Genomic DNA, 57,671 nt, shown 5'->3' with positions numbered 1-57,671 from the left:
GTATCTGGTAGCGCAGCAACCACGGCAACAGCGCGCGGCCCTGATCGGGGTGGGTCAGCGCCGAGCGTCGCAACGCAGCCGGATGCGGCGAGCTCACCACGGCGATTCCGCGCACCAAGCGCGGGTGCAGCAGCGCGGTCGCCCAGCACACCAGGCCACCGTCGGCGTGGCCGACCAGGGTCGCCGAGGAGTGCCCGAGGGCCCGGATCAGCCCAGCCGTGTCGCCGGCCAGCGTCCAACCGTCGTAGCCGCGGGGAGGCTTGTCGCTGCCCCCGTAGCCGCGCAGGTCGACGGCGACCACTCGGGCATCGCGCAGCCCGCGCAATTGATGACGCCAGGTCCACCAGAACGAGCCGAACCCGTGCAGCAGCATCACCAGCGGTCGCGACGTCGGCGGGGCGTCGGCGGCGTTCGCCGTGTCTTTGCCGACCGTTGTCGCCTCGACGACATGGAAGCGAATGCCGTTGGCGTGGATGTCCCAGTGTCGCCACGGCCCGTCGATGCGGGTGATCGACGGATCCGGTGGCGGCACTACCAGCCCGAGGGGTCGGTGGTCGGCCTGCCGTCGGGCGAGCCCGCCGATGACGCCGACGAGCCGTGCAGGCGGTTCGAGTCGGGACGGAGCGCGTCGCGGGTCTCCTGCAGCGATTCGATCGTTTGGCGCGGCCCGCGGATCCGGCGCACCCGCAGGAAGCCGAGCAGCGCCAGCGCCACGGTCACCGCCAGCATGATCCCGAACACGATCAGGTAGGCGGCCCAGTCCTGCAGCCAGATGTTGAGCAGCTCGGCGACGAAGAAGAAGAAGAAAAAGGTGGAGTAGAACAGCACGACCAGGGCCGCGATGAACAAGACGCTGCCGGTCAGGCCCTTCTTGACGTCTCGGGTGATCTCGGCGCGGGCCAGCTCGACCTCGGCGCGGACCAGCGTCGACATCTGCGCGGTGGCGTCCTTGACCAGATCGCCCAGGGACGGGTCGGCGGGCAGCGCGTGCGGGTCGGTCAACGGGATGGTCGCCAACGTGTTGGGCACGCCGTTGCGGTCCGCCTTGACCAGTCTGTTCGAGGCGCGTGATGCATTCCTGCGATCGGCCTTGCTCACTGGCTGTCCTCCCGTTCGCCGTCGTCGCGGCTTAATGTTGCCATGCGGTAGCCGACCCGACGAGTGACCCCGGAAAAGCTGCGGCAGATCGCGGGGCCCGATGGCGGTGGCCCGCAGCGCGACCACCGCGTCCCTGATGGCAGTAGCCCGCGGCGCGCCCAGCCCCACCGTGTCACCCAGCGCCGCTACGCTGTTTCTTACCACCGGGGGTGGAGTTGATCGACGGGAGAACCGCTTTGCAGATCGCGCACCGCTGGTTGCTGCGCGCCGGGTTGGCGCTGTTGGCATTGGTGACCTGTGGCGCCTTGGTCACGGTCGCCGTACCGGCCGCCCGAGTAGCCGCCGACGACAAGGTGGTGATGGGTGGGGGCGCCGGCATCGTGGTCGACGAGGACACGCTGTGCACGCTGACCTCCATCGGCCACGACAAGACCGGCGCGCTGATCGGTTTCACCTCCGCGCACTGCGGCGGACCGGGCGCCCAGGTGGCCGCCGAGGGCGCAGAAGGCAACGGCACGATCGGCCACATGGTGGCCGGCAACGACGGCCTGGACTACGCGGTGATCGAGTTCGACCCGAACAAGGTGACGCCGGTGTCCAACTTCGGCGGTTTCGTGATCGGCGGTGTCGGGCCGGACCCCATGTTCGGTCAGATCGCCTGCAAGCAGGGCCGCACCACCGGCAACTCCTGCGGCGTCACCTGGGGGCCGGGCCAAGACCCGGGCACCATCGTGATGCAGGTCTGTGGACGGCCCGGCGACTCCGGCGGCCCGGTCGTGGTGAACAACATGTTGGTCGGCATGATCCACGGTGCGTTCAGCGACGCGTTGCCGACCTGCGTGATCAAGTACATCCCGTTGCACACGCCCGCGGTCGTGGTGTCGATCAACGCCGTGCTGGGCGACATCAACGCCAACGACCGGCCGGGCGCGGGCTTCGTTCCGGTCCCCTAGCTGACGAGCTAATCGGCCGCCCGGATCGCGTCGAAGACGCCGGGGTCCACCAGGGTTGAGGTGTCGCCGAGTTCACGGCCGTCGGCGATGTCGCGCAGCAGCCGCCGCATGATCTTGCCGCTGCGGGTCTTGGGCAGCTCCGGGACGATATGGACGTTGCGGGGCTTGGCGATCGGCGAGATCTCCACGGTCACGCGCTCGCGCAGCTCGTCGACGATCGTGCCGCCCACGTGGCTGTGGGACGCCGCCAGCACCACGAACGCACAGATCCGTTGGCCGGTCTGCTCATCGATAGCGCCGACCACGGCGGCCTCGGCCACCGCCTCATGGCTGACCAGCGCGGACTCCACCTCGGCGGTGGAGATGCGGTGCCCGGACACGTTCATCACGTCATCGATCCGGCCCAATACCCAGATGTCGCCGTCGGCGTCGTAGCGGGCGCCGTCGCCGGCGAAGTACCAGCCCTGCTCGGCGAACCGCGACCAGTAGGTCTCGATGAAACGCTCCGGGTCACCCCAGATCCCGCGGGTCATCGACGGCCACGGCTGGTCGATCACCAGGTAGCCCGACACCGGTTCCCCGGCAGTCTCATTCGGAGTCAACAGATCACCGTGATCGTCGACAATGCGCGCGGAAATCCCGGGCAGCGGCGTCATCGCGGCGCCCGGCTTGGCCGCGGCCACACCGGGCAGCGGGGTGATCATCGCCGCGCCGGTTTCGGTCTGCCACCAGGTGTCGACCACCGGGACGGCGTCCGCGCCGATCACCCGCCGGTACCAGCGCCAGGCCTCCGGGTTGATCGGTTCACCGACTGAACCCAACAGCCGCAGGCTGGACAGATCGTGCGCGTCGGGGATCTCGCGGCCCCACTTCATAAACGTTCGGATCAACGTCGGTGCGGTGTAATAGATTGTCACACCGTACTTTTCGATGATCTGGAAGTGTCGGTGGTGGTCCGGGAAGTCCGGGGTGCCCTCGTAGATCACCTCGGTGGCGCCGTTGGCCAGCGGCCCGTACACCGCGTAGGTGTGCCCGGTGACCCACCCGACGTCGGCGGTGCACCAGAACACGTCGGAGGCGGCCTTGAGGTCGAAGACGTAATGGTGCGTGTAGGCGGCCTGGGTCAGGTAGCCACCGCTGGTGTGCATGATGCCCTTCGGCTTGCCGGTGGTCCCCGACGTGTAGAGCAGGAACAGCGGCTGCTCGGCCTCGAACGCCTCGGGGGTGTGCTGCGGTGAGGCCGACTCCACCACGTCGTGCCACCACAGGTCGCGGTCCGGCGTCCAGGACACCTCAACACCGGTGCGACGCACCACCAGCACATGCTCGACGGTTTCAGCCTCCGCGACCGCCTCATCGACCGCGGGTTTCAGCGGCGCCGGCTGTCCCCGACGGAACTGCCCATCGGAGGTGATCACCAGCTTCGCCTGCGCGTCGTCGATGCGAGACCGCAGCGCATGCGCGGAGAACCCGGCGAATACCACGGTGTGCAGCACGCCCAGGCGCGCGCACGCCAGCATCGCGACGACCGCCTCGGGGATCATCGGCAGATAAATCGCCACGCGGTCACCGGCGACCAGGCCGAGTTCGGTCAGCGCGTTGGCCGCCCGGGAGACCTCGGCCTGCAGGTCCGCGTAGGTGATGGTGCGGGCGTCCCCGCTCGGCTCGCCCTCCCAGTGGATCGCCACCCGGTCGCCGTGGCCGGCCTCCACGTGGCGATCCACGCAGTTGTAGGCGACGTTGAGCTTGCCGTCGGCGAACCAGCGCGCGAACGGGGCGTCTGCGTAGTCGAGCACCTCGGTGAAGGGCGTTGCCCAGCTCAACCGGTTGGCCTGCTCGGCCCAGAACGCGAGCCGATCGGACTCGGCTGCGCGGTACAACTCGGGACCCGCGTTGGCCTGGGCGGCGAACTCGGCGGAGGGCGGGTACGACGGCGCTGAAGCGGCAGGGGTTGCGGTCACGGTCAGGAGCCTAATCACCTCGACGGTAGTGTCACAGCCCGTGACCACTGCGGAGGATCCACTGGCCCCGTTAGTCCAGTTGCCCGGTGTCGCCGATGCCAGTGAGCAGGTCCGCGACGAGCTGGCTCGGGTGCACCGGCACAAGACCAATATGCGGGGCTGGCCGGTCAGCGCCGCGGAGGCTTCCCTGCGGGCGGCGCGGGCGTCGTCGGTGCTCGACGGGGGGCCAGCGGCCGTGGACGCCGCCGCCACCTCCGACCCGGTGTTCGCCGGTGCCCTGCGGGTGGCCCAGGCTCTGGAGGGCGGGGAGACCACGCTGGTCGAGGTGTGGCGGCGCGCACCGCTGCAGGCCTTGGCTCGGCTGCACGTGTTGGCCGCCGCGGATCTCGTCGAGGAGGAGCGCCTCGGCCGGCCCGAGGGCGGTGCTGCCGTCGGCCGCCGGCTGGAGATGCTGGCCGACCTGGCCACCGGCGGCACGTCGGTGGCGGCCCCGGTTTTCGCCGCGGTGGTGCACGGCGAGCTGCTGACGCTGGCGCCGTTCGGTAGTGCCGACGGCGTAGTGGCCCGCGGCGCGGCCCGGCTGGTCACCATCGCCAGCGGGTTGGACCGCCATGGGCTGGGGGTGCCCGAGGTGACTTGGATGCGCAAGGCGCGTGACTACCGGCGGGCGGCGGCGGACTTCGCGAGCGGCTCAGCCGAGGGTGTCACCGCCTGGCTGCTGCTGTGTTGCGGCGCGATGCGCACCGGTGCGCTCGATGCGCTGGGGATTGCTGAGGCCGGGCGCTAGGCGCTGATCCGGGCCGCTCGATGAAGGCCCAGGAAAGACGAAGCGGGCGGCGCTCCGAAGGATTCGGCTCGCCGCCCGCTAGTACGGTACACGGTTACCAAGCGTCCAACTTGGGCTGCGTGGGTGGCCTCGGCGCTCCTGCGGTGTTCTTCGGCTGCAGCCCCACCCAAAGGGCTGGCGACACCGATCACGTTCCGCAATTACGCAGGCCCGCAACACTTCTGCCATCTTCGCGGCTGTGGCTCCGCGTGGGTACCGTTCTCCGTACTGGGAAGTGCGGCTCGGGAGATCGATCCTTCTCTTCCGGGTCGACCCTGGCCTTGCCGGCTTCCGTGCTTCCTTTGTACTACGTGACGCACGGCACAGCAAGGGCCAATCGCATACGGCGTGTACCGCGTCATCGGATTGTGACCAGTGGTGTTTGCTGGGCGTTCGATCAGGGCGCCAGTCGGCGTAGCAGCGAGTAGGTCAGGGCGCCGGCAGCCAGCGCGCTGACACCGACTGCGGCGGTGGTGGCCAGCGCCGCGCCGGACGGCGCCGGGATGCGGTCACGCAGCGAGACCGGTCGCGAGAAGGTCAGCACCGGCCAGCCGTTGGCGATCGCTTCTTTGCGCAGTGCGCGGTCGGGGTTCACCGCCGACGGATGCCCGACCACCTGCAGCATCGGCAGGTCGGTGATCGAGTCCGAGTAGGCGTAGCAGTGCTCCAGCGGGTAGCCCTCGCGGGCGGCCAGCTCGCGGATGGCCTGCACCTTGCCTTCGCCGTAGCAGTAGAACGCGATCTCGCCGGTGTACTTGCCGTCGGCGACCACCATCCGGGTCGCCATGGCGTGGGTTGCCCCCAGCGCCCGGGCGATGGGCGCCACGATCTCCTCCCCGGAGGCCGAGACCACCACCACGTCGCGACCGCAGAGTTTGTGGTCGGCGATCAACTCGGCCGCCTCCGCGAAGATCAGCGGCGTGACGATGTCGTGCATCGTCTCGTTGACGATCGCCTTGACCTGTTCCACGTTCCAGCCGGTGCACATGTTGGTCAGGTGGGCGCGCATCCGCTCCATCTGATCGTGGTCGGCGCCGGACAACAGCATCAGGAATTGCGCGTAACTCGACTTGAGCACGGTGCGGCGATTGATCAGTCCCTGATCCATAAAGGGTTTGCTGAACGCCAGCGCGCTGGACTTCGCGATGACCGTCTGGTCGAGGTCCAGGAAGGCTGCGGTGCGGGTTCGCGGAGTCCCGGCGAGGTCGGCAGGGGCCGCAGGTGAGGTAGGCGGTGACTGCGGCTGCGGGGTGGTTGCGGACACCGCCACAGCATAGGTCCGGGAGGTCGGTCAGCCCGGTGCTACGGCAGAAAGAGCACTTCACACGTAGTGCGAGATATGGGTCGCCATTTGATAGCAACACTTGCAAACACTTGCGCCGGACCACCCTGTCGTGTGTATAGTGGCATCACTCGGCTTATGCTGAGGGTGTATCGGCCCGACCCCCCGGGGTTGATACGCGACGACCTCCGCCTCCTCCCCCCCTGGCGGGGGTCGTCTTTTTTAACCGGTAATTTGTTCGCCGGAGCCCCCTCCCGTTGACTGGAACGTGTTATAGATCTGGCTTTTCATACCATTAGTTTGGTTTGTCCGGTAGCACATAACTCGAAGTTCTCCACAGTCCGGAATTTCATCCACACTTGCCCGGTATTGGGTGGCGTGATGGGGGCCGCCGCGTCACGGTGAGGCGGTGAGCGCAACCACCGGCCTGTTGGCCCTCGTCACCCCGTCGGTGTTGCGCGACGAACTGGACCGGGTGGCCGCGGCGGTGGGTGTCCGCGTCATCCACCTCGGCGCCGAGATACCGAACCGCAGGGCCTGGTCGGCTGCTGCGGCCGTGGTGCTCGACGAGCAGGCGGCCGCCCGCTGCGGCCCGGTCCGGCTGCCGCGCCGCCCCCATGTCGTTGTGCTCACCAGCGGCCAGCCCACCACCCTCACCTGGCAAGCCGGTGTCGCCGTCGGGGCGCAACGGGTCCTGGCGCTGCCCGCCGAAGGCAACGAGCTGGTGGCCGAGCTGGCCGAAGCCGGCGAGTCGGCCCGGGATGGGGCGCGCCGCGGCGACGTCATCGCGGTGATCGGCGCACGTGGCGGCGCGGGCGCGTCACTGTTGGCAACGGCGCTGGCCCAGCGCGCAGGCGATGCGCTGTTGCTCGACCTCGACGCGTGGGGCGGGGGTATCGATCTGCTGGTAGGCACCGAAAATGCCGGCGGCCTGCGCTGGCGCGACCTGACGCAGCACAGCGGGCGGTTGACCTGGCCGGCGCTGCGCGCAGCGCTGCCCCGCCGGGATGGGGTGAGTGTCCTGTCGGGCGCCCGGCGGGGCGAGTCGGGCCATGAGCCCACCGAGGTCGAAGCCGGCGCCGTCGACGCGGTCGTGGACGCGGGCCGTCGTGGCGGGGTCACCGTGGTCTGCGACCTGCCCCGCGCGTGGGCCGACCCGGTCGAGGGCGCACTGAGCGCTGCCGATCTCGTCGTGGTGGTCAGTCCGTGCGACGTACGGTCCTGCGCGGCCGGTGCCGCGCTCGTGCCGCGCCTGCGCGCGGTGAACCCCAACGTCGGCCTGGTGGTGCGCGGGCCGGCCCCCGGCGGACTCCGGGCCGTGGAGTTGGCAGAGATCGTCGGACTGCCGCTGTTGGCCGCAGTGCGGGCCGAGCCTCGGCTGGCGGAGCGGCTCGAACACGAGAGGCTGCGGTTGCATCGCCGCTCCGCGCTGGCGGTCGCGGCCGGCCGGGTCATCGAAATGTTGCCCCAGCGGAAAGTCCTGGCTTCATGAGGGATTCGCTGATCGACCGGGTCCGGGAGCGGCTGGCGTCGGAGTCCGGGGGATCGTCAGAGTTGCGCCCACAGACCGTGGCCGCCGCGATCCGGGCCGAATCCGGTGGGGTGCTCGGCGATACCGAGATGCTGTCGAGTCTGCGGGTCCTGCAGACCGAACTGACCGGCGCCGGGGTGCTGGAACCACTGTTGTGCGCGTCGGGCACCACCGACGTCCTGGTCACGGCCCCCGATGCGGTGTGGGTTGACGACGGGACGGGCTTGCGGCGCAGCGAGATTCGGTTCGCCGATGAACCGGCTGTGCGTCGGCTGGCTCAACGCCTGGCGGTGGCTGCGGGCCGTCGACTCGACGACGCCCAGCCCTGGGTCGACGGGCAGTTGCACGGCTTCAACGTCGGAGGCACCGGTGAGTTCACCGTGCGCCTGCACGCGATCCTGCCGCCCGTTGCGGCCGACGGGACGTGCCTGTCGCTGCGGGTCCTGCGCCCGGCCACCCAAGACCTCGCCGCACTGACGGCCACGGGCGCCATCGCGCCGGCCGCGGCGGCCCTGCTGGCCGACATCATCGCCGCTCGGCTGGCGTTTCTGGTCTCCGGGGGCACCGGCGCCGGCAAGACAACCGTGCTGGCCGCCCTGCTCGGCGCGGTCGGCGAAGGCGAGCGGGTGGTCTGCGTCGAGGACGCCCCCGAATTGCAGCCCCGCCACCCGCATCTGGTCAGGCTGGTGGCGCGCGCGGCCAACGTCGAAGGCGCCGGCGAGGTGGGGTTGCGCGAGCTGGTCCGGCAGGCGCTGCGGATGCGGCCGGATCGGTTGGTGGTCGGTGAGGTCCGGGGCGCCGAAGTGGTCGACTTGCTTGCCGCATTGAACACCGGCCATGACGGGGGCGCGGGAACCGTACACGCCAACAGCCCGGCCGAAGTCCCGGCCCGCCTGGAAGCGCTTGCCGCACTGGGTGGTCTGGACCGTGCGGGCCTGCACAGCCAGCTGGCGGCGGCCGTCCAGGTACTGGTGCACGTCGCGCGAGACCGCGACGGCAAACGCCGGCTCACCGACATCTCGATGCTGCGCCGCACCGCCGCGGGCCACGTGCAGGCCGCGCCGGTGTGGCAGGCCGGGCGTGGACTGACCGACCAGGCCGTCGAATTCCGTGCCCTGCTGCGCGATCGGATGCCCGCGTGAGCGGCCCGGTGGCCGCCGCACTGGCCTTGGCCGCGGCGGCGCTGCTCGGAGTTTCGCCGCGCCGCCGCATCGCACCGAACGGTCGCGCGCCTGGCGGCCGGGCCGCCCGGCGGGCCGGCGGGTGGAGCCTCATCGGCACGGTGGCCGGCGCCGCTGTACTGGCTGCGCTGGCCCTGCCGCTCAGCACGTGGCTGGCCGGAGTCCTGTTGGGGGCCACTGCCGCCCTGCGTCACCGCCGTGGCCTGCGCCGCCGCCGGGCCGTCGCGGAATCGCGCGCCTTGGAGACTGCCTTGGATGCCCTGGCTGGTGAGCTGCGCGTCGGAGCGCATCCGGTGCGGGCATTCGCCATTGCGGCCGCAGAATCCCACCATCCCGCGGTGGCCGCCGGTCTGGGCGGCGTCGCCGCCCGGGCCCGGCTTGGGGCCGACGTCGCGACCGGCCTGCGTGATGCGGCCGCATCCTCGGCGCTGCCCTCGCAGTGGGAGCGGCTCGCCGCCTACTGGCAACTCGGCGGACAGCACGGCGTGGCGATCGCCACCCTGATGCACGCCGCGCAACGCGATATCACTGCCCGGCAAAGGTTCTCGGCGCGGGCCGAAGCGGGCATGGCCGGCGCCCGCGCCTCGGCGACGCTCCTGGCCGGTCTGCCGCTGCTCGGTGTGCTGCTGGGTCAGTTGATCGGAGCCCGCCCGGTCGCCTTTCTCCTCGGCGGAGCGGGTGGGGTGCTGGCGCTGGTCGGGGTGGGCCTGGTCTGCGTCGGGCTGCTGTGGTCGGACCGGATCACCGCGCAGGCGGTCACATGACTGCCGCCGCGATCTTGCTGGCTGCGGCACTGCTTGCCGCCGCCGGACCGGCGACGGTGCGGACGCGGGCCGGGCTGCCCCGGCCCAACCATCCGCCGCCCCGCCGGGCAGTGCCGGGCACCGACGCGCTGGCGGTGGCCGCCGACCTGGACGTGTTCGCGCTCTGCTTGACCGCGGGGATGTCTGTCTCCGGTGCGGCCGCGGCCACCGCCCGGCACGCGCCGCCGCACTTGGCCGGGGCCTTGCGCCGCGGCGCCGACCTGCTGGCGCTGGGTGCCGAACCGGGCGTCGCCTGGTCGGCGCCGAGCGGTCCGGCTGCCAGGGCACTCGACCCGACCACCACCGCGGTGCTGCGCCTGGCGAGACGGTCGGGGTCCTCCGGTGCTGCGCTGGCCGTCGGGCTCGGCGAACTGGCCGCACAGTGCCGCGACGAGGCCGCGCATACGGCCACCGCCGCTGCGGAGCGGGCCGGAGTGCTGATCGCCGGGCCGCTCGGACTGTGCTTCCTGCCCGCATTCGTGTGCCTGGGCATCGTGCCGGTGGTGGCCGGGCTGGCCGGCGACGTGTTGCGGTCGGGGCTGCTGTGATTCGGGAAATGCTTCGCGGACACGCCGCGAGAGTCGAAGAAAAGTACGGCTGAAGGAGGCGCTTGTGAAAACGCGGGCATTAAAGGCACGCAATATGTTTCGTGTCATCTCGCTGAAGATGGTGCTGCTGGCATCCGATGAGTCCGGGATGTCCACGGTGGAATACGCAATCGGGACGATCGCTGCCGCGGCCTTCGGCGCGATCCTCTACACCGTGGTCACCGGTGACTCGATCGTGTCGGCACTGAATCGCGTCATCGGGCGAGCGCTGAACACCAAGGTCTGACGGGTCGTGACCGGCCGTGCGCGCTTTGTCGAGGATTCCGGCGCCAGCACTGTCGAGGCAGCGTTCGCGTTGGCGGCCCTGGTCTCGGTGCTGGTGCTGTGCCTGGCCGGGATCAGCGCGGTGTCCGCCCAGATCCGCTGCGTCGACGCCGCCCGGGAAGCCGCCCGGCTGGCGGCGCGCGGAGACGTCCCAGCGGTCACCGCGGTGGTGCGACGGCTCGCGCCGGCCGGTGCGACGGTCCGGCTGCGCTCCGAGGGTGACGTGGTGGTCGCCCGCGTCAGCGCCCAACCGGTTCTGTTGCCCGGCTTGGCGATTGCCGCCGAAGCGGTCGCGGCGGCCGAGCCGTCGCAGTGAGGCCGGCGGGGCCACCGTGGCCGCCGCCGCGATGGTCGCGGTGCTGCTGAGCGTCACCGGCGGCGGCTTCGTGCTCGGTGCCGCGATCATCGCCCGACACCGTGCCCAGGCCATCGCCGACCTGGCGGCGTTGGGCGGTGCGGGCCGGCTTCCCGCCGGGCCCGCTACCGCCTGCGCTCAAGCCACGATGCTGGGCTCGCGGATGCACGCCGGTGAAATGACTTGCACCGTCGACGGACTCGATGTGGTGATCACCGTCGCGATGCCGGTGCCCGGCTGGCGGCTAAGCCCCGCCCGGGCGACGGCGCGCGCCGGGCCGGTCGGCTAGGGGGCTTCGGTTGTGGCGCTCAAACCAGCGTCGGCGAGTTCGGCATCGGCGGGCAGGCGCAGCGCGACCAGCCCGGCCACGGTGCCTTCTTCGAGTTCCACCTTGTTGACCGTCACGTGGACCGGCGCCCAACCGCCGTCCATCTGACGCAGCCGCAGCACCCCGCTCGCCGGGGCCTGGGAGCGGGCCAGGTCGTCTTCCATCCGGGCGATCTGCACCTGGTCGTCGGGATGGACCCGCGCTACGTCCGCCGGACTGCGCCAGTCGTAGAACGGGCACGGCTCATCCAGCCACTTCAGCAACCGCCGGTTGGCCAGATCGACCATGGCCCGGTGCACGCCAGGCTGGGCCAGTGCGTGCAGGATCTGCTGCGCAAGGAAGTCGGGGCGCTGCACCGCGCCGTCGAACTGGCCCCGCCAGTTCATCCCGCGCGTCACCAAGTGCTCACGTCCGCCGGGAACCGTCTCGCGAGCCGTGCGGACCACGAAGCCCATCCGAACGGGCTCGCCGTTGAAATCGGTGACATCCCAGGTGCTGCAGATCGTCTGCCCGGGTTCGGCCCGGATCGCCAGAGCCAACACCTTGTTCTCATTGGGGCTGAACTCGCGAGCGGGCAACTCTTCGACGAACGCCCGGTCGTGGGTGGCCTCCACCTCGGGGTCCTTGCCGCTGTTGGCCAGCGACTCCCCGGTGTCGGTGGCCACTCCCAGGGTCAGGTCCCACTTCAGCGGGCCCGGGATGGGCCGTTCCGGTGGTTCCATGTCGGCCGGTCCGGTCCAGACATGCACGCCGTGCACCCGGCCATCGGACATCACCACCGGTTCGGTGCGGATCACCCGGTCGCGGCGTGCAGTGATGCTGGCCAGGCTTTGGCCGGTCCGCACCGCTTCGGCGATCGCGGTCTGAATCGCCGCCAGGTGCGGGCTGCGTCGCAGGAACTGGGTGATCGGCACCAGGTTCTTCAGCTGACGCCCTTGCGCGACGACTGCCGGTTCACCCCCCAGGGTCTCCACCAGCAGCCAATCGTGCGCCATAATTCGCCGATATTACGTCTGCCGCCCTTCTACCAGCGTCAACAGCGAGTTATTTCCCGGATTTGACGCCGCTTCCCCCCAGCGCGGCACCCTGCCAAGTTGCGAAGGATCCGGTTTAGCCGGTAACTTACGGCCGCATCCGGTCATGCATCGGGTTGGGAGCGGATCGCATTTCTCGACCGTTCGTCTTACTGTCCCCGGTGTTTCTTGCACCGTGACGCCTGTCGCTGCGACGCAGCTGGCAGGGGTAAGGGCTCGGGGGAGTCGGCCGTTCGGGGGGTCGGCCGACTCCCGCAGTCCCGATCGCCTAGTGCGCGCCGTCGAGCCTGCCGAGCACCAATCGCAGCACCCGCACCGCGCCGTCCTTGTCCAACGGGTCATTGCCATTGCCGCACTTGGGCGATTGCACGCACGAGGGGCAGCCGTGCGGACATTCGCAGGACTCGATCGTCTCCGCCGTCGCCGTCAGCCAGGTGGCCGCCGCGCGGTATCCGCGCTCGGCGAAGCCGGCACCGCCAGGATGGCCGTCATAAACAAAGACACTGGGCAGGCTGCCCAGCGCTTCCGGACCGGCCGCGGTGGACAGGCCGCCGATGTCGCCGCGATCGCAGCTGGCCACCAGCGGCAGCAGCCCGATCGCCGCATGCTCGGCGGCATGCAACGCCCCCGGTATCGCCGTCTCGGCCACTCCGCAGTCCGCCAGCGCCGCGGCGGTGACGGTGTAGACCACCGCCGTGGTGGGCAGTGTCGCCGGTGGAATGTCCAGGTCGATGAAGTCCAGCACCTCCCCGGTCGGCAGCCGCCGCAGATAGCCGACGATCTGACGGGTCACCGTCACCGGCACCAGGCCGAGACTGACCGGACCGAACCAGGCGCGTTCGCCGGCTCCGGTCACGTCGATGTCGGTGATCTCGCGTGCGAACGTCGCGTAGCCGGGATCCTCGGCGTGTACGAACGCGATCTGGCGCTCGGTGTCCAGCGAATCGACCACATAACTCTCGCCCTGATGCAAATACACCGCCCCGGTGTGCACCGTGGCCGACGCCCGCCCGGCGTCGACACTGCCCAGCAGCCGGCCGGTGTCGGCTTCGACGATCGCCACTTGCCCACCGGCGGACCCGCGGATTTCCACGGTTGCGTGCGGGTCGAGGCCGGCCGCCGGGAAGTACTTCTCGGACCGCCGACGCAACAACCCGTCCTCGACCAGAGCGTCGGCCACCTGCTCGGCGCCCAACTGCGCCACTTCAGCGACGGTCAGCGGCAGTTCGGCGGCCGCGCACAGCAGCTGCGGTCCCAGCACGTAAGGGTTTGCCGGGTCGATCACCACCTGCTCGATCGGCTTGTCCAGCAGCGCCGCGGGGTGATGCACCAGGTAGGTGTCCAGCGGGTCGTCGCGAGCGACCAGCACGATCAGCGCCGTCTGGCCCCGCCGGCCGGACCGGCCGGCCTGCTGCCAGAACGAGGTCACGGTGCCGGGGAAGCCCGCGATCACCACCGCGTCCAGCCCGGCGATGTCCACGCCGAGCTCCAGGGCGTTGGTGGTGGCCAGGCCATACAGCTCACCGTCGGCCAGCGCGCGCTCCAAGGCGCGGCGATCCTCGGCCAGATATCCGGCCCGGTAGGAGGCGACCTTGTCGACCAGCGCCGGGGCAACCGATTCCAGCCGGGTGCGGGCCGCCAGCGCGGTGAGTTCCGCGCCCCGGCGCGAGCGCACAAAGGTCAGGGTGCGAGCCCCCTCGGCGATCAGGTCGGCCATCACCCGGGCCGACTCGGTGCCGGCGGCACGGCGTACCGGCGCGCCGTTCTCACCGGTCACATCGGTGCGCAGCGCCGGCTCCCACAGGGCCACCGTCCGGGCCCCGTGCGGCGAGCCGTCCTCGGTGACCTCCGCGACGGGCTGGCCGATCAGCGCTGAGGCGCTGGCGCCCGGCAATGCGGTGGTGGCGCTGGCGAAGATCACGGTGGGTCCGGCCGGCGCCCCCGGTGCGGAGTAACGCGCACACAACCGCAGCAGCCGTCGCAGCACCATCGCCACGTGCGAGCCGAAGATCCCCCGGTAGTAGTGGCATTCGTCGACGATCACGAAGCGCAGCCCGCGCAGGAACGCCGCCCAGCGGGCGTGGTTGCGCAGCAGCGACAGGTGGATCATGTCCGGGTTGGAGAACACCCAGCGGGACTGTTCCCGGGCGAACCGGCGGATCTCGGCGGCGCTGTCGCCGTCGTAGGCGGTGGGTGCGACGGCTCCGGCTGCGCGACCCAGTCGTGGCACCGCCGCGGTCAGCGTGTGCGCCGCGCGCAGCTGATCGTGCCCCAGCGCCTTCGTCGGCGACAGATAGAGCACCCGGGCGCGGGGATCGGTCACCAGTGCCTGCAGCACCGGGAGTTGGTAGGCCAGCGATTTCCCCGACGCCGTACCGGTGCTGATCACCACGTGACGCCCGGCGTGCGCAAGTTCGGCGGCGGCCAGCTGATGCGACCACGGCGCCTCGACCCCGCGTCCGGTGAAGGCGCTGATCACGTCGGGCTCGGCCCAGTCCGGCCAGGCGCCCGCTTGGCCCGCGGACGCCGGCAGATCGGCGACATGACGCAGCGGATCTTCACCGGCCTCGACCCCGGCGAGCGCGGCGGCCAGCAATTCACCGCCGAAATTCGCCGTCATGGTCCCATCCTCAATTGCGTGGTTTATGCGGCGGTCCCAGCTTCGCCTCTCCTACGTCGAGTCTCGCTGAACCGCCGGCCTCGAATGTCCGCCGCCGTATTGTTCACCCTTCGGCCGAGATTTCGGCACCGCAGTCTGTCCTCAACGCAACGAACATGGTTGACTGATGGGCGGTCGTAGCTTCTGTGTTCGTGTTAAGCCTTCGCAGGATCTGTGGTTGCGGCCGCAGTGCCCGCGGGGGAGCGTCGGTGTCAGCACCGACCGTCCGCCAGGGTACGGCGGCCGGAACAGGCCCGGGGCAGCGAAAATCGGTGCCCCGAACAACGGTGCGCACCGCACCGGGCAAGAAGAGTAAGGAAAGATCGACAAATGCCACAGGGAACTGTGAAGTGGTTCAACGCAGAAAAGGGCTTCGGCTTCATCGCGCCTGAAGACGGGTCGGCGGACGTGTTTGTCCACTACACGGAAATCCAAGGGTCCGGCTTTCGCACCCTCGAGGAAAACCAGCGGGTGGAGTTCGAGGTCGGGCAGAGCCCCAAGGGCCCCCAGGCCACGGGCGTCCGCGCCGTCTGAGCAACGGAATTTGACGTCACCCCCCGGGCAGCTCCCGCCAACGGAGCTAAGCCGGGGGGTTTCGTTTCGGGCGGCTAAGACCGCCCCGGATGCCGCCGGATGGTGGACCGGCTTACTGTCGGTGACGTGAGCCAGCTTTCCTTCTTTTCGGCAGAGTCGGTGCCGCCCAGCGTTGCCGACCTCACCGGGGTGCTGGCTGGCCCGGGGCAGATCGTCGTGGCGGGTGACGGAGCGCGGCTGTCGGTCGTGGTCGACGCCCAATGGCGGGCTGTGGCGCTGGCCGAGCTGATCGGCCAGGCCGGTCTGCTGTCGGAGGTCACCCGCACCGAGGAAGACACCCCGTTGGTGCGGACCGCGGTCGACGCGCGCTTGCGTGGGCTGGCCCAGGCGTGGACTCGCGGAGCGGTGAAGACCGTGCCACCGCAATGGCTGCCGGGTCCGCGTGAACTGCGGGCGTGGACGCTGGCGGCGGGCACCGCCGAAGGCGACCGATACCTGCTCGGGCTCGATCCGCACGCCCCGGACACCTTCGCGCCGCTGGCCTCGGCCATGATGCGGGTGGGCATCGCACCCACCCTGATCGGCACCCGCGGGGGCCATCCGGCGCTGCGGATCACCGGCCGCCGCAGGTTGTCGCGGCTGGTCGAAAACGTCGGGGAATCACCCGCGGACCCCGAGGCGTTGAGTCAATGGCCGCGTGTCGTAGGCACGATCCCGGGCCACGGCGACGGGCTTTGAGAGAATGCACTGCTGAGCGCCGGTTTGCGTCGGCACGGTCGTGAGTGCGAGATTGTCAGTTGTCCACCGGCGGCGCGGCCTGCCGGTGCGGACAGAAGTGGAGTGGTAAGCGCAAGGTGGCTGACTCTGAGACGGTGAGCGCCCGCAATGGCGATAAAACACCCGTGCGGCGGCTCGTCATTGTCGAGTCGCCCACCAAGGCACGGAAAATTGCGGGTTACCTGGGCAGGAACTACGTCGTCGAGTCCTCCCGAGGGCACATCCGGGACCTGCCCCGCAACGCCGCCGACGTGCCGGCGAAGTACAAGACTGAACCGTGGGCGCGCCTCGGCGTCAACGTCGACGCCGACTTCGAACCGCTCTACATCGTCAGCCCCGACAAGAAGAGCACCGTCACCGAGCTCAAAGGCCTGCTGAAAGACGTCGACGAGCTCTATCTGGCCACCGATGGTGACCGGGAGGGCGAGGCGATCGCCTGGCACCTGCTGGAGACCCTGAAGCCGCGCATCCCGGTCAAACGGATGGTGTTCCACGAGATCACCGAGCCGGCGATCCGCAACGCCGCCGAGAACCCCCGTGACCTGGACATCGACCTGGTGGACGCGCAGGAGACCCGGCGCGTCCTGGACCGGCTGTACGGGTATGAGGTCAGCCCCGTGCTGTGGAAGAAGGTCGCGCCGAAGCTGTCGGCCGGCCGCGTCCAGTCGGTGGCCACTCGCATCATCGTGCAGCGCGAACGCGAACGGATGGCGTTCCGCAGTGCCTCCTACTGGGACGTGGTCGCCCAACTGGACGCCAGCGTCTCCGACCCGACCGCCTCTCCGCCCAGCTTCACCGCGCGGCTGGTCGCCGTCGACGAGCTGCGGGTGGCCAGCGGTCGTGACTTCGACTCATTGGGCGCGCTGCGCAAGCCCGACGAGGTGCGCGTGCTCGACGAAGCCGCGGCCACCGCGCTGGCGGCCGGGCTTCAGGGCGCGTCGCTGTCGGTGACCTCCGTGGAGGAGAAGCCCTACACCCGCCGGCCCTACGCGCCCTTCATGACCTCGACATTGCAGCAGGAAGCCGGCCGCAAGCTGCGGTTCTCCGCCGAGCGGACGATGAGCATCGCCCAGCGGCTCTACGAGAACGGCTACATCACCTACATGCGTACCGACTCGACGACGCTGTCGCAGTCGGCTATCGACGCCGCCCGTACCCAGGCCCGCCAGCTCTACGGCGAGGAGTACGTGTCGCCGTCGCCGCGGCAGTACACCCGCAAGGTCAAGAACGCCCAGGAAGCCCACGAGGCGATCCGGCCGGCCGGCGAGACGTTCGCCACCCCCGACGCGGTGCGCAACGAGCTGGGCAGCGACGAGTTCCGGCTCTACGAGCTGATCTGGCAGCGCACCGTCGCCTCGCAGATGGCCGACGCCCGCGGCACCACGCTGAGCCTGCGGATCGGCGGACAGTCCGGGAGTCAGCAGGTGACGTTCGCCGCCAGCGGCCGCACCATCACCTTCGCCGGCTTCCTCAAGGCCTACGTGGAGACCGTCGACGAGTTGGCCGGCGGCGAAGCCGACGACGCCGAGCGGCGGCTGCCGCAGCTGACCCAGGGGCAGCGGGTGGACGCCACCGAGCTGACCCCAGACGGGCACGCCACCAACCCGCCCGCCCGCTACACCGAGGCCTCGCTGGTCAAGGCGCTCGAAGAGTTGGGCATCGGCCGGCCGTCGACGTACTCCTCGATCATCAAGACCATCCAGGACCGCGGCTACGTCTACAAAAAGGGCAGCGCGCTGGTCCCCACCTGGGTGGCGTTCGCCGTGATCGGGCTGCTCGAGCAGCACTTCGGCCGGCTCGTCGACTACGACTTCACCGCGGCCATGGAGGACGAGCTCGACGGGATCGCCGCCGGGCGTCAGCGCCGTATCGACTGGCTGCACAACTTCTACTTCGGTGGCGACTACGGGGTCGAGGACTCGATCGCACGGGCCGGCGGCTTGAAGAAGCTGGTCGGGGTCAACTTGGAGGGCATCGACGCCCGCGAGATCAACTCGATTCGGCTGTTCGACGACGCGCAGGGCAGGCCGGTCTATGTGCGGGTGGGCAAGAATGGTCCCTACCTGGAGCGCATGGTCACCGGTGACGACGGCGAGCCGACCCCGCAGCGGGCCAACCTGGATGACTCGTTGCCGCCGGACGAGCTGACCCTGGCACTGGCCGAGGAACGCTTCGCCACCCCGCAGGAGGGCCGGTCGCTCGGTGTTGACCCGGCCACGGGCCACGAGATCGTCGCCAAGGACGGCCGCTACGGTCCGTATGTCACCGAAGTTCTGCCGCCACCGCCGGACGACGAGTCCGGAACGACGGCCAAGAAGGGCAAGAAGCCGACCGGCCCCAAGCCCCGCACCGGTTCGTTGCTGCGCAGTATGAGCCTGGAAACCGTGACGCTCGACGACGCGCTGAAGCTGCTGTCGTTGCCGCGGGTGGTCGGCGTCGACCCCGAGTCCGGCGACGAGATCACCGCGCAGAACGGCCGCTACGGGCCATACCTGAAGCGCGGCACCGACTCGCGGTCCTTGGCAAGCGAGGAGCAGATCTTCGAGATCTCGCTCGAAGAAGCGCTGAAGATCTACGCCGAGCCGAAACGTCGTGGCCGCCAAGCAGCTGCGACCGCGGCGCTGCGGGAGTTGGGTGCTGACCCGACCAGCGGCAAGCCGATGGTGATCAAGGACGGCCGGTTCGGTCCGTACGTGACCGACGGCGAGACCAACGCCAGCCTGCGCAAGGGCGATGAGGTGGCCACGATCACCGATGAGCGTGCCGCCGAACTGCTCGCCGACCGGCGGGCGCGGGGGCCGGTCAAGAAGGCCGCCAAGAAGACCGCGCGCAAGGCGCCCGCGAAAAAGGCACCGGCGAAGAAGGCCGCCAAGAAGGCTTGAGTCAGTCGGCTGCGGCCGCGGGCTCGGCGTTTACGTCGTTCTCGTTTTCGTTCGCGTCGTTCTCGGCCGGGATCGCTTCCAGCGCCGCGAGATGCAGCGGCCGCGCCAGCTGAGTAGGTGCGGTGCGTCCGCGCAGTTCGACGATCTCGCCGACCTCCCAGCACAGCGCCTCGGCGTCGACCGCGCCGCTGACCGCTACCGCCGAAGCCAGCACGTGGCCGTCCTCCAACTTGGCCAGCTCGGTCAGCCGGGCGGCCTCGTTGACCGGGTCGCCGATCACGGTGTACTCGAAACGGGCGCGGGCGCCGATGTGGCCGGCGATTGCCCGCCCGGCCGACACCCCGATGCCGAACTCCTCCGAACCGAGCACCGGAAGCAGGCCGTCGTGCAGTTCGCGGGCCGCCGCCAAGGCCGCACTCGAGGCGTCCGGGTGCTCGATGGGCGCACCGAAGATCGCCAGCGCCGCGTCACCCTGGAATTTGTTGACGAAACCGCCGTGGCGTCCGACGGCCTCGACCACGACCCGGAAGAACTCGTTGAGCAGGTTGACGACCTCGCTGGGGGGCCGGGTCGCGGCCAGCTGGGTGGAACCCACCAAGTCGATGAAGAGCACCGCCACGTCGCGCTCCTGGCCGCCCAGCTCGGTGCCACGCTCCAAGGCGCGCCGGGCCACGTCCTCGCCGACGTAGCGGCCGAACAGGTCGCGCAGCCGCTGCCGCTCGGCCAGGTCACGCACCATGTCGTTGAACCCGGCTTGCAGCAGGCCGAGCTCACTGGCGTCATAGATCTGCATGTGCGCGTTGTAGTTGCCCCGCTGCACCTCGCCCAGCGCCCAGCGCAACTGGCGCAGCGGGTCGGCGATCGACATCGACACCAGGACGGTGCCGGCCAGGCCGATCACCAGCGCGGCCAGCGCCATCAGCAGGATCGGGGTGAACAGCTTGTCCGGGGAGGCGTTGAGCAACGACGCTTTGCCGGCCAACACCGACAGCACGATCGCCAGCACCGGCACCCCGGTCGACAGCAGCCAGGTCAACAGCTGGCGGAGGATCACTCCGGGCGCCCGCAGCTTCTCCGGGGCGCCGTCCCGCAGGGCCGCGACGGCCACCGGGCGCAGCACCCGCTCGGACTGCAGGTAGCCGATGATCGCGGTGGCGGCCGCACCCAGGGCGGTGGCGGTGACCACCACCGGCACCACGTCGTGCACCACCTGCCAGCTGATGATGACGAACACCACCCCGCCCACCGTCCAGTAGCAGATGCTGATCAGCGAGCGGTAGAACGGCATCCGCAGCGCCCGGGACCGGGCCAGCTCGGTATCGGCGGGGTCGGACTCCGGGTTCTCCACATCGGCGAGCAGCGCCTCCCGGCGTTGCCAGCGGAATACCGGCATCAGCAATGCGGTGCTGACCGAAAAGCCGAAGGCGAACAGGCACAGCAGCACGCCGGCGAACAGTGCCAGGTTCAGGCGCGGCAGGTCCTGCAGGTTGATGCGGTCTTCCTCGGGCAGACCGAACCGTAGGAAACCGAACACGAACAGCGAGCCGATGATGTCGGCCTGCAGCATGCTCAGCGTGAAAACCGGCCAGGGCGTGCGCACGACCCAGCGGACGAATCGGTTGATCCGCCCGACCAGGGTCGTGGTGCTCACCAGCACACCGTATCCGGCGAGACGACAAAGCCCGAGTCCAAATGTCCGGGCAAGCCACTACTGTGACCGATGATGTCCGGGGTTTTCGCACGATTGGTGGGCCAGCAGACGGTCGAAGCCGAGCTGCTGGCTGCCGCGCGGGCGTCCCGGCGTGATTCAGCGCACAGCGGCATGACCGCGGGTGGTATGTCACACGCCTGGCTGATCACCGGCCCGCCCGGATCGGGCCGGTCGATCGCGGCGGTGTGTTTCGCCGCGGCGCTGCAGTGCACCGCCGACGAGTCCGAGGGCGGTCCCGGCTGTGGTCGATGCCGAGCCTGCACGACGACGATGGCCGGCACGCACGCCGACGTGCGACGCGTGGTGCCGGAGGGATTGTCCATCGGCGTCGACGAGATGCGGGCCATCGTGCAGGCCGCGTCCCGGCGGCCGGGCACCGGACGCTGGCAGATCGTGGTGGTCGAGGACGCCGACCGGCTCACCGAGGGCGCGGGCAACGCCCTGCTGAAGGTCGTCGAGGAGCCGCCGCCCTCGACGGTGTTCCTGCTGTGCGCCCCCTCGGTCGATCCCGAGGACATCGCGATCACGCTGCGGTCCCGGTGCCGGCACGTGGCACTGGTGACGCCCCCGCCGGCGGCTATCGCCCAGGTGCTGGTCGAGACCGACGGGCTCGACCGTGAGACGGCGGACTGGGCGGCCGCGGTCAGCGGTGGCCACGTGGGACGGGCCCGGCGGCTGGCCACCGATGCCGAGGCCCGGCAGCGTCGCCAGCGGGCGCTGTCACTGGCCCGCGACGCGGCGACCCCGTCGCGGGCGTTCACCGCGGTCGATGAGTTGGTGGCCGCAGCGGAGTCCGAGGCCCGCGATCTGACTGCCGAGCGCGCCGAGGTCGAGACCGAGGAACTGCGCACCGCGCTGGGGGCGGGCGGCACCGGTAAGGGCACCGCCGCGACACTGCGCGGCACCGCCGGGGTGATCAAGGACCTGGAGCGTCGGCAGAAGTCCCGCCAGACCCGAGCCTCGCGCGATGCCTTGGACCGGGCCTTGATCGACCTGGCCACCTACTTTCGCGACGCCCTGCTGGCCGCCACGGGGTCGGCCGGCGTCGCCCGGCCCAGCCATCCGGACATGACCGATGCGGTGGCGGCGATCGCTGCCCACGCGTCGCCGGACCGGTTGCTGCGGTGCATTGAGGCGGTGCTCGAATGCCGCGACGCACTGGCGGCCAACGTCAAGCCCCGCTTCGCCGTCGGCGCCATGGTGGCCACCGTCGGGCAGGCCCTGCGAGACGACCTGTAAACTCTCCTGGTCCCGGTCGAACCCCCGGGCACGCCGCCTTAGCTCAGTCGGTAGAGCGATTCACTCGTAATGAATAGGTCAGGAGTTCGATTCTCCTAGGCGGCTCCAAACGTGCAGGTCAGGCGGGGTAATCACCCCGCCTCCTGTGTTTCGTCGAAAACCCATTGAGTGCGCACATCGCCGAGTGGACGCAACGTGCCTGCGAGTGACGCTGTTGACGCTGTTGACGCCGCGTGCGTAGTGTTGACAGTGTTGACGGAAGGGGGCGTCGAGATGACTGCACCGTTGCGGCGGGACGCCCAGGCGTTCGTGCGCCAGGCAACCAAGGAGTTTGAGCGCGCGCTCACAAACGTTGTGGTCTCGCACGAGCTCGCCGGCCGCAGCCCTGATGTGGTTTTGGGCGACCCCCTGAGCTTCGCGGCGCGCGCGGTGCGCGCGACCGCCCCGGAGGCCTCGTCTTGGGATGAACTGGTCGGACCGTTTGTGCGTACTGATGGAGTTCAGGCCCGGCTTGGGATCACTCGCCAGGCGGTTGCTTCCAAGGCTGCGCGACGTCGTCTGTTGCGGACCATTACCTCCGACGGGGAGCACCTGTATCCGCTGTGGCAGTTTGACGGCGGCCGCCTCGTCAGCGGGCTCGATGAGGTGTTGTCGCTGTTTCCTGAGTCATCGGTGGATGGGTGGACCCTGGCGGCATGGCTGCGTACCCCGGACCCCGAGCTCGGTGAGCCGCCTCTCGACGCCTTGGCTCGGGGTGATCTCGCGCGGGTCCGGGAGGTGGCTCGTGCTGCTGCACGATCGCTGGCCGCGTGAGTGCGGAACCGACGCTGGGTGAGCCGGGTGACCTAACCGGGTTTCCGGCCAGTGGACCGCCGCGGCGGTTGGTTCGGGTCTGCCGGGTTGGGCTGGAGCCGTGGTGGTTCTCCTCTGACGGATCTGGGCGGTTTGACCTCGAGCCGCCCTACGGCACCTGTTATCTCGCCACTGACGGCTATGCGGCGATCAGGGAGGCGAGCCGGCTGGGGCCGGTGTCTACCGAGTGGGTGGCGGCCCGAGAACTGCGCCAGGTATCCCCACCCGATGCGAAGGCGCGTCTGGCGGCCACCACTCGGCAGGCCGCAGGTCGCTACGGGGTAACCACTGAATTGGTGACGGTGATCCCTTACGATCTGCCTCGCCGCTGGGCTGCCGCGTTCGGGAAGCACGGGTTCGATGGGATTCGACATCAGCTGCGTCACGATCAACGGGCCCGCCCGTCCGGGGTCGCGCTCTTCGGACCCGCAGGGCTGGCAGCGTTCGACGGTGGAACTGCGTTGGCCTTGACGGCCGTCGAGGTTGAGGCGGCCGGGGTGAAGGTCCTTGCGCCACCGCATTCATCGGCGCTGACTGTGGTGTCCTGAAGCCGTCTCTCGACGGTGGGTGTGACTCCCTTACCGACGAGACGTCGTAGCCAACCGGGGTGGGCCGAATCCGCCCCCCGACGTCGAGTCGTCGTGGTGGGTATAGGCCATCGCGATGTCGTGGTAGCGCTTGGCGAATGACGACATGGCGTCGACCAGCTGGTCGGTTCCCGGCGGGCCGTTGCGGTAGAGGACACGTCGGGCCAGCTGCACCCCCGGCAGGCGGTCGCGCAATCCTAGGGCGCGCGCGTTGAGAACCGCGGTCTGCCGGAACAATTCGCTGTGGACCCGGTAAGGCACGTCGAATTCGGGTGCCCCCGCGACGAACTCGCGTACCTCGTCGAGACCGAACACCGGAACCAGCGGCGCGATGGCACTCGCCGCGAAGCCTTTGCAGATCGCGGTCGACAGCAGCGAACGGGCCGGCCCCGGAAACCACGGCAGGTAGGTTTCGGCGACGGCGTCCAACGGTTGCCGCACGGTGTGCATCAGTTCTTCCCGCCACCCGGACGGGTCACCGCCGCGCGAGAAAATGTAGTTCAGCGAGCGAATCATCTCGCCCCCATCCCTGGCGCGCAGGCGTTCGGGGGCGCCGATGAGATGGCCGAACCAGCCGGCGAACATCGCGATGTCGTCGAGGTCCCGCGCCGACAGGCGGCGGCCCAGTCGGTGGTCGACCAGCCGGGTCAGCAGCGGCCCGTTTCCAAAGCCCAGCAGTGACGTCGCCGCGATCGGCTCGCCGAATCGAAGATAGTGATCATCGCCCCACGCCCGGCGCAGACCGCGGCTGGCCAAGGCGTGCATGAGCCGCACGCGGACGATGGTCTGGAAGACCTCCGTGCGCGGGTCGTAGATGTCGGGCTTCATCGCCAGCGCGAACATCCGCAACGTCTCGGCATAGCGGCGGACCGAGTCGCGCTTGAACCTGCCGGTCGCGCCGGTGGCGGCCGAGATGTCGCTGGTCATCGCCGTCTCGAACAACGCCCAACCGATGACCAGGCGTTGCGCCGAGAACGATGCGGTGGAGGCCAGCAGCCGGCCCCGGTTGGCGGCCTTGATATCCAGCCATGACGGCCGTTCGGTGACATAGCCCAAGAACTCGACGAGCTCGGGAGGGGCGTCGGCCACCGTGTCGATCCCACCGGTCAGCGCCTGCTCGAACATCGGCCGGACTGTTGCGGAGCCGGCTCGGTCGAACAGATCGACGACCGGGATGACGCGCTCGTCGGCCTGCCAGAACATGTCGTCGCGCAGCCTGGTGAAATCGTCCGGCTCCGTCGCTTGGTCGATATCGGTCCAGGGACCGAACAGGTACTCACGACTTGGTCGCCACCGGTCGGCAAAGAGATCTCGCCCCGGCGGAATCGGGCGCAGCGGCCGGTCCTCGTGCTCCCGGCGGTTGAAATCGACGTCGGCGAGCGTCAGTGGCGCGCGTCGAGTGGCCTTCGAGGGTGTCGACATCTCCTCACGTTTGCATGAATGCAACTAATCCGTCAAGATCATTGCAATTATGCAGACAGCAAATGCGGCCATCATCCCGTTCCCCAGCCTTGCCGAGCGGCTCCCGGTGCCGCCACCGGCGCGGCTTGACCCGCTGCTGGACGCCACCGTGGTCTGCGTGGCCCGTTACGGACTGTCCAAGACGTCGGTCAGCGACATCGCCCGCGAAATGGGTGTGGTGCCCAGCACCGTGTATCGCAACGTCCGCTCGGTCGACAACGCCGTGCTACTCGCGATCGCCCGTGACGGCCGCCGGATGATCGACCGCATTCCGGAGGTCGTCGCCGGGATCGACGGGCCCCGGGTGATCACGGTGTTCCTCGCCGAGTCCATCCGGCAGTGCCGCGCGCATCCGATGGTCGACAAGATCCTGCGCGACGAGGCCGAGTGGGTCGGCAAGCTGACCACCCGCAACCTCGACGGCATTTTGGAGTCGGGCGCCGAGATGGCCGCACCGCTGCTGGCCGCCGCGATGGAGGCCGGCGTCATCCGAAAGCAGGATCCTTCGGCACTGGCCCACTGGACCGCCCGGATCGGGTTCGCCTGCGTCTTGTCGCCGCCTCCCGGCGATCTGACCGAGGCCCTCGACGCGCTGCTTTTGCCGGCGTTGCAGCCGTAGCGTCCAACCGCTCAGATGTACATTGCGGGGTCGATGTAGGTGGTCGGGTCCACCAGCGGCTCCCGCTGCTTCTCCGTGCGGTGACGCACCGCGGCCGGGATTCCCGTGGCGATGCAGTCGGCCGGAACATCCTGGGTGACAACGGCGTTCGCGCCGACAGCGCTGCCGTCGCCGATGGTGATCGGGCCGAGGACCTTCGCGCCGGCGCCCACCGTGACACCGTTGCCGATGGTCGGGTGGCGCTTGCCGTGGCTCAGCGAACGCCCGCCGAGGGTGACACCGTGGTAGACCATGACGTCGTCGCCGATCTCGGTGGTCTCACCGATCACCACACCCAGGCCGTGGTCGATGAAGAACCGCCGCCCGATGGTCGCGCCCGGGTGGATCTCGATGCCGGTGGCGAACCGGGTGGCCTGAGCCAGCACGCGGGCCACCCCGCGCAGCGCCGGCCTGGCCCACAGCCGGTGCGCGATTCGATGCGACCAGATCGCGTGCAGTCCCGAATAGACCAGGGCGTTCTCGAAGTCCCCGCGCGCGGCCGGGTCGTGTTCGCGCGCGTTGCGCAGGTCCTCGCGCAGCGTCGTCCACACGCTCACCAGCGTGCTCATTCCCGAATATGCTCGAACAGCGGCGTCGAGATGTAGCGCTCGCCGAAGTCGGGGACCACCACCACGATCAGCTTCCCGGCGTTCTCCGGACGCTTGGCCAGCTCGAGTGCGGCCCACACGTTGGCACCGGCCGAGATCCCACCGAGGATCCCTTCCTCGGTGCCCAACGCGCGAGCCACCCGGATGGCGTCGTCGAACTGTGCGTCGATGATCTCGTCGTAGCAGTCGCGGTCGAGCACCTCGGGGACGAAGTTGGCGCCCAGGCCCTGGATCTTGTGCGGACCGGGGTCGGCGCCGTGCAGGATCGCGGAGTCCTTGGGTTCCACGCCGACGATCTGGACCGAGGGCTTGTGGGCCCGCAGGGTGTGCGAGACGCCGGTCAGGGTGCCGCCGGTGCCGATCCCGGCGACGAAGATGTCGACGGCGCCGTCGGTGTCTTTCCAGATCTCTTCGCCGGTCGTCCGTTCGTGGATGGCCGGGTTGGCCGGGTTGGCGAATTGATCTGCGGACAAAGCGTTGTGGGTGTCGGCGACGATCTGCTTGGCACGTGCGACCGCGCCGGCCATGCCCTCGGAGCCGGGCGTCAGGACGATCTCGGCGCCGTAGGCACGCAGCATCACCCGGCGCTCGGTGGACATGGTGTCCGGCATGGTCAGAACCACCTTGTAGCCGCGCGCGGCGCCGACCATCGCCAAAGCGATGCCGGTGTTGCCGCTGGTGGCCTCCACGATGGTGCCCCCGGGGCGCAGTTGGCCGGCCTTCTCGGCGGCGTCGATGATCGCGACGCCGATACGGTCCTTGACGCTGTTGGCCGGGTTGTAGAACTCGAGTTTGGCCGCCACCTGGGCGTCCAGGCCCTCGGTCAGCCGGTTGAGCCGCACCAGTGGGGTATGGCCGATCAGCTCGGTGACGTTGTCGTAGATCCTGCCCATCAATTGCCCTTTCCTACCAAGGCCGCCATAGGTGCTATGCGCTCCCTTCGGCGATACGCCGTACAGCCCTGATAAACACGTCGATCTCCTCGAAGGTGTTGTAGAACGCGAACGACGGTCGCACGGTGGCCTCCAGACCGTAGCGGCGCAGGATCGGCTGCGCGCAGTGGTGACCGGCGCGCACCGCGATGCCCTCGGCGTTGAGCGCCTTGCCCACTTCCGCCGGGTCGTGGCCGGCCAGCACGAACGACAACACGCTGGCCTTCTCGTCGGCGGTGCCGACGAGCCGCACCCCGGGGATATCGGCCAGGCGTGGTGTGGCGTACTCCAACAGTGCGTGCTCGTAGGCGGCGATGCGTTCGATGCCCACGCGCTCCACGTAGCGCAGGGCTTCGCCCAGGCCGACCGCGTCGGCGATGTTGCCGGTGCCCGCCTCGAATTTGTTGGGCGGTTCTTGATACAGCGAGCGTTCCAGGGTCACGTCGGCGATCATGTTGCCTCCACCCTGCCACGGCGGCGTCTCGGCCAGCGCCTCGGCGGTCCCGTACAGCACCCCGATCCCGGTGGGGCCGAAGATCTTGTGCCCGGAGAACACGAAGAAGTCCGCACCCAGCGATTGCACGTCGATCGGAATGTGCGGGATCGACTGCGCCCCGTCGATCAGCACCCGAGCGCCGTAGCGGTGCCCGAGCTCCACGATGTCGTGCACCGGGGTGACGGTGCCCAGTGCATTGGAGACATGCGTGGCGGCAACCAGTTTGGTCCGCGGGCCCAGCAGGTCCTCGAACTCGCCCAGCAGCAGGTTGCCCGCGTCGTCCACCGGAGCCACCCGCAGAATCGCCCCGGTCTTCTTCGAGATCAATTGCCACGGAACGATATTCGCGTGGTGCTCCAGATGGGTGATGACGATCTCATCGCCGGGGCCCAGATTCTTGCCGCCCCACGCGTAAGCAACCAGGTTGATCGCCTCGGTGGTGCCGCGCACGAAGACGATGTCCTCGCTGCGCGGCGCCCCCAGAAATCGCCGCACGGTGTCGCGGGCGTCCTCGTAGGCGTCGGTGGCGCGGGCCGCGAGTTCGTGTGCGGCCCGGTGGATGTTGGAGTTCTCGTGGGCGTAGAAGTACGACAGCCGGTCGATGACGGCCTGCGGCTTCTGGGTGGTGGCGGCGTTGTCGAACCAGATCAACGGCTTGCCGTTGACGGTCTCGCGCAGGATCGGAAAGTCAGCGCGCACCGCGTTGACGTCGAAAACCTCATGCGAGTCCGGCACCGTCGGAGCCGGTTCGGCGGCCGGCACCCGATGGGACAAGAAGGCGTAGTTCCCCTCGTCGCCACCGGCGGCGGGTGCGGGGGCGTCGTGCCAATCCAGCTGGGGAACCCCGGGGGCGCCCCCCGGCCAGCCCGGGGCCGATCCACGCGGCGCCACCGGGACAGCCCCGGCCGGGGAACCGGCCAGCACGCCGGGCGCGGTCGGCACGATGCCGCTGGGCACCGCGAACGCGGAGAAGTCGGCCACTCCCGGCGGCAGCAGCCCGGACGGGTCGGGCACGCCGCCGCGCGGTGCCACCGCGGTGGTCTGCGGCGGCGAGTCCGGACCGGGCCGGCCGCCCGCGGCGAACAGCTGGTTGGCCAGTACCTCCAGCTCAGCGGGGCTGAACGGTAGGTTTACCGGCCCCGGATCACTTGTACTCATGGAAACGGTCCACCGAGACGTCGTCGAGCACGGCGAGCGCATCGTCGGTGAGCACGGCCAGCGAGTTGTACAGCGTGACCAGGTAGGACGCGATCGCCGACCGGTTGATGCCGGTGAACCGCACCGACAGACCCGGCGCCTGCTCGCCGACCAGGCCCGGCTGGAACAGTCCGACAACGCCCTGGCGTTCCTCGCCGGTGCGCACCAGCAGGATCTTGGTCTTGGAGTCCTCCACCGGCACCTTGTCACTGGGCACGATCGGGATACCGCGCCAGGTGATGAACTGGGCGCCGAACAGGTTCACCACCACCGGCGGCACGCCGCGGCGGGTGGCTTCGCGGCCGAAGGCGGCCACACCCAGCGGGTGGGTCAGGAAGAACCCGGGGGTCTTCCACACCTTGGTGATCAGCGAGTCCAAGTCGTCGGGGGTGGGCGGGCCGGTCAGTGTGGAGATGGTCTGCTCCGGCGTGACCTGCGCCAACAGGCCGTACTCCGGGTTGTTGACCAGCTCGAACTCCTGGCGCTCCTTGATGGTCTCGATAGTGAGGCGCAGCTGCTGTGCGACCTGGTCGTGCGGGCTGGAGTACAGGTCGGAGACCCGGGTGTGCACATCGAGCAGCGTCGAGATCGAACGCAGGGTGTACTCCCGCGGGCTGGTCTCGTAGTCCACGAACGTCTGCGGCAGCGGCTCGGTCGAACCGGCGCCCTGCTCGGCTGCGATGGCGACCTGGCCGGGGTTGACCACCCGGTTGACCCGGTAGATACCGGCTTCGACCGGGACCCAGTTCAACAGGTGCAGCAACCAGCGCGGCGTGATGGTGGCCAGCTGCGGGACAGTCTTGGTCGCATTCGCGAGTTGCCGCGCGGCGAGGTCCCCGAGCGCCTGAGATTCGTTCTGAGCGGACGTCATTGCTTTCCTCCTGATGAGTGACGGCGCCAATCATGGACCATCGTCCGGGTTTGCCCACCAGTTGCGCTCAGGGCGAATTGAATCCCTCGCAGTTCGCGCCGCTGCCGTACATGTCGTAGGGTATGTGTATGTCGAACATCACGCTGCCACAGCCGCACGCTTCGTGCCGCCTCGCCGCGTGTTGTTGTTGTTGATTCTCTGACGCCCTGATTCCTTAGCGTCGCAGCCCGCCCCCTTTCTTGGCGAGGTGCTGCCGTGCGCGCTTCAGACCAGAAAGTCGACTCGGCATGACCGTTTCAACCTCCGCTTTTCCTCTTCTCGACACCGGGCCCGCGGTGACCGTTCGCCGCAGGGTCCGTCCCCGTCCGGCCGTCGACATCGACCGGATGACCCGCTACCACGGCGGCACGTATTCGCACACCGTCGACCGGATCGTGTTCACCGACGGCACCAGCGCGCGCACCGACCTGATTCGCCTGAACCCCGGCATCGCGGCGTATTCGCTGGACTTCCACGGCATCGCGCCCACTCGTCCGTCGGCGTACCGTATCGACACCTGGTCGGCGGTTCCGCACCTGCGCGCCGCCACCCGTGACCCTCGCGAAGTTCAGGTCGACTGGATCCTGCGCAACTCGGTCCCGCGGCTGACCACCGTCGAGTTGAGCCGTCGGCTGCGGGACGCCGGATACCGGCTGGGTCGCGGCAACATCAGCGAACACGAGGCGATCGCCGCCACCCAAGCCGCGATCTGGCGGCTGACCAACGGTTTGGAGCTGGACACCCGTGCCCGCACCGAGCCGGTCCGGGTGCTGCGCGACCCCGAAGGGGTGACGGTCGAGTTCGAAGAGGCCCTCGAGTTGGGCGGCTACACCCTGGAACTGGTCGCCTCGGAGCCGGTGACGGTGACCCTGCACAAATCCGACGACGGCCGTACCTGGCGGGAGGTGCCGTCGTCGCGGCTGGCCGTCGGTGCCGCCGGAGCCCACCGCAAGGCACTGGGAGTGGGTGCCACCGTTGGCGGCCACCGGTATTACCGCCTGTCGGTAGGCGGACCCGGGACGGCGGCCACCCTCGGCGACGTCGACTTCTGGCTCAACGGCACCAGCACCTATCGCAATGCCGACCGCATCGTGGCCCTCTACCGGTATCTGCTGGCCGGTACGGCAGGGGCGCGCACCACGGCACCGGCAGTGGACGTGTCGGCGGCCACCATGGTCGACGGTCTGGTGGGGCCGCTGCGGCTGTCGGTCGCCGACTCCGCCGCGCTGAGTGCCGAGGGTGCGGCGCTGCTGGACGCCGACGGGAACGAGTTGACCGGCCCGGTGGAACCGGGCAGCGTCTTCTACCTGCGGCCGCGACCGGGTGCGGTGTCGGCGCGGGTGCGCGTCACGGTGCCCGGCACCGAAGACGGCTACGGCGGCCGGGTCCTCACCGGCATCCCCGGCGATCAGGGCTCGCAGATGTTCACCCCGGTGGCGCTGGCGGTTCCGGCCGCGCTGGTCGTCGACTTCGATCTCAGCTGGTCGCAGCGGCGGGCCTTGCCGCACCGGTCGCGGCGACCGAGGTCAGGAGTCCGGTCCGCCTAGCGCCGGATCCGCCAGCGGCAGTCGAACCCGGAACACCGTCCACCCTTCGGTCGACTCCACACCCACCGAGCCGCGGTGCGCGCCGACGATCGAGGCGACGATCGCCAACCCCAGCCCGGTGCTGCCCAATTCGCCGGAGCGGGCCTTGTCCGCCCGGACGAACCGCTCGAACAGGTGCGGTACCAGATCAGCGTCGATACCCGGACCGTCGTTGGCCACCGTCAACTCCGCGGCGGGCCCACCCACTCCGCCGTGGTCCGCGGTGATGGCCGTCGTGATCGTCACCCCGGGCGGTGTGTGCACCCAGGCGTTCTTCAACAGGTTGGTGACGACCTGGTGCAGGCGCGCGCGGTCGCCGCGAACCCACACCGGCGCGTCGGGCAGGTCTTTGATCCAGTGGTGGCTCGGTGCCGCGGCGGCCGCGTCGTTGACCGCGTCGAGCACCAGCTCAGCCAGGTCGACATCTTCGAGCTGCAGGTCCTGGCCTTCTCCGAGCCGCGACAGCAATAACAGCTCCTCCACCAGCGACGCCATCCGCTGCGCCTCGGACTCGATGCGGGCCAGCGCATACTCGGTGGTCGGCGGCAGGGCCGCGCTGTCCTGCCGCGTCAGTTCGGCGTAACCCTGGATCGCCGCGAGCGGCGTACGCAGTTCGTGGCTGGCATCGGTGATGAACTGTCGCATCCGCCGGTCGGCATCACTGCGGTAGGCAAGGGCGCTGTCGACGTTGTCCAGCAACCGATTCAGGGCTCCGGCGACGATTCCCACCTCATTGCCCGGGTCGACATCGTCGGAGGCCACCCGGATGGTGATCCGCTCGTCACCCTCGGCCAGCGGCATCGCGGCCACCGAGGCGGCGGTCGCCGCGACGCGACGCAGCGGCCGCAACGCGTAGCTGACCACAGTGATGGTCAAGCCCGCGGTGACCAGCAGTGCCAACGTGTAAAGCGCTGAGGCAGCGGCCATTCGGCGATCGACAGTGCGATTGGCCAGGTGCATCGATCCGCCGATGAACAACAGGTCGTCGTCATCGACCGCGCGGGTGTTCACCCGATAGGAGCCCAGGCTGCCCAACTCCACCGTCTGCGGCGGACCACTGGTCCAGTGCCCCTCGGCGATGGTGGCCACCACGTCGGCGGGCGCGGGATACGGGTCACGCTTGGTGAACACCACCGCCCCGATCACCACGCCGTCGCGCAGCACCGCCAGCACGTTGCCCGGGGTCTGATCGCTGAAACCGAGCATGGCCGTGCCGATGTTCGACTGGCCGTCGGGCCCCACCACGTTGTCGACGTGGCGATAGTCGGCGAAGTAGTGGCTGAAGGCATTGAGCGACTCGTAGAGATCGGCGTCGATCGTGGCGGTGACGTAGGTGCGCAGGCTCAGAACCGACACCGCGCCCACCGCCACGAACACCACGGTCACGACGGCCGACACCCCCAGCACCAACTGGCGGCGTAAACCGCGCGGACGCCATCGAGGCGGCTTGGGGGCGGCGGTCATTCGGGCGGCTTGCACATGTATCCCACTCCGCGCACGGTGTGGATCATCGGCGCCCGATCGGCGTCGACCTTCTTACGCAGGTAGGAGATGTAGAGGTCGACGATGCTGGTGCGGCCGGCGAAGTCGTAATTCCAGACCCGGTCCAAGATCTCCGCGCGGCTCAACGCCCGCCCCTGGTTGCGCATCAAGAAACGCAGCAGTTCGAACTCGGTCGTGGTCAGCGCCATGGCGGTGCCGCCGCGGGTGACCTGGCGGCTGGCGCCGTCCAACGTCAGGTCGCCGACGGTGAGGACCTCGTTCACCGGTGGTGTCAGCTGACTAGACCGGCGCAGCAGCCCGCGCAGCCGGGCCACCAACTCCTCCAGGCTGAACGGCTTGGTCATGTAGTCGTCGGCGCCCGAGGTCAGTCCGGTCACCCGGTCGGTCACCGAGTCGCGGGCGGTGAGAAACAGTGTCGGCGTGTAGGGGTCGGATTCGCGGACCCGCTGCAGAATCCGCAGCCCGTCGATATCGGGCAGCATGATGTCGAGAACCAGCAGATCGGGCGCCCCACCGTGGAACTTGGCCACGGCGTCACGTCCGTTATGGGCGACGTCGACCACCCACCCCTCGTAGTGCAGGGCCATGGTCACCAGGTTGGTCAGCGCCGGCTCGTCGTCGACCAGCAGCACCCGAATCGGTGACCCGTCGCCGCGATAGATCCGCGGAAGCTGCCCGAGGATCGCCTTGCGCGGAGGTTGACCGTCCGTGTTACCCGCCATCGGTCGCCATTTTCCACCGAGTCGGGGTCATTCGCCGAGCAGACGTTGCTTCCGCTGGGCGAATTTCTCCGGCGTCAGAATGCCCGAGTCCCGCAATTCGACCAGCGCGCGTAGTTCGGCGACCACACCGATGGCCTTCGACTTGTCGGCTTTGTGGACCTTTACCGAGGTGTCCGGGTCTTCGGTTTCGGCAGCCCGCTTGGGCGCTGCGGTGAGATTCGGCCCCGTGGCTGCCGGGTAACGGCGTTGGGCGCCGACAGGATGAGTCAAGGCGCCCCCGGCCGCGCCGGCCAGGGCCATCTGGGAATACGGGAGCTTGGTCGCGGCCGCCAACGGTCCCGCTGCTGCTGAGGCGCTACCGGATTGTGCTGATACCAGGGTGACTTCGCGCAGCGCCGAGGGAACGGCCGCCGCCCAGGCCCGTGGCACCGACATGCCGCTCATCGGGATTGCCTTGCCCGTGCTGGCCCACGCGGTGCCGGTTCCCGCCAGGCTGGCGGTCGGGACCAAAGCACCTAGGGCGGGGGCGGTGTCACCGATCAGCCCCAGCGCCCCCAGTTCGGCTCCCTCGGGAAGGGCGAGTTCTCCCAGGGTCATCGCCAGGCCACCGAATGCGCCGCCCAGGCCGATCGCCCCGAACGGGCCGACGCTGCCCACTTCGAAAACCGCGCTGACCATATCGAACAGCAGGCCAGGGGACACCGAGCCGTCGCCGGTGTCGGCGGCGGTGTTGGGTGCGGGTGCGGTGAAGGTGGGGAGTTGGGTGGCTGCTGCGGCGTTGGCGGCGTAGGCGTACATGGCGGTGGCGTCTTGGGCCCACATTTCGCTGTAGTGGGCTTCGGTGGCGGCGATGGCTGCGGTGTTGGTGCCGAGGAAGTTGGTGGCGATGAGGGTGGCCAGTTGGGCGCGGTTGGCGGCGATGACGGCGGGGGGCACGGTCATCGCGTAGGCGGTTTCGTAGGCGGTTGCTGCTGCGGCGGCTTGGGTGCCGGCGAGGCTGGCTTTGGTGGCGGTGGTGCTCATCCAGGTGGTGTAGGGGGTGGCGGCGGCGGCCATGGCGGTTGCCGACGGGCCTTGCCACGTTTGGTCGGTGAGTCCGGCGATGACGGTGCGGTAGTTGTTGGCGGCTGATTCGAGTTCGGCGGCCATGGTTTTCCAGGCGGTGGCGGCGGCGCGGATGGGTCCTGAGCCCGCTCCGGCGTACATCAGCCCAGAGTTGACTTCAGGTGGCAGCGCTGCAAAATTCACTGGCCGCCCCCCGTTGCGTCGACGAACGTGTCGATGACTCGCTCGCGTTGCCGGTGGAATTCGACGTCGGTGAGGACTCCTGATTCGCGCAGTTCGGCAAGCCCGCGCAGTTCGGCAAGCACCTCCACACCGGTGACGGTGTCCTCCGGTTCCTTCGGGGGTTCCGCATCCGCCTGTTTGGGTGCCGGCACCGACGCGGTGGTCGCGGGGGAGCGGCGTTCGGGGGCGACGGTGCCGGCCAGCGCGCGCCCGGCCGCGCCGGCCAGCGCCATCTCTGCGAAGGGTAGTTCGGATCCGGCCGCAGCTGCCGCCGCTGATACAGCGCTGGATTGTGCTGAGAGCAAAGTGATTTCACGCAGCGCAGCGGGTGCGGTCGCCGCCCAGGCCCGCGGCACCGACAACCCGCCCAGCGGCAACGCTTTGCCCACACCGGCCCGCACCACCGCGGGCCCGCCGGCGCTGACCAGACCGGCTGAGGGCATCGAGGCAGCGACCGGCACCGCTTCACCGAGCAGGCCCAGACCGCCGGCGGCGCCGAAGTCTCCGGTGAAACCCAGGCCCGCGAACGGCGCCAGGCTGGCCGTTTCGATCGCCAGGCCGCCGAATTCCAGTCCCGCGCCGCCGCCTTCGAAGGGCGCGATGCTGTCCACCTCCAGCAGCGCGACCAGAATATTCAGCAACAGGCCTTCCTCGCCGGCGCCGTCGTAGGACCCGTCCGAGGTCGCGTCGGCGGGTGCGGTGAAGGTGGGGAGTTGGGTGGCTGCTGCGGCGTTGGCGGCGTAGGCGTACATGGCGGTGGCGTCTTGGGCCCACATTTCGCTGTAGTGGGCTTCGGTGGCGGCGATGGCTGCGGTGTTGGTGCCGAGGAAGTTGGTGGCGATGAGGGTGGCCAGTTGGGCGCGGTTGGCGGCGATGACGGCGGGGGGCACGGTCATCGCGTAGGCGGTTTCGTAGGCGGTTGCTGCTGCGGCGGCTTGGGTGCCGGCGAGGCTGGCTTTGGTGGCGGTGGTGCTCATCCAGGTGGTGTAGGGGGTGGCGGCGGCGGCCATGGCGGTTGCCGACGGGCCTTGCCACGTTTGGTCGGTGAGTCCGGCGATGACGGTGCGGTAGTTGTTGGCGGCTGATTCGAGTTCGGCGGCCATGGTTTTCCAGGCGGTGGCGGCGGCGCGGATGGGTCCTGAGCCCGCTCCGGCGTACATCAGCCCAGAGTTGACTTCAGGTGGCAGCGCTGCAAAATTCATCGGCCACTCCTCGATCGCCGATATTTGACGCTATTTTCGGCCGCTACGACCGGGCAACTCGGCAGCGATGACTCATACGAAACACATATCTACCGGGCCGATTTGGTTAACGGGGCGCTGCCAGCGGGGGAACTGCAGTGGAATACAGCCAGGCCTGCCACAACGAATGCAGCGGTTCGTCCGCGTACCCGGCGGCCAGCGCGGTGAAGTCCTCGGTGCCGGCGTTGCTGTGGCGGTAGCGCGACGTCCAGTCGCGCAGCAGGGCGAAGAAGGCGTCGTCGCCCAGCAGGCCGCGCAGCAGATGCAGGGTGATCGCGCCACGCTTGTAAACCCGGTCGTCGAACATGTCGGCCGGCCCGGGGTCGGCCAACAGCAGATCTTGCGGCAGGCCCGCCAGTTGTCGGTGGTAACGCCGTGCCAGCTGCTCGGCGCTCGGCCCGCCGGAGTGCTCGGACCACAGCCATTCGGCGTAGCAGGCGAATCCCTCATGCAGCCAGATGTCGCTCCACCGCCGCAGGGTGACGCTGTTGCCGAACCATTGGTGGGCCAGCTCGTGTGCGATCAGTCGGTTAGATCTTCCGGTGCCGTCGCAGTGGTTGGCGCCGAAGATTGAAATCCCCTGTGCTTCAAGGGGTATCTCCAAATTGTCATCGGTCACCAGCACCGTGTAGCCGGCCGCCAGCGGATAGGGCCCGAACAGTCGCACGAACAGCTCCATCATCTGCGACTGTTGCGCGAAATCCTGCTCGAACTCGGTCTGCAGGCGCGCGGGCAGCACCGCGCGAATTACCACCGCCGATCCCGGTACCCAGCGTGCCACGTACCGGCCGATCTGCAGGGTGACCAGATACGTCGGTGTCGGCTCGGGCTGCTCGTAGGTCCAGGTGGTGCGGGTAGCGCGGGCCCGTCGCGATATCAGTTCGCCGTTGGCGACCGCGTAATACGGACTGTCGGTGCTGACCTCGAACCGGTAGCTGGCCTTGGAATAGGGGTGATCATCACAGGGGAACCACGATGGTGCACCGTTGGGCTGCCCGGACACTAGCGCACCGTCGGATAGTTCTTCGAAACCCACTTCACCCCAAAGAGTTTCGCTGGGGCGCGGTGATCCCGAGTACCGGACGTCGATCACCAGTGCCGCACCCGTCGGCACCGTGGCGGCCAGCGTGATCCGCAGTTTTCCCGCCGAGGTGGCGAAGCGGCGCGGCGGGCGGCCGTTGACCCACACCTTGGCCACCGACAGGGTGTCGGCAAGGTCCAGGGTGACCTCGCGCAGTGCGGTCAGTGCGACCGCGGTGATGGTCGCAGTGCCCGACAGCCGGTTACTGCTGACCTTGTACTCCAGGTCGAGCTCGTAGCGAGAGACCCGGTAACCGCTGTTGCCACTGTCGGGCAGATAGGGGTCGAGAACAGGCGCCGGGGCCGCGACCGCCTTCGCGGGAGTCTTTGTGGGTTTGCTCATGCCGCGGGCTCCTGAGCCGCGGCGGCCGAAGAGCCGCGCTTCTTGCCCGACATCGACCACGGCGCAATCGGATTGCCCTGCCACCGGGTCGCCGCCGGAACCTCGTCACCGCGCATCACCAGGGAGGCCGGTCCGACGGTGGCGCCGGCGCCCAGCCGTGCCGCGGGCAATGCCACACAGTTGGGTCCCAGCGTGGCACCCGCATCCAGCGTGACGGTGTCCATCTGCATGATCCGGTCGTGGAACAGGTGGGTCTGCACCACGCAGCCGCGGTTCACCGTCGCGCCGGCGCTCAGCGTCACCAGATCCGCCTCGGGCAGCCAGTACGTCTCGCACCACACCCCCCGGCCGATGGTCGCGCCGAGCGCCCGCAGCCACAGGTTCATCACCGGGGTGCCGGTTGCGGCGCGGGCGAACCACGGGGCGGCAACCGTCTCGACGAAAGCGTCGGAGACTTCGTTGCGCCACACGAACGACGACCACAGCGGGCGCTGTGACGCCCGGATCCGGCCCACGATCAGCCATTTCGCCACCACCGCGCTGCCGCCGGCGACCGCCCCCGCCGTCAGCAGCATCACGCCGCTGCCCAGCGCGGTCCAGCCATAGCCGAACCGTGTTGCTCCCCACTGCAACACGCCCAAGACTCCGGCCCCGATCGCAAACGTGACCACGACCGGGATCAGCCGGAATGTCTCCATGACGGCGCGCATCAGCTTCAACCGCAGCGGTGGTTCGAACGTGCGCTCGGCATCGAGGTCGGCAGCCTTGCGTCGCAGGCGCACCGGCGGGCTGCCCAGCCACGACGAACCGGTCTTGGCCTTGTGCGGCGCGGTCGAGAGCACTGCCACCAAGGAGTTGTCCGGGACTCGCCTGCCCGGCTGGGTGATCCCGGAATTGCCCAGGAACGCGCGCTTGCCGATGGTGGCCGGCGCGACGTGGATCCAGCCACCGCCCAACTCGTAGGAGGCCACCATGGTGTCGTCGGCCAGAAAGGCGCCGTCGGCAATCGTGGTGAACTTCGGGATCACCAGTGCGGTGGAGATCTCGGTGCCGTCGCCCACCTTGGCTCCCAGCAATCGCAACCACCACGGTGTGATCAGGCTGGCGTACACCGGAAAAAGATAGTCGCGGGCGGCGTCCATCAGACGTTCGGTGGCCCACAGCTGCCAACCCACCCTGCTGCGCACCGGGTGGTAGCCCTCGCGCAGCCCGATCGACAACAGTCGCACCCCGACCACGGTCACGGCGGCGTAGCTGAACATCGCGACCAGCGCGGCCAGCGGGGTGGCCAGCACCGCGGGGCGGATCGCCTCGGTCAGTGTCGCGCTGTGGCGGACGGCCCGGCCCAGCACCGCCAGCCCGGCGCCCAGCGCCAGCAGCGGCAGGCCGGCGAGTACCAGGGACGTCAGCCCGTACACCGCAGCCCACACCGGTTTCGGCGGCGGCCGGTGATCCGGCCAGGGGTGGTGCGCCTTACCGGATTTCACCGCCGGCGAACCGGTCCAGTACTGGCCCTTCTTCACCTCACCGACGACCCCGGAGCCGGGAGCGACATCGGCATCCTTGCCAACCGCGGCGCCGGGCAGCAGCGTGGTGCGGGCACCGATGGTGGCATCGTTGCCGACCGTCACAGGACCGACGTGGAACGTGTCGCCGTCGATCCAATGCCCGGTCAGGTCCACCTCCGGCTCGATGGAACACCGGTGGCCCAGCGTCAACATCCCGGTCACCGGTGGGGCGGAGTGCAGATCTACGCCCTCGCCGATCTTGTTACCCAGCGCCCGCGCGTAATACACCAGCCACGGTGCGCCGGAGAGATTCTCGGCGCCGCTGGCGGTGGCGAGCCGTTCGGCGATCCAGACCCGCAGGTGCTCGGGACCGCCGCGCCGATAGGTGCCCGGCTGCAGGTTGGAGAGCAGGGCGCGTGCCCCCAGTGCGGCGATACCCATCCGGCCCAGCGGGGTCACGAACAGTACGAAGGCGGCGATCACCCACCACCAGTCCAGCCGCACCAGCCAGGGCAGCGGGTGCACCGCCGCCACCGTGTTGTTGATCAGCGCCAGCCACGTCACCCACTGCAACCCGGTCAGCGTGGCCAGCGGCACCGACAGCAGCACCTGCGCGGCCTGGGTCCGCCACGGGGTGGGCGCAACCGCGCGGGACGCGGCCTCCGCTGCGGGGTCGCTGCGGCCCATGTCGTCGAGGAAGCCGGCCAGGGAGCCCAGCCGCGGACGGTCGTAGAGCTGGGCGACGGTGGTCTGCGGGTAGCGCTGGCGCACCGCGGCCACCAGCTGTGCGGCTTGCAGCGATCCGCCGCCGAGGGCGAAGAAGTCGGCCTGCTCGTCATCGACCGGGGCGCCCAGCACGTCGCGCCACAGCCCGGCCAGCCAGCCCAGGGTGCTGTCCGGGTCGTCGGCCCCGGCCAGGCCCGCGGCGCCCGGCTCCGGCCCCACCGGCCACGGCAGCGCGTCGCGATCCACTTTGCCCGACGTGCGGGTGGGCAGTTCGTCGACCAGCACCAGCCGGGGAACCAGCGCGGCGGGCAGTTGCCGGCCCAGCTCGGTGCGTGCGGCCCCCAGGTCGAAGTCCGGGTCGGTGCTGACCAGGTAACCGACCAGCAGTGGGGTCCCGGCGGCGCTGGTCCGCACCGCCGCCGCACCGCCGCTGACGCCGGGCAGTGTCACCAGCGCACTGTCCACCTCACCCAACTCGATGCGCCGGCCGCCGACCTTGACCTGGTCGTCGGCCCGGCCGCAGAACACCAGCCCGTCGGCGTCGAGGCGCACCAGATCGCCGCTGCGGTAGGCCCGCGACCACTCCAGGGCGGGCAGCGGCGCGTACTTCTCGGCGTCGCGGTCGGGGTCCAGGTAGCGGCCCAGCCCGACACCGCCGATCACCAGCTCGCCGACCTCGCCGGCGGCCACCGGCGCCTCGTCGGGGCCGAGCACGGCCAGGTCCCAGCCCAACAGCGGCAGTCCGATCTGAACCGGGCCGGTGCCGTCGAGCTGCGCCGCGCAGGCCACCACGGTGGTCTCGGTGGGGCCGTAGGTGTTCCACACCTCGCGGCCGTCCACCGCCAGCCGGGCCACCAGCTCCGGCGGGCAGGCCTCGCCGCCGAAGATGAGCAGCCGGACCGCCTCCAGCGCCTCGGCCGGCCACAGTGCCGCCAGGGTGGGCACGGTGGAAACCACGGTCACGTCGCGCGCCACCAGCCACGGACCCAGGTCCATGCCGCTGCGCACCAGCGACCGCGGCGCCGGCACCAGACAGGCGCCGTAGCGCCACGCCAGCCACATCTCCTCGCAGGAGGCGTCGAACGCGACCGACAGCCCGGCCAGCACTCGGTCGCCGGGCCCGATCGGGTTGTCCTGCAAGAACAGCTGGGCTTCGGCATCGACGAAGGCCGCCGCGTTGCGGTGCGTGATGGCCACGCCCTTCGGGGTGCCGGTGGACCCCGAGGTGAAGATGATCCAGGCGTCGTCGCTGGTCTGCGGTGCCGTGGCCCGCCAGCCGCGTGAGGCGCCGGGGCCGCGGATCAGTCCCTGTTCGGTGATCACCGCTGCCACCTGGGCTTCGTTGAACACCAGCTCGGCGCGCTCGGGCGGGTCGTCGGCGTCCACCGGCACGTAGGCCGCGCCGGTGGCCAGCGTGGACAGAATGGCTACGTACAGCGCGTAATTGCCCGACGGCATCCGGATGCCGATGCGATCGCCGCGGCCCAGACCGCGGGCGGCCAGCCACGCGACGCTGTCGGCGATGTCCTCGATCAGCTCCGCGTAGGTCAACACCACGTTGCCGTCGTCGATGGCGGGAGCGTCGGGGTAGCGGTCAGCGGTCTCTTGCAGGATGTCGATCAGGGTGCGGGGCTGCGGCGCCGAGGAGCCGCGCAAGTATTGCGCGGGGACTTGCAGTGAGGGCACGACTGTAGAACGTACCCAGCACGGTCGGGGTGTGCAGCGCGTCACCGTCAGCTCGGCGCGTTGTTCCCCGCGTTTGAGGACTGCCGACGCTCGAGCTGCGCACGCCGTAGGCGGTGATACCCACCGCCCTCGGCGGGGCAGGGGCCAGGACAACCCAAGGCCTAGCTGATTGTGTGGCCGACCAGCTGGCCGATCAGGTAAGTGGTGCCCAGCGCGAGCGCACCGCCGGTGGCATTGCGGATCAACGCGTTTCGGACGTTTGCCCCACCCAAGCGTGCTGAGACCACACCGGTGAGCATCAGCGCTAGCAGCACGACTAGGACGGTCACCGGGACTCGCCACGTCGTTGGCGGCAGCAGGATCGCGACCATCGGCAGCAGCGCTCCCATCGTGAACGCGAGGGCTGACGCCGCCGCGGCCTGCCACGGGTTGGTCAAATCGTCCGGATCGATGCCCAGCTCGACCTCAGCGTGCGCGGCGAACGCATTGTGATGGGTCAGCTCTTCAGCCACCAACCGGGCTGTCGTCGCCGACAAACCTTTGGCTTCATACAAACCCGCAAGTTCATCGAGCTCGGCAGCCGGGTCTTGTTGCAGTTCGCGACGCTCCTTATGGAGCACAGCCTGTTCGGTGTCACGTTGCGTACTCACCGATACGTACTCACCGAGGGCCATCGACACTGCGCCGGCCGCCACACCGGCGATACCGGCGGTGAAGATCGGACCCCGTTGCACGGTGGCGGCGGCAACACCGACCACGATGCCCGCGATCGAGACGATGCCGTCATTGGCGCCCAACACCCCGGCGCGCAACCAGTTGAGTTTCGACGCCAGCGAGCCGTCGTGGGGCTCGGCTGAGTGCGGTGGAAGCATCGGCATGCGCGACACCGTAGCGCCCAATCCGCTGCCGTGACCAGCAATTACTTGCAGGGCGACTTCAGAAGCGCTACCGGGGCGCGAGGTAGCCGACCGGGCCGACCGCGATGCACACCGACAGTGCTGCGGTGTCGGCGCGCGCGGACACGTTGTAGCCGGCGCCGGGCAGCCGCACGAAGACACGGTTGAGTCCCGGCCGGACCCGCACGCGCACGTCGGGTCCGTCGGACAGCGACAGTGTCATGGCGCCGTCGACGTTGGCCAGATAGTTGATCTCGGCCGTCCAGTCCGCCGGCAGCAGTGGGCCGTCCAGCGCCATGGTTGCCGGCCGGTCCGGCTGGATCAGATACCCGCAGTGCGGCACCGGCCCGGCGACCAGGAAGCGCACCCACGTCACCTGGGCGTCGGTCACCGTCCCCGAATTAGTCAGCATCCGCAACTGCGTTGTCGTCGAAGCGAATTCGGGTCGGTCGCGAAGCAACGCGAACATGTGGCTGGCCAGGTTCTCCGGGTACACGACCCGTTGCAGCACCAGCGGGTCGACCTCCTGATCCAGCAGCGGCGCTTCGGAGGCGGCGTGGGCGGCGGCCAGGCCGCGCTGGGCGTTCTGCAGGTACGGGCGAGCCGGGTCGTCCCGCCAGCAGGTCAGGAACGTCACCGTCGAGTACAGGCTGCTCGCGGTGAACGCCGCCGCCAGCGCGGTCACCGCCACGGTGCGCGGGCGCGAGGCGTCCAGCCATCGTGACGAGTCCCGGTTCGGGGCGCACAACCCGACCGCGCCCAGGATCGCCAGCACCACAACGAGGTCGGCCAGGTAGCGCAGGGTTTGGGCCAGTTCCAGCGCGGTGAACGCCGAGGACCGCATGAGATAGATCGGCACCTGGCAGGCCGCCGCGTAGCCGGCCGCGGCCAGCCACACCGGCGTCAGGCGGTGCTTGCGCACCAGCGACACCGCCAGCAGTCCGCCCAGCACCAGCCAGCCGAGCGTCATCACGACTGGCCCCGGCAGCGCCCACGGCGAGGCCGGCGCCCAGCGTGCCCAGGTCCACGGGCCGCCGGCCAGGCTCGGGACGATGCCGTGGGTGATCGAGCGCAGCAGCAGGTCGCGGGTCATCTCGAGGTCGAAACTCCACCGCTTCTGATTCACCACCGTCAGGTAGACCCCGACCCACCCCGCGGTCACCGCCAGCATCGCCGTCCACAACCGGGCGCCGGCCCGCCACGCCCCGGCGACCGCGCCGGTCAGTGGCCTACCGGAGACGTAGCCCAGCAGTGCCGTCACCGCGAACGCAACAAAGGGGATCACCGCGGCTTTCTCGAAGAACAACAAGCCGCCCAGGTAGGCCAGGGCCGCGGTGACCGCGTAGCGACGATTCCCGGTGCGCGCCAACAGGATCGCGTCGGCGCACACCCAGGACAGCGCGGCGCACAGCGGTAGCGAGTTCAGCGCCGCCGCCCACCATGCGAAGGCCGGCAGGCCCAGCGGGATCCACAACGCGAAGGTCAGCGGCACCAGTAGCACCGGCCGCCAGCCCAGAATCACCCACAGCACGCGCAGCAACGCGCAGGACGACAGCAGCTGCAGCACCACCAGGCTGACCGCCGGCGCCGCCCACTGCAGCGGCCACAACTTGGTGAGGGCGCCGGCCACCAGATACGCGCCCGGCATCACATGACCGTCGTGGTCGTCGAACAGGTAGGTCGGCGACAACAGCGGGTGGGTGCCGGCCCGGCCGATCAGGATCAGGTCATCCCAGTAGAAGTAGCCCCCGAAAGCCACCACCGCCCGAACCACCAGCTGGGCGGCGATCAATCCCACCGCTGCCCAGCAGACCCAAGGCAGGGCGGCCAAACGGGTGCGCATCCGTCTTTCTTACCTGTCGGTATGGTGGGCCGGTGCGAGCACTGGTCACCGGGGCAGCCGGGTTCATCGGATCGACGTTGGTCGACCGCCTGCGGGCGGACGGGCACCAGGTAGTGGGGCTGGACAACTTCGCCACCGGGCGAGCCGTCAACATCGAGCACTTGGCCGACGACGCCGGCTTCGGCTTCGTCGAGGCCGACATCGTCTCCGCGGACCTGAACGCCATCCTGGCGCAGCACCGGCCCGAGGTGATCTTTCACCTGGCCGCCCAGATCGACGTCCGCCACTCGGTGGCCGACCCGGTCTTCGACGCCTCCGTCAACGTCGTCGGGACGATCCGCCTCGCCGACGCCGCCCGCGCGGCCGGGGTGCGCAAGATCGTGCACACCTCCTCGGGCGGCTCGATCTACGGCACCCCGCCGCGCTATCCGACCGGTGAGGACGTCCCGACCGACCCCGCCTCGCCGTATGCCGCCGGGAAGGTGGCCGGTGAGATCTACCTCAACGCTTATCGCCACCTCTATGGCCTGCAGTGTTCGGCCATTGCGCCGGCCAACGTCTACGGCCCCCGCCAGGACCCGCATGGCGAGGCCGGGGTGGTGGCGATCTTCGCCCAAGCGCTGCTGGAGGGCAGGACCACCAAGGTGTTCGGGGACGGATCCAACACCCGCGACTACGTGTTCGTCGACGACGTGGTGGACGCCTTTGTGCGGGCTTCGGGCGAGGCCGGCGACGGGCAGCGGTTCAATGTCGGCACCGGGGTGGAAACCTCCGACCGGCAGCTGCACACGGCGGTGGCCGCGGCCGTCGGCGCACCCGACGACCCGGAGTTCCACCCGCCGCGCCTCGGTGACCTGAAGCGGTCTTGCCTGGACATCTCGCGGGCGGCAGATGTGCTGGGCTGGCGCCCGCAGGTTGCGCTGGCCGACGGCGTGACACGCACCGTGGCGTACTTCCGGCAGACCAAGTCCGACTGAGGTCTGTGGCATACTGGCCGGTCGGAGGGGAGTATTCCCCAATTCGCAGTGTCGTCATCACGTCGCCTGTCATCGGGTGACCGGGGCTGTGGGCCGGGCAACCGGCGGAAGAGACCTCCAGCGCTGCTATGACGCTGGAGGCCAGCCATGGATGTGTTCGCAATCGGCCGTTTCGGTCTGGACGCCGTCGGCGCCGTCGCTTCGGCCAGCCTGGACCTCGCCGCCATCCCGCTGCGCGAAGGCGCCAAGATCCTGGCCGGTGAGCGCTCCGACCTGACCAGCCGGCGCAGCTGGCGCGGCGCCGGACGGGCCTGGATCGAGGTGCACGGGCTCGACGACCCCGACGGCGCAGATATCGGTGCCGAGGTTTCCGAAGCCCTGCGGGCCGAGCCCGGCGTCACCTCGGTGCGGCTGAACCGTCCGCTGTCGCGGGTGATCGTCGAGATCGGCGACCACGTTTCGCTGGCCGATCTGTGCGCCACGGTGGAAGCCGTCGAGAAGAATTTCGAGCTGACCGCGACCGAGACCGCGGCACTGCCGGGCGACGGACTGCTGCTGGCAACCAAGGGCGCGATGGTGGGCGCCAACGCGGTAGGCCTGGCGATCGCAACCGTGGGCAGCGCCATGCGCCTGCCCGCCGCGCCGAAGATCTTCGACGCCGCGGCGTCGGTGGCCCGCTATCAGCCGCTGGTCCGGGGCGCCCTGGAAAACCGAATCGGCCCGGCAAAGACCGAAAGGGTGCTTTCCCTGGTCTCGCTGGGCTCGCACGTCATCACCATGTCGCCCGCGATCCTGGCGGTGGACATGATGGTGGAGGGCCTGAAAGCCTCCGAGACCCGCGCCGGGGCGTTGGCCTGGAATCGCTACGAGCCGGAGCTGGCCCGTTACGCCGACCACCCGGACGTGCACACCACCGCGCGGCCTGTCCCACGGCCGGACGGCGCGGCCGAGCGCTACCTGAAGCGCACGGCGATAGCGCAGGTGGTCAGTGCCGGTGTGGTGGGCGGGCTGACCCGCAACCTGGACATGACCTCGAGCGCGATCCTGGCGACCTCGCCGAAAGCGGTGCGCACCAGTTGCGAATCGTTCGCCGCGACCCTGGGACAGGGGCTGGCGGACGCGCACGGGGTGCTGCCGCTGCGGCCGGACAGCCTGCGCCGCCTCGACAAGATCGACACCGTGGTCATCGACCCGCGGGCGCTGACCGGTGAACAGCGCCGGGTGGTGCAGATCCGCGGCGCGACCGAGCACGAACTGCCGAAGGCATGGAACAGCGCGCAGAGCCTGCTCGACAAGCCCGGACTGCGCCCGGGCTGGCACCGGGTTCCCGGAATGACATCCCGCGGGTCGGCCCGCAAGGAACCGGTGGACGCGCTGATCCTGCCCGCGCACCATGCCCTGGCGTCGGCGGTGGTGCTCGAAGGGCGTGCCTGCGGCGCGGAGCTGGTCACGGTGGACACCGAGATCCTCGGTGAGCTGCGTCCCGGTTTCGACGACATCCGCCCGGTCTCCGGCGACGATCTGGACGCCGCGCTGGCCGCGGCCGTGACCGACCTGCAGCAGGCCGGCCGCACCGTCGCGGTGCTGTCCACCTCGGCAGCGCAGGCCCTGGCGTCGGCGGATCTGGCGCTGGGCGTCATGCCGACGAGCGAGCACGCCGACACCCCGCCACCGTTCTATGCCGACCTGCTGCTGGCCGACCTGGCCGGAGCATGGCAGGTGCTGCGCGCGCTCCCGGCCGCCCGGTCGGCCACCGAGCGCGGGGTCGCGATCGCGATCGGCGCGTCGTCCATCGCCGGGCTGCTGCTGGTCCGCGGCGTCCGGGCGACCATCCCCGGTGTCGGCGCGGGACAGAGTCGCGGCCCCGGCCCGGTGACCGTCGGTGCCGGCGCCGGCATGCTGTCGGGGTATCTGCTGGCCCGCCGGGTGCTGCGTGCGCGTGCGCCGAAGCCGGCACCGGCCTACGAGTGGCACGCCATGACGGTCGAGCAGGCGCGCGAGCTGTTGGAGCCGGACGCGGTGACGCCGCTGGCCGAACGCGCCCCGGTCGACGCGGAATCGCAGGGCGTGTTCTGGCCGTACTTCCACGCCGTGCGTGAGGAGTTGTCCGACCCCATGACGCCGATCCTGGCGCTGTGCTCGGTGGCGACCGCCATGCTGGGTTCGCCGATCGACGCCGTGATGGTGGGCACGGTGCTCACCGGCAACGCCATGCTGGCCGCCTACCAGCGGCTGCGGGCCGAGAGCCGGCTGAACGCCCTGCTGGCCCAGCAGGCGCCGCCGGCCCGGGTCGTGTTGATGGGGGCCGAGGGGACTCCGACCTACCACGAAATCCCCGCCGAACAACTGCTGCCCGGTGACCTGATCGAGGTGCGCAGCAACGAGGTGGTGCCCGCGGACGCTCGCGTCATCGAAGTGGCCGACGTCGAGGTCGACGAGTCCTCGTTGACCGGCGAGTCGCTGTCGGTCGGCAAGCAACTCGACCCGACTCCCGGCGCCGAACTGGCCGAGCGCAGTTCCATGCTCTATGCGGGCAGCACGGTGATCGCCGGCAAGGCGCTGGCGCTGGTGACCGCAGTGGGTGCAGACACCCAGACCCGCCGGGCCTCCGAACTTGCCTCCGGGGAGCTGTCCGAGGTCGGCCTGCAGCACCACCTGTCCCAGCTCATGTACCGGACCTTCCCGTACAGCGCCGCCGGCGGTGTCGCCGTCGGTGCGCTCGGCCTGCTGCGCCAGGGCGGCCTGCGGGTGGCGCTCGGCAACGCGATCGCGGTCGCGATCGCCGCCGTCCCGGAGGGGATGCCGCTGATGGCGACCCTGGCCCAGCACTCGTCGTCCCAGCGGTTGACCAAATCCGGTGCGCTGGTGCGGATTCCGCGATCAGTGGAGGCGCTCGGCCGGGTCGACGTGGTCTGCTTCGACAAGACCGGAACGCTGTCCGAGAACCGGCTGCGGGTCACCACGGTGCGTCCGCTGGCCGGATACTCCGACGACGACGTACTCGGCACCGCCGCGCAGGCGGCGCCGGCTCCCGACGGTGCGGCGCACGCGCACGCCACCGACCAGGCCATCGTCGAAGGGGCGGCGGCCGCGGCGGGCGCCCGGGCTTGGATCGAACCGGACGCCCACCTGCCGTTCCGTTCCGGCCGGGCCTTCTCGGCTTCGGTGCTGGGATCGGAGCTGCTGGTCAAGGGCGCACCGGAAGTGGTGTTGGAGGCCTGCAAGAACGTCGGCGCCGAGGTCGAGCAGCAGGTGGCCGCGATGGCAGCCCAGGGGCTGCGGGTGATCGCGGTCGCCCACGGCAAACTGACCGCCGCCCAGGTGCGGGCGGTGCAGGACGATTCCGACCGGCTCGTGGAGGTGAGCGCCTCCGGGCTGACGCTGATGGGGTTCCTCGGCCTGGCCGACACACCCCGGGCCGACGCTCCGCAGCTGCTCGCCGATCTGGCCGCCCGCGGCGTCGATATCCGGATGATCACCGGCGACCACCCGATCACGGCCACCGCGATCGCCGCCGAGATGGGTGTCAGCGTCAGCGCCGATGAGGTCATCACCGGCTCGGAATGGAATGCGTTGAACCGCAAGGAACAAGAGCGCGTGGTCTGCGAGCGGGTGATCTTCGCCCGGATGTCGCCGGAGAACAAGGTGCAGATCGTCCAAACCCTGGAGCGCGCCGGGCGGGTGTCGGCGATGGTCGGTGACGGCGCCAACGACGCCGCCGCGATCCGGGCCGCCACGGTGGGGCTGGGTGTCGTTGCGCACGGCAGCGACTCGGCACATGCCACCGCCGACGTGGTGCTGACCGACGGCAAGATCGGTGCCCTGGTCGACGCGATCGACGAGGGCCGGCGACTCTGGCGGGGCGTGCAACTGGCGATCTCCGGGTTGCTGGGCGGCAACGCCGGCGAGGTGATGTTCTCCGTCATCGGCACCGCCATCACCGGGAACTCGCCGCTGAACACCCGGCAGTTGCTGTTGATGAACACCCTGACCGACGCGCTGCCGGCCACCGCCGTGGCGGTGAGCACACCGGCCGGCCCGATCGGTGGCGCGGTGCCCGGACTCGACGAGCGCAAACTGTGGCGCGCGGTGGCGTTCCGCGGCGGAGTCACCGGCGCGGCGGGTACCGCCGCCTGGGCGATGGCCTCGGTGACCGGTACTCCGCAGCGCGCCTCGACGGTGGGGTTGATCTCGCTGGTGACCACCGAACTCGGCCAGACCGTGGTCGACTCGCGGGCGCCGATGGTGCTGGCGACCGCGGCCGGGTCCTTCGTACTGTTCGCGGCGATGGTCTCCACGCCCGGGGTCAGCCAGCTGCTGGGCTGCACTCCGGTCGGCCCGATCGGCTGGGCGCAGGCTCTCGGCACGGCCGCGGTGGCTACCGCCGCGGTGGCCGTGGCGAGCCGGTTCTCGGCCCCGGCCGAGGAGATCGCTGCCCCCACCAGGGAGATCGCTGCCCCCGCCGCGGAGCTGGCGGCGGTTCCGGCCAAGAAGGCGCCAGCTGCCAAGAAGGCGCCGGCGAAGAAAGCTCCGGCGAAGAAAGCTCCGGCTGCCAAGAAGCCCGCCCCGGCCAAGAAGACGCCGGCCAAGAAGGCACCGGTCAAGAAGGCCGCCGCGAAGAAGTCGTCCGCGAAACTGGAACTGGTGCGCTGAGGCCTTACCGCTTCGGTCGGTCAGCCGGCCCGAAGCACTGACGCCTCGGACCGCGGTCGCTGGGACGCGGGAAGTTCCACTTCAAGCACTCCGGCGCGCCAGAGCAACGCGTACAACTCGATCATCGGCACTGTCAGGAGTGCCGCTGTGACTTCGGCTAGAGGTTCGGCCAGGACTTCGGTCGCCCGCATACCTGTAACAGTGCGGGCCCGAATCGGACGAGCGGCAAACCCGCTGTTACCGCTGGGACAATTGTTTCCGAATTACTGTGGTTGGGGTTCGGGTTCGGGTTCGGGCGGCTCGGCTTGCGCGAGCGCTATCACCCTCGCCAGCCGGGCATAGCGCAGCTCCAGATCGCGAAACCGCATGTAGGTGCTCAGCGTGGTGAACGCGAAGACCATGACCAGCACGTACAGCATCAGATCGGTGCCGCGGCGCACCCCGAGCCAGTTGGCCAGCACGGTGGTGTCGTCGGGACGCAGAACCGCGTAGATGCCGGCCACCACGAACACCAGGTAGCCGACTTTCACCCAGGCTCGCGACTGGGCGGACCGTCGCGAGAGCAGCAGGTAGATCAGCAGCACCAACACCGCCGCGATCAGCAGCACCTTGATCCAGTTCATCGCGACATCCTCTTGCGCAGCAACCCGTCGAACAGGATGTTGACGCCGTTGAGCAGCGGCTGCCCCTTCGACTTGGAGTAGTCGGTATAGAGCACCTCCACCGGCTCTTCGCCCACCCGCCAGCGGTTCTCGGCAATCAGCGCGATGAACTCCCCGGCGTGGCTCATCCCGTTCATGGTGAGGTCGAGGCGGTCGGCCACCCGCCGGTTGAACACCCGCAGACCGTTGTGGGCGTCGGAGAGCCCGAGCCGGCGGATTCGGGGGTTGAGGCATACCGCGGCTCGCAGTATCGCTCGTTTGAGCGGCGGCACCGTCGCGGCGGCTTCGGGTTTGGCGAACCGCGTGCCGATGACGATGTCGAGGTCGGCGGTGTCGAGACGGTCGATCATGCGCACCAGGTCGGCCACCCGGTGCTGGCCGTCGGCGTCGAAGGTGGCGAACAGTCGGGCGCCGGGCTGGCGGCGGGCGAACTCGACTCCGGTCTGGATGGCCGCGCCCTGACCGAGGTTGACCGGATGGCGCACGACATAAGCACCCGTGCGCCGGGCTACGGCGGCGGTGTCGTCGGCGCTTCCGTCGTCCACACAGACCACGAAGTCGAAAACCGAACGGATCCCGGCGATCACGTCACCGATGACGGTCGCCTCGTTGAACGCCGGGACGATAATCCAGACATCGGGGTAGCGGGTGTCGATGGTTTAGAAAATACACGCTTGCGCCGCTTACGAATCGGTGCGCAACGCGGCCAGATGCACGGCGATCCCCACCAGTGGGCCGCACAGCAGGGCCACCACGGTCCTGGTCGGCAGGTCCAACGGCAGCAGCAGGAGCAAGGTCGAGGCCACCGTGGCGCCCACCCAGCCCAGCGCGTAGGCGCGATGCAGTGCTGCGGCGACCGTCGCAGCGCCGGTCAGCGTCAGCAGCGCGATCGCGGTGGCGGCCGTCGTCAGTCCGGCCAACAGCAGTCCCTCGGCACGGTAATCCGGGCCGAACACCGTGCGCAGCAGCCACGGACCGAGCAGGCCCGCCGCCACCGCGCCCGCCGCGCCCAGCGCGGCGACGGCCGCCGCCGGCGTGCTCAGCGCCCGCAGGCGGCGACCACGCTGGTCGACGAAGTGCGCGATCAGATTGCCCTGCATAGCGGTCAGCGGCACCAGCAGCGGCGCCCGGGTCACCGTGACTGCGAGGATCACCACACCACCCGCAGCGCCCAATTCGCCGTAGGTGGCCTGCAGCAGCACCGGAAACCCCATCACCAGGATCGCGCTGGCCCCGGCGGCGGTGATCGAATGCGCCGCGCCGCGCAGGAATCCCGCCGTGCTCACTGGAGTCAGCAGTCGCGCAGCTGAGCGGGCCGCGGGTGAGGCGGCCAGCAGCAGCAGCCAGGCCACCGCGCCGGCCACGGTGGCCCACAGGAAGCCGACCAGGCCGGCGCCGATCACGAATGTCGCGGTGGCCACGGCCACCCGGATGCTCGCATCGGTGACCATCAGCGCGCCGTACTGCGTCCATCGGTTGGCGCCGGCCAACATGCCGAGCAACGTGGCGTGCACCGCGAAGTTGGCCAGCCCGAAGCACAGCAGCCCCACCGAGAGCCAGCGCGCCTCGACGAACACGTGGCCGCTCCACAGCGGCGAACTGGCGGCGACCACACCGGCCGCCACCAGCCCGCTCAGCCCGGCAACCCGTAGCGGGCGGGTGTGTGGCGTGGACGGGCGGTCGGGCCGGGCGTCTTGGGCGAACCGGACTTCCCGGGTGGTCTCCTGCAGTAGGCCGTTGGCGGCGCCGTTGACCAGTCCGAACGCGCCCCAGAACACGCCGAACACCGAGAAACCTGCCGGGTCGAGGTCGCGTGCCGCCAGGTACAGCACCGCGTAGCCGCAGAGTGCGCTGAGCAGGGTTGCGGTGCCGACCCGGGCCATACTGGCTCGGCCGACAGGGCCGGTTGCCAGCCCACGGGGGAACCCGGGGGATCCGGTACCACCGACATCGGTCACCACGGCGAAAATACTAAGCGGGCCGCGGGGTACGGTCGGTCAGCCCGCTGAACATCGCCGACTCAACGACCGGAGGCCGACCGTTGGACCCGTCGCTGTTCGAATGGCTGGTGACGTTCGCGGGACTGAGCGCCGTGCTCGGCTTCGATCTGTTCCTGGTCGCCCGCCGCGTACACGAGCCGACGATGCGCGAGGTCGCGATCCGGCTGTCGTGCTACATCGGGCTGGCGGTGGCTTTCGGCATCTGGGTGTGGCATTTTCACGGCGCGAAGTACGGCATGCAGTTCTACGCCGGCTGGCTGACCGAGTACAGCCTGTCGGTGGACAACCTCTTCGTGTTCGTGATCATCATGAACAGCTTCAACGTGCCCAAGAAATACCGGCAGGAGGCGCTGTTCGTCGGCATCATCCTGGCGCTGTCGTTCCGGGCGGTGTTCATCGCGCTCGGCGGGGTTGCCGTGCAGCGGTTGTCGTGGACGTTCTACGTGTTCGGTGCGTTCATGGCCTACACCGCGGTCAAACTGCTGCGCCACGAAGACCCCACCGGGGAGGGTGAGGGCGAGGGCGGCAACAACGCGGTGGTGCGTTTCGCCCGCACCCACCTCAACGCCACCGACGGCTGGGAATCGGGCGTGCGGTTCTTCGTCCGGGACAACGCCGGGGCGTGGGCCATCACCCCGATGTTTCTGGTCGCGCTCGCGCTGGGCACCACCGATTTGGTGTTCGCGATGGATTCCATCCCGGCCATCTACGGACTGACTCGCCAGCCCTACCTGGTGTTCACCGCCAACGTGTTCGCCCTGATGGGGCTGCGGCAGCTGTTCTTCATCCTCGGTCAGATGCTGAGCCGGCTGGTGTATCTGTCCCAGGGGCTGGCGGTGATCCTGGGGTTCATCGGGGTGCGGATGATGTTGCATGCGCTGCGCACCAACGAGGTGTGGTTCATCCACTCCGGCCAGCCGCTCAACGTCCCGGAGATACCCACCCCGGTCAGCCTGGGGGTCGTGGTGGGGGTGTTGCTGCTGACGACGGTGGCCAGCTTGTACCGGACCCGCGGGTTTACCTCAGCTGAGTGAGAAGACCGGAATCGACGGCGCCGCGGTACCCAGTTCGTCGTCGCTGGGATCCGCAGAATCAGTGCCCGGAGGTCTTGAACCGTTCGATCGACCGGGTGATCTCGGCCTCGGCTTCGGCACGGCCCACCCAGTCGGCGGCCTTGACGAACTTGCCCGGCTCCAGGTCCTTGTAGTGCACGAAGAAGTGCTTGATCGCGTCCAGCTCGTAGGCGGGCACGTCGCTGATTTCCTGAATGTGGTCCCACCGGTGGTCACCGGCCGGCACACACAGCACCTTGGCGTCGCCGCCGGCCTCGTCGGTCATCTGGAACATCCCGACCGGACGTGCTTCGACCAGCACACCGGGGAACACCGACTGCGGCAGCAATACCATCGCGTCCAGCGGGTCGCCGTCCTCGCCGAGGGTGTCCTCGATGAAGCCGTAGTCGGTGGGGTAGCCCATCGGCGTGTACAGGTAGCGGTCGAGCTTGACCCGCCCGGTGGCGTGGTCGACCTCGTACTTGTTGCGCTGGCCCTTGGGGATTTCGATGGTCACGTCGAATTGCACCGGGTCAGTCTAGGCGGCCCGGACTGACGCCCAGACTCCGCCCGTCCGGCACAATTGCGCCTGACAGGCAGGAGAGACATGCAACCCACTCGGTGGCGACACAGCAGCGCCCATCTGGGTATCGCGGCCGCGGTGCTGGCGCTGGCCGCCGCGGTGGTGGTCGTGGCGGTAGTGGTGCTCCCGGACGAATCCGGCGCCGGTGCGCGCGTCGTGTCGTCGGCACCGGCGGCGACCGCCAAACCCGGGGTGGTTCCGGTCTCCGACGACGCCCCGGTACCGGCCGGCAGGGCCCTGGCAGCAGCCATGGCCCCGGCGTTGGCCGACCCGAATCTGGGCCGGCTCACCGGGCGAGTCACCGATGCCGTGACCGGCAAGGCGCTGTGGACACAGCAGGAAGACCTGCCGATGCAGCCGGCGTCGACCAACAAGGTGCTCACCGCGGCCGCCGCCCTGCTGGCGCTGGATCAGGGCGCCCGGGTCACCACCCGCGTGACGGCGGGCGATCAGCCCGGGGTGGTGGTGCTGGTGGGCGGCGGCGACCCCACCCTGTCGACGGCCGAGGTCGGTCAGGACACCTGGTATCGCGAAGCCGCGCGCATCAGTGATCTGGCCGAACAGGTTCGTCGTAGCGGGGTGAGCGTGACCGAGGTTCAGGTCGACACATCGGCGTTCACCGGCCCGACCATGGCTCAGGGCTGGGACCCGGAGGACATCGAAGGCGGCGACATCGCACCGATCGAGGCGGTGATGGTCGACGGCGGCCGGATCCAGCCCACCACAGTCGAGTCCCGGCGGTCGACGACCCCCGCGCTGGATGCCGGAAAGGCGCTGGCCGCGGAGTTGGGAGTCGACCCCGACAAGGTGAGCATCGCGTCCTCGTCGGTGACCGGGCGCGAGCTGGGCGCGGTCCGATCGGCGCCGCTGGTGGTCCGCCTCGGCGAGATGATGAACGCCTCCGACAACGTGATGGCCGAATCCATCGCCCGCGAGGTGGCCGCGGCGATGGGCCGGCCCCGCTCGTTTGCCGGTGCGGTCGACGCGGTGACCAACCGGCTGGCCACCGCCCACATCGCGGTGAGCGGAGCCGCTCTGCAGGACTCCAGCGGGCTGTCGGTCGATGACCGGCTGTCGGCCCGGACCCTTGACGAGGTGGTGCAGGCGGCTGCCGGGCCGGACCTGCCCGAGTTGCGTCCGCTGCTGGACATGCTGCCGGTCGCCGGTGGCAGCGGCACCCTGTCCGAGCGGTTCCTCAACCCCAAGACCGGGCGCGGCGCGGCCGGTTGGCTGCGGGCCAAAACCGGCTCGCTGACCCGCACCAACGCACTGGCCGGCATCGTCACCGACCGCGACCAGCGGGTGCTGACGTTCGCGTTCATCTCCAACGACGCCGGACCCACCGGGCGGACCGCGATCGACGCGCTGGCCGCGGTCCTGCGAACCTGCGGATGCGGATGAGCGAATCCGGCGTCGGGAGCGCGGTGGACTTCGAGTTCGCCGCGACGGTCGGTGGCTGGCTGGCACGTCCCGCACCGCCGATGACCGACTACACGCGGCGCCAGGTCGTCGAGGAACTGCACGGCAGTGCCCGCGCTGCGGAACCCCTGGTGCGAGAGGTCACCGGCCTGGGCGACGACGGTCCCGTCCCCGACGCACGGGTGGTCGACCGGCGGCAGTGGATCTCCGCCGCCGCCGAATCGATGCGGGTGATGATGGGCGGCTCCGAGCAGCCGGCCGGTTTCCTCACCAGCCGGCTGACGGGGGCGCAGACCGGCGGGGTGCTGGCGTTCGTCTCCTCGGCCATCCTGGGCCAGTACGACCCGTTCTGTGCGGGCGGTGGCGCGCTGCTGCTGGTCTACCCCAACGTGGTCGCTGTCGAGCGCCAGCTGCAGGTGACGCCGGCCGACTTCCGGTTGTGGGTCTGCCTGCACGAGGTGACGCACCGCGTGCAGTTCAGCGTCAACCCGTGGCTGGCCGGCTATATGTCGGAGGCACTGGCGGTGCTTACCGGGGACAGCAGCCCGGATCTCACCCAGGTGGTGGGCCGGCTGGCTGACTACCTGCGGGGACGGCGTGACAACGCCGAGTCGTCGGGCCCGTCGGGGATTCTGGGCCTGGTGCGGGCGGTGCAGTCCGAGGAGCAACGCACGGCGCTGGACCAGCTGCTGATGCTGGGCACGCTGCTCGAAGGCCACGCCGATCACGTGATGGACGCGGTCGGGCCGCTGGCGGTGCCGTCGGTGGCGACCATTCGGAGCCGTTTCGAGGAACGCCGTCAGCGCAGCCAACCACCGCTGCAACGACTGGTGCGGGCGTTACTGGGCCTCGACGCCAAGATGAGCCAGTACACCCGAGGCAAGGCGTTCGTCGACGCGGTGGTCGACCGTGTCGGCATGGACCGGTTCAACGCGGTCTGGTCGGGTCCGCAGACCCTGCCGCTGCCCGCCGAGATCGAAGAACCCCGACGGTGGATCGACCGGGTGCTCTAGCCCAGCTGCGTGCCGCGCTGGGGACGTTCGCCGAGCAATATCTGCCGCAGGGCGGAGGCTGGGCGGTGGCATTGTCCGGTGGACCGGACTCGCTGGCGCTGACCGCCGTCGCCGCCCTAATGCGGCCCACTACCGCGCTGATCGTCGACCACGGCCTGCAAGCAGGTTCGGCCCAGGTGGCCGAGACCGCGCGAAGTCAGGCACTCGAGCTGGGATGTGTTGACGCGCAGGTTATTCCGGTGACCGTCGGAGGCAAAGGCTTTCGAGGCGGGCCGGAAGCTGCGGCCCGCACGGCCCGCTACGCAGCGTTGGCCGATGCCCGTGGCGGCGCCCCCGTGTTGCTGGGACACACGCTCGACGATCAGGCCGAGACGGTGCTGCTCGGGCTCGGCCGTGGTTCGGGAGCCCGGTCGATGGCCGGGATGCGGCCGCACGACCCACCGTGGTGCCGGCCGCTGCTCGGGGTACGACGCGCAGTCACCGGCCAGGCCTGCGCCGAACTGGGGCTGACGCCGTGGCTCGACCCCCATAACAGCGACGGTCGCTTCACCCGGGTACGGCTGCGTGCCGAAGTGCTGCCGCTGTTGGAGGACGTGCTGGGCGGCGGGGTGGCCGAAGCCCTGGCCCGGACCGCGATCGCGCTGCGGGAGAACACCGAGCTCATCGATGCGCTGGCCGAGCAGGCGCTGCCCGGTGCCACCGCCGGCGACGCGCTGGATGCAACTGCGCTGGCGGAGTTGTCGGGTCCGGTGCGCCGCGCGGTGATCCGGCGCTGGCTGATCGACGGAGGCGGGCGTGGCCTGACCGACCTGCAGATCCGCGCAGTGGACCGGCTGATCACCGCATGGCGCGGGCAAGGCGGGGTGGCGATCGGGTCGGACCTGCGGGGACAGCGGCTTTTTGCAATGCGCGGCGACGGTCTGCTGCGGCTGCGCCGCGAGCCGATCTGAGCTCCGGACGTGAATTTCCTCCGCTGCAGTTGGTTGTCGAACTCCGGCCATGGCACGCTGTGCTGGTGGCTGCGATCTCGCCGGGGGAGAGACCTGAGTTGTATGCGGGTGACATCAAATCGGTATTGCTGACCGAGGAGCAGATCCGGACCCGCACTGTCGAACTCGGCGCGCAGATCGCCGGCGACTATGCCGAGGGCCGCGCCGAAAGTGG

At 69.6% G+C, this 57,671-nt stretch carries 49 protein-coding genes and 1 tRNA gene (2 of these 50 cut by a window edge); 25 read left to right on the top strand and 25 right to left on the bottom strand.

The features are described from left to right. A protein-coding gene (locus K3U94_RS21585) for an alpha/beta fold hydrolase (protein ID WP_220694971.1) crosses the window boundary here: on the bottom strand, positions 1-532 show its 5' portion. 425 nt of this gene lie to the left of the window's left edge; the window shows 532 of its 957 coding nt (coding positions 1-532); its start codon is at positions 530-532; its stop codon lies beyond the left edge, outside the window. Beyond that, entirely contained in the window at positions 532-1,053 is a 522-nt protein-coding gene (locus K3U94_RS21580) for a phage holin family protein (RefSeq protein ID WP_220696906.1), read from the bottom strand. The genes K3U94_RS21585 and K3U94_RS21580 overlap by 1 nt, the downstream gene beginning before the upstream one ends. Positions 1,054-1,334: 281 nt before the next feature. On the opposite strand from K3U94_RS21580, the gene K3U94_RS21575 reads away from it, so the two are divergent. Next, positions 1,335-2,051 carry a chymotrypsin family serine protease gene (locus K3U94_RS21575; protein ID WP_082134121.1) on the top strand — a complete coding sequence of 239 codons (717 nt, stop codon included), beginning with the start codon at positions 1,335-1,337 and terminating at the stop codon, positions 2,049-2,051. A gap of 8 nt (positions 2,052-2,059) precedes the next feature. Here the strand turns inward: K3U94_RS21575 and acs are convergent, their stop codons facing one another. Next, a complete protein-coding gene (gene acs / locus K3U94_RS21570; RefSeq protein ID WP_220694970.1) occupies positions 2,060-4,012 on the bottom strand; it encodes an acetate--CoA ligase in 1,953 nt (650 codons plus the stop codon). Between the two features lie 40 nt (positions 4,013-4,052). Between acs and K3U94_RS21565 the strand changes: the two genes are divergently transcribed. Further along, complete coding sequence (locus K3U94_RS21565; RefSeq protein WP_220694969.1) at positions 4,053-4,799, top strand: oxidoreductase; 747 nt, start codon at positions 4,053-4,055, stop codon at positions 4,797-4,799. Between the two features lie 436 nt (positions 4,800-5,235). Here K3U94_RS21565 and K3U94_RS21560 read toward each other — a convergent pair whose 3' ends face one another. After that, complete coding sequence (locus K3U94_RS21560) at positions 5,236-6,102, bottom strand: HAD-IB family hydrolase (protein WP_047319881.1); 867 nt, start codon at positions 6,100-6,102, stop codon at positions 5,236-5,238. Between the two features lie 427 nt (positions 6,103-6,529). Here K3U94_RS21560 and ssd point away from each other — a divergent pair, with 427 nt between their 5' ends. From ssd to K3U94_RS21525, 7 genes are all read left to right on the top strand, one after another. Next, complete coding sequence (gene ssd, locus K3U94_RS21555) at positions 6,530-7,612, top strand: septum site-determining protein Ssd (protein ID WP_275564534.1); 1,083 nt, start codon at positions 6,530-6,532, stop codon at positions 7,610-7,612. Continuing rightward, positions 7,609-8,793 (top strand): TadA family conjugal transfer-associated ATPase, encoded by a 1,185-nt coding sequence (locus tag K3U94_RS21550; protein WP_220694968.1) that lies wholly within the window; start codon positions 7,609-7,611, stop codon positions 8,791-8,793. The genes ssd and K3U94_RS21550 overlap by 4 nt, the downstream gene beginning before the upstream one ends. Continuing rightward, positions 8,790-9,596, top strand: coding sequence for a type II secretion system F family protein (locus tag K3U94_RS21545; RefSeq protein WP_220694967.1), 807 nt, complete (start codon positions 8,790-8,792; stop codon positions 9,594-9,596). The genes K3U94_RS21550 and K3U94_RS21545 overlap by 4 nt, the downstream gene beginning before the upstream one ends. Next, complete coding sequence (locus K3U94_RS21540) at positions 9,593-10,183, top strand: type II secretion system F family protein (protein WP_200900666.1); 591 nt, start codon at positions 9,593-9,595, stop codon at positions 10,181-10,183. Before K3U94_RS21545 ends, K3U94_RS21540 begins: the two co-directional genes overlap by 4 nt. Before the next feature lie 94 nt (positions 10,184-10,277). Further along, positions 10,278-10,469 (top strand): DUF4244 domain-containing protein, encoded by a 192-nt coding sequence (locus K3U94_RS21535; protein ID WP_047319834.1) that lies wholly within the window; start codon positions 10,278-10,280, stop codon positions 10,467-10,469. A 6-nt stretch (positions 10,470-10,475) separates the two neighbouring features. Further along, positions 10,476-10,823: a TadE family type IV pilus minor pilin gene (locus K3U94_RS21530; protein WP_220694966.1), complete on the top strand. Its 348-nt coding sequence runs from the start codon at positions 10,476-10,478 to the stop codon at positions 10,821-10,823. Positions 10,824-10,839: 16 nt separating this feature from the next. After that, positions 10,840-11,151 carry an Rv3654c family TadE-like protein gene (locus tag K3U94_RS21525; RefSeq protein ID WP_230987277.1) on the top strand — a complete coding sequence of 104 codons (312 nt, stop codon included), beginning with the start codon at positions 10,840-10,842 and terminating at the stop codon, positions 11,149-11,151. On the opposite strand, the gene K3U94_RS21520 is transcribed toward K3U94_RS21525, so the two are convergent. After that, on the bottom strand, positions 11,148-12,185 hold the full coding sequence (locus K3U94_RS21520; RefSeq protein WP_220694964.1) for a PAS domain-containing protein: 1,038 nt from the start codon (positions 12,183-12,185) through the stop codon (positions 11,148-11,150). The two genes, K3U94_RS21525 and K3U94_RS21520, sit on opposite strands and share 4 nt — an antisense overlap. 307 nt (positions 12,186-12,492) lie before the next feature. Further along, positions 12,493-14,844 (bottom strand): DNA 3'-5' helicase SftH, encoded by a 2,352-nt coding sequence (gene sftH, locus K3U94_RS21515; RefSeq protein WP_220694963.1) that lies wholly within the window; start codon positions 14,842-14,844, stop codon positions 12,493-12,495. 369 nt (positions 14,845-15,213) lie between these two features. Here sftH and K3U94_RS21510 point away from each other — a divergent pair, with 369 nt between their 5' ends. The 3 genes from K3U94_RS21510 (at position 15,214) to topA (ending at position 19,076) form a co-directional block, all read left to right on the top strand. After that, entirely contained in the window at positions 15,214-15,417 is a 204-nt protein-coding gene (locus tag K3U94_RS21510; RefSeq protein WP_005138711.1) for a cold-shock protein, read from the top strand. Between the two features lie 126 nt (positions 15,418-15,543). Then, positions 15,544-16,155 carry a hypothetical protein gene (locus tag K3U94_RS21505; RefSeq protein ID WP_220694962.1) on the top strand — a complete coding sequence of 204 codons (612 nt, stop codon included), beginning with the start codon at positions 15,544-15,546 and terminating at the stop codon, positions 16,153-16,155. A 116-nt stretch (positions 16,156-16,271) separates the two neighbouring features. Then, entirely contained in the window at positions 16,272-19,076 is a 2,805-nt protein-coding gene (gene topA, locus K3U94_RS21500; RefSeq protein WP_220694961.1) for a type I DNA topoisomerase, read from the top strand. Position 19,077: 1 nt separating this feature from the next. Here the strand turns inward: topA and K3U94_RS21495 are convergent, their stop codons facing one another. Continuing rightward, positions 19,078-20,730 carry an adenylate/guanylate cyclase domain-containing protein gene (locus K3U94_RS21495; protein WP_047319886.1) on the bottom strand — a complete coding sequence of 551 codons (1,653 nt, stop codon included), beginning with the start codon at positions 20,728-20,730 and terminating at the stop codon, positions 19,078-19,080. A 69-nt stretch (positions 20,731-20,799) separates the two neighbouring features. Here K3U94_RS21495 and K3U94_RS21490 point away from each other — a divergent pair, with 69 nt between their 5' ends. From K3U94_RS21490 to K3U94_RS21475, 4 genes are all read left to right on the top strand, one after another. Continuing rightward, on the top strand, positions 20,800-22,026 hold the full coding sequence (locus tag K3U94_RS21490; protein WP_220694960.1) for a DNA polymerase III subunit delta': 1,227 nt from the start codon (positions 20,800-20,802) through the stop codon (positions 22,024-22,026). Positions 22,027-22,058: 32 nt separating this feature from the next. Further along, positions 22,059-22,134, top strand: a tRNA-Thr gene (locus K3U94_RS21485). A gap of 165 nt (positions 22,135-22,299) precedes the next feature. Continuing rightward, positions 22,300-22,839: a hypothetical protein gene (locus K3U94_RS21480; protein ID WP_220694959.1), complete on the top strand. Its 540-nt coding sequence runs from the start codon at positions 22,300-22,302 to the stop codon at positions 22,837-22,839. After that, complete coding sequence (locus K3U94_RS21475; RefSeq protein ID WP_220694958.1) at positions 22,836-23,426, top strand: RES domain-containing protein; 591 nt, start codon at positions 22,836-22,838, stop codon at positions 23,424-23,426. The genes K3U94_RS21480 and K3U94_RS21475 overlap by 4 nt, the downstream gene beginning before the upstream one ends. 30 nt (positions 23,427-23,456) lie before the next feature. On the opposite strand, the gene K3U94_RS21470 is transcribed toward K3U94_RS21475, so the two are convergent. Then, positions 23,457-24,887: an oxygenase MpaB family protein gene (locus K3U94_RS21470; protein WP_220694957.1), complete on the bottom strand. Its 1,431-nt coding sequence runs from the start codon at positions 24,885-24,887 to the stop codon at positions 23,457-23,459. A gap of 49 nt (positions 24,888-24,936) precedes the next feature. On the opposite strand from K3U94_RS21470, the gene K3U94_RS21465 reads away from it, so the two are divergent. Beyond that, positions 24,937-25,545, top strand: coding sequence for a TetR/AcrR family transcriptional regulator (locus K3U94_RS21465; RefSeq protein ID WP_220694956.1), 609 nt, complete (start codon positions 24,937-24,939; stop codon positions 25,543-25,545). Positions 25,546-25,556: 11 nt separating this feature from the next. On the opposite strand, the gene epsC is transcribed toward K3U94_RS21465, so the two are convergent. From epsC to K3U94_RS21445, 4 genes are read right to left on the bottom strand one after another with little or no spacing between them, the layout of a single operon-like run. Further along, positions 25,557-26,153: a serine O-acetyltransferase EpsC gene (gene epsC, locus K3U94_RS21460; RefSeq protein ID WP_412178209.1), complete on the bottom strand. Its 597-nt coding sequence runs from the start codon at positions 26,151-26,153 to the stop codon at positions 25,557-25,559. Beyond that, a complete protein-coding gene (gene cysK / locus K3U94_RS21455; protein ID WP_220694955.1) occupies positions 26,150-27,085 on the bottom strand; it encodes a cysteine synthase A in 936 nt (311 codons plus the stop codon). The genes epsC and cysK overlap by 4 nt, the downstream gene beginning before the upstream one ends. Positions 27,086-27,119: 34 nt before the next feature. Further along, positions 27,120-28,778, bottom strand: coding sequence for a family 2A encapsulin nanocompartment cargo protein cysteine desulfurase (locus tag K3U94_RS21450; protein ID WP_220694954.1), 1,659 nt, complete (start codon positions 28,776-28,778; stop codon positions 27,120-27,122). After that, positions 28,765-29,688 carry a family 2A encapsulin nanocompartment shell protein gene (locus K3U94_RS21445; RefSeq protein ID WP_220694953.1) on the bottom strand — a complete coding sequence of 308 codons (924 nt, stop codon included), beginning with the start codon at positions 29,686-29,688 and terminating at the stop codon, positions 28,765-28,767. The genes K3U94_RS21450 and K3U94_RS21445 overlap by 14 nt, the downstream gene beginning before the upstream one ends. 287 nt (positions 29,689-29,975) lie before the next feature. Here K3U94_RS21445 and K3U94_RS21440 point away from each other — a divergent pair, with 287 nt between their 5' ends. Beyond that, positions 29,976-31,274, top strand: coding sequence for a TQXA domain-containing protein (locus K3U94_RS21440; protein WP_220694952.1), 1,299 nt, complete (start codon positions 29,976-29,978; stop codon positions 31,272-31,274). Here the strand turns inward: K3U94_RS21440 and K3U94_RS21435 are convergent. From K3U94_RS21435 to K3U94_RS21400, 8 genes are all read right to left on the bottom strand, one after another. Next, the gene (locus K3U94_RS21435; protein ID WP_047319891.1) at positions 31,254-32,777 is read right to left on the bottom strand and encodes a sensor histidine kinase; all 1,524 of its coding nucleotides are present in this window, start codon (positions 32,775-32,777) and stop codon (positions 31,254-31,256) included. The genes K3U94_RS21440 and K3U94_RS21435 overlap by 21 nt on opposite strands. Next, entirely contained in the window at positions 32,774-33,538 is a 765-nt protein-coding gene (locus tag K3U94_RS21430) for a response regulator transcription factor (protein WP_047319845.1), read from the bottom strand. The genes K3U94_RS21435 and K3U94_RS21430 overlap by 4 nt, the downstream gene beginning before the upstream one ends. Before the next feature lie 27 nt (positions 33,539-33,565). Continuing rightward, entirely contained in the window at positions 33,566-34,786 is a 1,221-nt protein-coding gene (locus K3U94_RS24320) for a PPE domain-containing protein (RefSeq protein WP_220694951.1), read from the bottom strand. Beyond that, positions 34,783-36,027 carry a PPE family protein gene (locus tag K3U94_RS21420; RefSeq protein ID WP_220694950.1) on the bottom strand — a complete coding sequence of 415 codons (1,245 nt, stop codon included), beginning with the start codon at positions 36,025-36,027 and terminating at the stop codon, positions 34,783-34,785. The genes K3U94_RS24320 and K3U94_RS21420 overlap by 4 nt, the downstream gene beginning before the upstream one ends. 106 nt (positions 36,028-36,133) lie before the next feature. Continuing rightward, complete coding sequence (locus K3U94_RS21415; RefSeq protein WP_220694949.1) at positions 36,134-37,489, bottom strand: M1 family metallopeptidase; 1,356 nt, start codon at positions 37,487-37,489, stop codon at positions 36,134-36,136. After that, positions 37,486-41,454: a Pls/PosA family non-ribosomal peptide synthetase gene (locus K3U94_RS21410; protein WP_434084887.1), complete on the bottom strand. Its 3,969-nt coding sequence runs from the start codon at positions 41,452-41,454 to the stop codon at positions 37,486-37,488. Before K3U94_RS21410 ends, K3U94_RS21415 begins: the two co-directional genes overlap by 4 nt. A 116-nt stretch (positions 41,455-41,570) precedes the next feature. Beyond that, positions 41,571-42,281: a VIT1/CCC1 transporter family protein gene (locus K3U94_RS21405; protein ID WP_220696903.1), complete on the bottom strand. Its 711-nt coding sequence runs from the start codon at positions 42,279-42,281 to the stop codon at positions 41,571-41,573. A gap of 73 nt (positions 42,282-42,354) precedes the next feature. Beyond that, the gene (locus tag K3U94_RS21400; RefSeq protein WP_220694948.1) at positions 42,355-44,148 is read right to left on the bottom strand and encodes a hypothetical protein; all 1,794 of its coding nucleotides are present in this window, start codon (positions 44,146-44,148) and stop codon (positions 42,355-42,357) included. Positions 44,149-44,180: 32 nt separating this feature from the next. Between K3U94_RS21400 and K3U94_RS21395 the strand changes: the two genes are divergently transcribed. Both K3U94_RS21395 and K3U94_RS21390 read left to right on the top strand, forming a co-directional pair. After that, positions 44,181-45,125, top strand: a complete 945-nt coding sequence (locus tag K3U94_RS21395) for an NAD-dependent epimerase/dehydratase family protein (RefSeq protein ID WP_220694947.1) — start codon at positions 44,181-44,183, stop codon at positions 45,123-45,125. A 147-nt stretch (positions 45,126-45,272) separates the two neighbouring features. Beyond that, complete coding sequence (locus K3U94_RS21390; protein ID WP_220694946.1) at positions 45,273-49,778, top strand: cation-translocating P-type ATPase; 4,506 nt, start codon at positions 45,273-45,275, stop codon at positions 49,776-49,778. Positions 49,779-49,798: 20 nt separating this feature from the next. Here K3U94_RS21390 and K3U94_RS24455 read toward each other — a convergent pair whose 3' ends face one another. From K3U94_RS24455 to K3U94_RS21375, 4 genes are all read right to left on the bottom strand, one after another. Beyond that, positions 49,799-49,969, bottom strand: coding sequence for an Rv1535 domain-containing protein (locus K3U94_RS24455; RefSeq protein WP_434084886.1), 171 nt, complete (start codon positions 49,967-49,969; stop codon positions 49,799-49,801). Between the two features lie 72 nt (positions 49,970-50,041). Next, a complete protein-coding gene (locus K3U94_RS21385; RefSeq protein ID WP_220694945.1) occupies positions 50,042-50,401 on the bottom strand; it encodes a DUF2304 domain-containing protein in 360 nt (119 codons plus the stop codon). Then, positions 50,398-51,096: a polyprenyl-phospho-N-acetylgalactosaminyl synthase PpgS gene (gene ppgS, locus K3U94_RS21380; protein WP_220696902.1), complete on the bottom strand. Its 699-nt coding sequence runs from the start codon at positions 51,094-51,096 to the stop codon at positions 50,398-50,400. The genes K3U94_RS21385 and ppgS overlap by 4 nt, the downstream gene beginning before the upstream one ends. Before the next feature lie 27 nt (positions 51,097-51,123). Next, positions 51,124-52,323 carry a hypothetical protein gene (locus K3U94_RS21375; RefSeq protein ID WP_047319893.1) on the bottom strand — a complete coding sequence of 400 codons (1,200 nt, stop codon included), beginning with the start codon at positions 52,321-52,323 and terminating at the stop codon, positions 51,124-51,126. Between the two features lie 158 nt (positions 52,324-52,481). Between K3U94_RS21375 and K3U94_RS21370 the strand changes: the two genes are divergently transcribed. Further along, a complete protein-coding gene (locus tag K3U94_RS21370) occupies positions 52,482-53,474 on the top strand; it encodes a TerC/Alx family metal homeostasis membrane protein (protein ID WP_220694944.1) in 993 nt (330 codons plus the stop codon). 58 nt (positions 53,475-53,532) lie between these two features. Here K3U94_RS21370 and K3U94_RS21365 read toward each other — a convergent pair whose 3' ends face one another. Next, entirely contained in the window at positions 53,533-54,021 is a 489-nt protein-coding gene (locus K3U94_RS21365; RefSeq protein WP_047319855.1) for an inorganic diphosphatase, read from the bottom strand. Positions 54,022-54,099: 78 nt separating this feature from the next. Here K3U94_RS21365 and dacB point away from each other — a divergent pair, with 78 nt between their 5' ends. The 4 genes in view from dacB to hpt are tightly spaced (at most 29 nt apart) and all read left to right on the top strand, a layout consistent with a single transcriptional unit that may run on beyond the window. Continuing rightward, positions 54,100-55,476, top strand: coding sequence for a D-alanyl-D-alanine carboxypeptidase/D-alanyl-D-alanine endopeptidase (dacB, locus tag K3U94_RS21360; protein WP_220694943.1), 1,377 nt, complete (start codon positions 54,100-54,102; stop codon positions 55,474-55,476). Beyond that, complete coding sequence (locus K3U94_RS21355) at positions 55,467-56,507, top strand: Rv3626c family coenzyme F420 biosynthesis-associated protein (RefSeq protein WP_434084885.1); 1,041 nt, start codon at positions 55,467-55,469, stop codon at positions 56,505-56,507. The genes dacB and K3U94_RS21355 overlap by 10 nt, the downstream gene beginning before the upstream one ends. Beyond that, positions 56,486-57,457 carry a tRNA lysidine(34) synthetase TilS gene (tilS, locus tag K3U94_RS21350; RefSeq protein WP_220694941.1) on the top strand — a complete coding sequence of 324 codons (972 nt, stop codon included), beginning with the start codon at positions 56,486-56,488 and terminating at the stop codon, positions 57,455-57,457. The genes K3U94_RS21355 and tilS overlap by 22 nt, the downstream gene beginning before the upstream one ends. A gap of 29 nt (positions 57,458-57,486) precedes the next feature. After that, a protein-coding gene (gene hpt, locus K3U94_RS21345) for a hypoxanthine phosphoribosyltransferase (RefSeq protein ID WP_434084884.1) crosses the window boundary here: on the top strand, positions 57,487-57,671 show its 5' end (the start). 442 nt of this gene lie beyond the right edge of the window; the window shows 185 of its 627 coding nt (coding positions 1-185); its start codon is at positions 57,487-57,489; the stop codon falls past the right edge of the window.

It is taken from the genome of Mycolicibacter heraklionensis, assembly GCF_019645815.1.
GTDB lineage: Bacteria > Actinomycetota > Actinomycetes > Mycobacteriales > Mycobacteriaceae > Mycobacterium > Mycobacterium heraklionense.
This window is presented reverse-complemented; position numbering and strand designations above follow the sequence as displayed.

Excerpts from the sequence above, each read along its gene's own strand:
- K3U94_RS21550 (WP_220694968.1), top strand. The coding sequence starts at position 7,609 with ATGAGGGATTCGCTGATCGACCGGGTCCGGGAGCGGCTGGCGTCGGAG.
- K3U94_RS21540 (WP_200900666.1), top strand. The coding sequence starts at position 9,593 with ATGACTGCCGCCGCGATCTTGCTGGCTGCGGCACTGCTTGCCGCCGCC.
- K3U94_RS21535 (WP_047319834.1), top strand. The coding sequence starts at position 10,278 with ATGTTTCGTGTCATCTCGCTGAAGATGGTGCTGCTGGCATCCGATGAG.
- K3U94_RS21520 (WP_220694964.1), bottom strand. The coding sequence starts at position 12,185 with ATGGCGCACGATTGGCTGCTGGTGGAGACCCTGGGGGGTGAACCGGCA.
- sftH (WP_220694963.1), bottom strand. The coding sequence starts at position 14,844 with ATGACGGCGAATTTCGGCGGTGAATTGCTGGCCGCCGCGCTCGCCGGG.
- K3U94_RS21510 (WP_005138711.1), top strand. The coding sequence starts at position 15,214 with ATGCCACAGGGAACTGTGAAGTGGTTCAACGCAGAAAAGGGCTTCGGC.
- K3U94_RS21490 (WP_220694960.1), top strand. The coding sequence starts at position 20,800 with ATGTCCGGGGTTTTCGCACGATTGGTGGGCCAGCAGACGGTCGAAGCC.
- K3U94_RS21480 (WP_220694959.1), top strand. The coding sequence starts at position 22,300 with ATGACTGCACCGTTGCGGCGGGACGCCCAGGCGTTCGTGCGCCAGGCA.
- K3U94_RS21470 (WP_220694957.1), bottom strand. The coding sequence starts at position 24,887 with ATGTCGACACCCTCGAAGGCCACTCGACGCGCGCCACTGACGCTCGCC.
- K3U94_RS21465 (WP_220694956.1), top strand. The coding sequence starts at position 24,937 with ATGCAGACAGCAAATGCGGCCATCATCCCGTTCCCCAGCCTTGCCGAG.
- epsC (WP_412178209.1), bottom strand. The coding sequence starts at position 26,153 with ATGAGCACGCTGGTGAGCGTGTGGACGACGCTGCGCGAGGACCTGCGC.
- cysK (WP_220694955.1), bottom strand. The coding sequence starts at position 27,085 with ATGGGCAGGATCTACGACAACGTCACCGAGCTGATCGGCCATACCCCA.
- K3U94_RS21450 (WP_220694954.1), bottom strand. The coding sequence starts at position 28,778 with ATGAGTACAAGTGATCCGGGGCCGGTAAACCTACCGTTCAGCCCCGCT.
- K3U94_RS21445 (WP_220694953.1), bottom strand. The coding sequence starts at position 29,688 with ATGACGTCCGCTCAGAACGAATCTCAGGCGCTCGGGGACCTCGCCGCG.
- K3U94_RS21440 (WP_220694952.1), top strand. The coding sequence starts at position 29,976 with ATGACCGTTTCAACCTCCGCTTTTCCTCTTCTCGACACCGGGCCCGCG.
- K3U94_RS21435 (WP_047319891.1), bottom strand. The coding sequence starts at position 32,777 with ATGACCGCCGCCCCCAAGCCGCCTCGATGGCGTCCGCGCGGTTTACGC.
- K3U94_RS21430 (WP_047319845.1), bottom strand. The coding sequence starts at position 33,538 with ATGGCGGGTAACACGGACGGTCAACCTCCGCGCAAGGCGATCCTCGGG.
- K3U94_RS21420 (WP_220694950.1), bottom strand. The coding sequence starts at position 36,027 with ATGAATTTTGCAGCGCTGCCACCTGAAGTCAACTCTGGGCTGATGTAC.
- K3U94_RS21415 (WP_220694949.1), bottom strand. The coding sequence starts at position 37,489 with ATGAGCAAACCCACAAAGACTCCCGCGAAGGCGGTCGCGGCCCCGGCG.
- K3U94_RS21405 (WP_220696903.1), bottom strand. The coding sequence starts at position 42,281 with ATGCTTCCACCGCACTCAGCCGAGCCCCACGACGGCTCGCTGGCGTCG.
- K3U94_RS21400 (WP_220694948.1), bottom strand. The coding sequence starts at position 44,148 with ATGCGCACCCGTTTGGCCGCCCTGCCTTGGGTCTGCTGGGCAGCGGTG.
- K3U94_RS21390 (WP_220694946.1), top strand. The coding sequence starts at position 45,273 with ATGGATGTGTTCGCAATCGGCCGTTTCGGTCTGGACGCCGTCGGCGCC.
- K3U94_RS24455 (WP_434084886.1), bottom strand. The coding sequence starts at position 49,969 with ATGCGGGCGACCGAAGTCCTGGCCGAACCTCTAGCCGAAGTCACAGCG.
- K3U94_RS21385 (WP_220694945.1), bottom strand. The coding sequence starts at position 50,401 with ATGAACTGGATCAAGGTGCTGCTGATCGCGGCGGTGTTGGTGCTGCTG.
- K3U94_RS21375 (WP_047319893.1), bottom strand. The coding sequence starts at position 52,323 with ATGGCCCGGGTCGGCACCGCAACCCTGCTCAGCGCACTCTGCGGCTAC.
- dacB (WP_220694943.1), top strand. The coding sequence starts at position 54,100 with ATGCAACCCACTCGGTGGCGACACAGCAGCGCCCATCTGGGTATCGCG.
- K3U94_RS21355 (WP_434084885.1), top strand. The coding sequence starts at position 55,467 with ATGCGGATGAGCGAATCCGGCGTCGGGAGCGCGGTGGACTTCGAGTTC.